Source organism: Uliginosibacterium paludis (genome assembly GCF_039631355.1).
In the GTDB taxonomy this organism is placed as follows: Bacteria; Pseudomonadota; Gammaproteobacteria; order Burkholderiales; family Rhodocyclaceae; genus Uliginosibacterium; species Uliginosibacterium paludis.
Window position 1 is genome coordinate 1 of record NZ_JBDIVF010000003.1, and the last position, 56,045, is coordinate 56,045.

Here is a 56,045-nt window from a genome sequence, read left to right on the forward strand (position 1 = left end):
CACTTTCTTGTAGGGGCACGTTTGAGATTCGCTCATATACGAATCAACAACTTACGCGACGAACTGTCGAACTCGGGAGGGATGGGCGTGCCGGATCGGAGCGAGTGGAGGGGGCGGTGGGGGCGGGCGGCCTGCTTACATGCGCTCGGAGAGCAGTGTGGCGCTGCGTTCGCTGAGCACGATGACGAGTTTCATCATGGCGCGTGAAGCGCCGACAAAGAGTTTCCGGGCTTCGCGTTCGTCGAGCACTTCGAAATCGACTTCTGCCAGCACCACGGCAGGCGCTGACTGACCCTTGAAGCGGTAGACCGATTCAAGCAGAAGTTCTCCGGGGCTGTAGATCGGGCCGCCCAGCATGTCGTAACGCCCTGTGAAGCGGCGCAGGTGATGGGGGCCCAGTTGATCGAAAGGCATGAGCGCGCTGTGCTGCTGGCCGTGCGCACTGAGAATGACGATGTCCTGCTTGCGGAAGCCTTCTCCGAGGCAGCGGCGGATGGCTTCCTTGACACCGTTGCGCAGGCCTTCGGCGTCGCGGTAGGTAATGATGTCGAGTTCTTCGCTGTCAAAAGGGGAGGCGGCCTCGATGCTTTCCTCCCCGGGTAGCAGTCCCTGAAGCAGTCGAACGACCGGGCGCGGGCAGCGGTAGTTGGTGCGCGCGTCGATGCGGATCCAGCCGGGCTCGTTGAAGGGCGGGCGAGCATAGAGGTTCTGCATCGGGTCTTCGAGCCAGATGAGGCGGGTGTTCTCATTCGCATGGCGGAAGATCAGCGTGCGCCAGGCGGGTTCGAAGTCCTGCCCTTCATCGACGATGAGGAGGTCGAAGCCTTCGTCCGCGGGCGCCAGCGTGGCAGCCTGGTCGATGAGCCGGTTGAAGGCGTCGGGGCTGGAAAAATCGGTCTGCACGCCGGCCTGCTTGAGCAGCCGGTCACAGAAGGCGTGGAAGGTGAGGCACAGGCTGCCGGCCGGGGCGATGGCTGCCATGTGATCGGCCAGTGGCCGGTTGAAGCAGAGGTAGAGCGCGCGACGGCCTGCGGCTGCTGCGTCATGCAACTCGGCCAGCGCGAGCTGGGTTTTGCCCGAGCCTGCCGTACCGGTGACGCGCATGCGATAGGGGGAAAAGTCCAGCCGTCGTCCCCAGTGTGCGAGTCCGCCGGCAACGCGGGTGACCAGCGCACGCGCCTGGCCGATGCGGGTGCTGACATCTGTGGCGAGCTGCAGGGTGTCACTCAGGAAGCGATGAACTTTCCTTGCGACTTCGGAGGCGTTGCCTTCGGGCAGGATGCGCTGGATGACAATGGCAAGTTCCGCACGCCGCTTCGCGTCCACGATGCGTTCGGGTTGCAGCCCGGCGGTGACCGGGTTGCGGACCTGGTAGTCGGGGCAGTAGAAAAGATGCTCGATGCGGACGAGTTCGCCGCCGAGGCTCTGGAAGAGTTTCTTCTGCATCGCGTGCAGCGTGCGCGAGACCTGCGCCGCGACACTTTTCTGGCGCTCTCCATAGGCATTGACGAGGCCGTCCGGGCCTTCGCTGAGAAAGCCGCATTTCTGCTCGATCAGGAGCAGGTCGCCCGCGCGGTTGACTACCACGAAGTCGATTTCGCCATGCACGCCGCCACGCTGTTCGAGCAGTGTCCAGTGCACCGAGTGATAGATCGTGTAGCTGTCGGGCAGGGCGGCCACGAGCAGCTTCAGGGTTTCGATCTCGCGCAGGGCAGCACCGGTGACTTCGAGTGCTTCCCAGCCGCTGGGCAGTGCTTTGGCCACGTCATCTCTCCCGATTTCGATGGCGGAAGCATAACCCGCCGGTGCAGACCCCGGTCAGTGCTTGCGCCGCCAGTTCCAGGGCGGTATCGGGTGCGCATCACGCCACAGCCCGGCTCGGTGTGCGCGGGCCTGCTTTTCGGCGTGGGCGTATTGCTGCGCTTCGGTTGCGGGCTGGTCGCGGGCGTATTGCCTGTAATGCCAGGCGAACCCCTTGCGGATGAGCTGCAGGCCGACATCTTCGCCGCCAATCAGCACCCGGCCGAGTGTGCGGCCGTAGCGATCCTTCTTGCGCTGATCGATCTCTACCGTGCGACCGAACACCGTACTGGCGAGCGCCTGTTTCGATTGTTGGCCCCAGGGCTGGTTCCTCTCGGGTGCATCGATGCCGGCGATACGTACCTTTACTGCTGTGCCGCGGCGCATCACGCTGAGTGTGTCGCCATCGCTGACGCCGACGACCTTGCCGCTGAAATCCGCTGCCGCGACCTGGCAGAACGCTGCGAGCAGCACGAGGAAGGCGCTGCGCAGCCACTTGCCGGAATGATTTTTCAAAACGTGCTGCCTTTGCTGCTGAAAATGCTGGGTCCGCGAGAGGGCGCGCCCGGGAGTGCGAGGATCAGGCTTGCGCCGGGTACTCGATGTAGATGTGGTCGGCCGCCTCGGTGGCGGTCGCGGTGTCGGAGAGCTTCGCGCCCAGCGTGAAGGCGAAGCGGAAGGCGAGCCCGAGGCCGCGGCCAGTCAGCAGGTTGCCGTCTTCAACGATGTCAGCGTCTTCATACTGGCCGTCCTGATAGAGCTTGTAGTTCTCGCCGGAGCAGGTATAGCGGCGCCCCTGCAGCAGGCCGTTCTGCGAGAGCACATGCGCGCCGGCCGAGCAGATGGCGGCCACGATCCGGCCGGCCTGGTCATGCTGTCGCACGAAGCGGAGCACCGCAGCGCTGGCGCCGAGATTGCGCGCGCCTTGCGGGCCACCGGGCAGCACGACGGCGTCATACAGCGTGTCTTCGCGCTCCGACAGCAGTGCCTCCGCCTTCATCGGCACATTGAAGTAGCTCAGGACTTCATGCGTGTCATGGACGGCGATCGTCTCGACCGTGATGTGCTGACGGAAGCGGCGCAACACATCCAGGGTGATGATGGTTTCGGCGTCTTCAAAGCCGGGCGCCATCAGAAGGGCTACGGTTTTCTTCATGTCGGTCGGTCCTGTGCGGCGCCTTGTCTGGCAAGACCGGCATGATGGCATGCTGGCAGGCAGACGGCTGTGGGCCGGATCAAGAAAAACACGGCTGCTTGCCGGTTTTCCGCAGCCACATGTGCTGATGGAGTCAGGCCTGCCAGGTGTTCACTGGGGAACGATCCGGGAGCCTGGTCGTGCCGCGCAGCGAGGGCTGGGGTGAGCTGCCGTGCGCAGTTGTCCGTCATGCCGTTGCCATGTTTTCGATCAGCTGCTCTCGCGCAGGATGAGCTCGGGCGCGCAGAGATAGTCAGGCAGGGCAAGCGTCTGCCCCGCGCGGCCGGCTTCGATCAGGCGGGCCAGCATGCGGACGGCCTGCCGGCCCATTTCGACACGATTGCGGCGGATCGTGGAGAGTGGCGGTACATACCAGCCGCTGCCTTTCACGTCATCCACGCCGATGAAGGCAACGTCTCCCGGGATCTGCAGCCCCAGCTTGTGTGCCGCGCTCATCGCACCCAGTGCGGTGTGGTCATTGCCGGCGAACACCGCGTCGAATCCGCCCAGGCGCTCGCGCAGGGTGAGGAAGCCCGCCTCGCCGCCTTCCGGCCCCCAGTTGCCGAACACGAGGTGGCTGTCATCTGCAGGCAGGCCTGCCTCTTCCATCGCATGGCGCCAGCCGCGCAAGCGCTCTTGCGCATCCCAGGCGTGTTCCGGGCCGGCGATGTGCACGATCCGGCGGCGGCCGCGTTCGATGAGGTGGCGCGTGGCCATCACGCCGGCGCCGAAATTGTCGAAGGCGGAGAAGGGCACACCGACCGATTCGGAGCGCACCAGCGCCACGACCGGAACGCCGTGGGTCTCGGTGATGCGGCGGATCAGCGCCTCATGCGCGGTGTGCCGCTCCGCCAGCATCCACAGGATGCCTTCCACCTGCCGATCGAGCAGGCCCTGCACGAAGCGGTCGTCCGGCTCCGGGTCATCCGGCTGGTGCTCGCGGATGAGGAGCGCGTAACCGAAGGCTTCAGCCTCGGCCGTGATGCCGCTGTTGAGCTGGCGGCCGCCGAGGTAATCCTGCCCGGCGCAGACCACGCCCAGCGTGCGCGAGCGGCCCTGAATCAGGTTGCGCGCGAGTTCGTTGCGGCGGTAGCCCAGACTGTCGATCGCGGCCTGGACCCGCTCGCGCGTGGCGCTCGCGACTTCCTCCGAGCCATTGACGACGCGGGAGACGGTCTGCAGCGACACGCCGGCGGTGGCGGCTACATCCTTGATCGAGACCTTGCGTTTGCTGGGTGAGGACAAGCGGTTTCTCCGGAAAGTATCGAGGCGGGCGCTCCGTCCGGCCCGCTGAATGCGACGCTGATCTTAGCAGTTGATAACGTTCTCAATTTCGCAATATTTCTGTGCTAGCGTACTCAGGCACGTCTGGAGCGAGCGCGTACGACCCGATTACCGGCGGGGCTGGAAAGGCTTGAAGCGCAGACGTTGCAGGCTGGTCAGAACGGTTATCCCGGGCGACGTCCGATCTGCAAGTCGGACGTCGCGCCGGTCCGTCTGGCGCGGAGGCCGAAGAGCCGCCGGCACAGCGATCCACCTTGGCAGGCGGTGCGTGGATCAGTACCCTGCCGGCTTCGCCCGCCGAAGCTTTCGGCCAATGCTCCGCTTTCCCCTCGCATGCTGACCATCCGATTCGAATCCCTGATCCTGGCCTTCGGGCTTGCACTGGCGGCCATGCTGCCCTGGCATTTTGCGCCGCAGACCGTGTTCTTTGCCGAATACGCCGTCGCGGTGAGTCTGCTGGCGGTGTGCTGGCGTTTCGATCCGGCCGGGCGGCCGATCAGTCGCGGGCTGCTCGGGGCGCTGGCCTTCGCGGTCCTGGCTGCCGCGATTTGGCCAGGGCGCACGGGCGGGCTGGGCTACGCCGTCTATCTGGCGGTGCTGCTGCTGGCCTACCTCTGCGGTGCACAGGCGAGGGATCGCGCCTTGCCCGAGATGGTGGCCTGCGGACTGCTGCTGGGGGCACTGCTGCAGTCCCTGGCGGGCGTGATCCAGCTGATGGGCTGGAATCCGGGCGGGCTGGTGATGCAGAAACTCTATCTTCAGGCCTTCGGCAACATCGGCCAGGCCAATCACTATGGCGATCTGGTGTTTCTCGGGCTTGCTTCGCTGTGCTTCCTGCATGGCCGGAATCACTTCAGCCTGCCGCTGACCCTTGCCCTCGGGGCCTGGCTCGCGCTGGCGGCCGCGGCCTCGGCCTCGCGCAGTGTCTGGCTCTACACCGTCGTTTTCCTCGCGCTCGGGCTCTGGGCAAGCTGGCGCGGCGATGCTGCCGCGCGCCAGACCGGTCGCGCGCTGCTGGTCGTCGCCATCCTCTCGGTGATGGCGCAGACGCTGGTGGGCTATGGCCACATTCTCGACGTGTTCGGTGTGACCTCCTCGCTGGATCGTGCCGGAGACGCCGGCTCCAACGGACAGCGTCTCTACAACTGGCATGCCGCCTGGCTCGCGATCCAGCAGCATCCCTGGCTGGGGCAGGGGCCGGGCACTTTCTACAAGGCCTCGATCGACGCGATGTTTGCCACCGCGCCGGCCGGTTTTCCGAAGTTTGCGGAGCATGCGCACAATCTGCCGCTGAACCTGGCGGCGGAATTCGGCCTGCCGATGGCCGTTTTCCTGTGCCTCGCCCTGGCGGTCTGGGGGCTGCGTCATCTGCTGAGACCGGCGAGCGCGCACAGCGTGTGGGCGCTTGCCGCGGTGGGCGTCGTGCTCTCCCACAGCATGGTCGAGTATCCGCTCTGGTATCTCTATTTCATCGTGCCGGTGGGCCTGTGCATGGGCGTTGCCGACGCGGATGCGTCCGGCCTGCGCGCGCTGCGGGTGCCGCAATGGTGCGCCGCGGCGTGTTTTGTGCTGGCCGTGGCGGGTTTGGGTTGGGTGATGCAGGACTGGCTCCGCGTGCGCGAGGCGCATTCGATGCTCTCGGCCTATGAGCCCGAGCTGCCGCAGGATGTGCGCATCCGGGCACGTGAGGAGCTGGCCGCCGTCTCGCGTTTTTCGGTGTTTGCCGCGCATGCGGAAAGCCTCCGTCTGCAGGCCTGGAGACCTGAGGACGGTGATGCCGCGGGCATGGCCGCTCGTTGCGATGCGCAGTGGGCCTACAAACCGGGCTGGTACATGATGATGCGTTGCGGCGAAGCCTATGCGCTGAGCGGCAATGCCGCGGCGCTCGATCGCCTTGCCGTCGCCTTCTGCGATGGGTTTCCTTATCACCGGAGCCGCGAGGCGGCCTGGGCGAAGGGTTTTGACGAGGAAGGGCTCACGTCCACACGGATCAGCGGGCGTGCCTGTCTGAAGTGAAGCCTCCACGCGGCAAGCAGCGCGGCACAACGTATACTGCGCGCTTTCCTTTTTTGCCCGGACGGCTTGGCGCCAGCGCATGAAAATCCTGCTCGTGATTCCGACTGTCCATGGAGGCGGCGCCGAGCAGGTGGCGGCGGTGCTGGCCCGCGAATGGTCCTCGGCTCACCTGTTGCGCGTGATGGCCTGGCATGTGGGCGCGGAGCAGCTGGATTTCGGCGTGCCGGTGGAAGATCTCCGCCTGCCGGCGCAGACCTCGGCCAGCGCGAAGCTGCGTGTTTTCCGCCGGCGGGTCGAACTCGTCGGCCAGGCCGTTGAGGGTTTCCGTCCCGATGTGGTGATGGCCTTCATGGATGAGGCGGGCCTCGTCTGTTCTGCCGCCGCGCTCGCCGGCGGCTGGCGTGAGCGGCTCATCGTCAGCATGCATCACAACCCGCGCTGGCTGGGTCGGAGCCGCCGCCTGCTGCTCGCGGCCGCCTACCGTGTGCCGGCTGCGGTCGTGGGGGTGTCTCAGGGCGTGCGGAGCGAGATGGCGCGCAGCCTTCACCTGGACCCGATCCGTCTCCATGACATTCCGAATCCCCTCGTGCTGCGCGACGACGAGGGCGAGCAGGCCAGCCGCGCGGTCGCCGCGCGTTTCGCGCCGGGATTCCTGCTCTTCGTCGGCCGGCTCGATCGGCATACCAAGGGGCTCGATACGCTGATCGACGCGTTCGCCAGCCTGCCGCGCGAGCGCCCCCCCCTGGTGATCGTGGGGGACGGCCCGGATCGCGCCTGGCTCGATGGCGAAGTGGGGCGTCGTGGCCTGGCGGATGTGCATTGCGTCGGCTGGCAGGCCGATCCGCATCCCTTCTATCGGCGGGCTGGCGTGTTCGTGATGAGCTCGCGCTTCGAGGGCTGGTCCAATGTGCTGATGGAGGCCATGGGGCAGGGCTGTCCGGTGGTGGCAACGGATTGTCCGTATGGACCGGCGGAAATCCTCGGCCAGGAATTTCAGGCGCTGCAGGTGCCGGTCGATGAGCCGGCACGGCTTGCCGCTGCCATTGAGCGCCTGGTGGCTTTGGGCGACGCGGGGCGACGCGAGCTGGGCCAGTCGCTGCGGCGCCGGGCGAGTCGCTTTGCCGCGCCCGACGTGGCGGCACGCTGGCTGGCTCTGGCGGCCAGCCTGCCGGGGCGGCACACATGAGCTTGCGGACCTCGGCCGCGTATGTGGCGGTGCGCATGGTGTCCGGCCTGCTTGCGATGGCCACGCTGGCGCTGGTGGTGCGGGGGCTCGGGCCGGAAGCCTATGGCCAGCTGAGTCTCGGACTCGCGCTGGCCGCCGCGGTCACCCTGGTCCTCTTCAACCCGCTTAATGCCACGCTGGCCCGCTTTCATGCCGAGCCCGCGCAGCGCGAGGCCAATCTCTGCCTCTTGCGCCGACTGTTGCTCGGTATCGGTGGCGGCTTGCTGCTGCTGAGCCTGTTGCTCGAAGCGGCCGGTCTGCAGCTTTTTGCGGGCGGTCTGCTGGTGGCGGCAGCCTGCATGGCGCTGAGTCAGGGCATGTTCGATTTTTCCGGTCAGCATCTGGCGGCCTCCCAACAGAGCCGGCGCTATGCCGTGCAGTTTCTGGCCAAGGCGGTGGGCAGCCTGTGCGGCTGCGCGCTGGTGCTGCGCGCCGGTGGCGGGCCGGTGGCAGTGCTGCTGGCGATGGCCGCTGCCTTCCTGGCGGCCGCGCTCATGGCCGGCCCGGTCTGGCGGCGGGCAGGCGAGCGCGTGTCGAAGCCTTCGGATCGGCGCGAACTGCTGGCTTTCGGGGGCCCCTTGCTGCTGACATCCCTGCTGGGCTACCTGCTGCTGTGGGGAGATCGCTACCTGCTCGAGCGGTTGGTGCCGCTTGCCGAACTGGGGCGCTACAGCGCGCTCACCGACCTGGCCCAGCAGACGCTGGGGCTGGTTTTCAGCGGACTCTGCAGTGCGTGGTATCCGCGCCTGGTGCTGGCTTTTGGTGCGGGTGACCGGGCGGAGGCCCAGCGGCTCTACGAGCGCTACGCCGCGCTGGGTCTGGCCGCGTGCCTGCCGGCGGGTGTGGGCTTTGCGCTCTTGCTGCCGGATATTCTGCGGCTGCTCTATGGCGAGGCGTTTGTGCAGGTGCCGGCGGCCTTGCCGGCGCTGGTCAGCGCGTCGGCCATGATTGCCGGCGTCAAGGCCTATTACCTGGATCAGGCGCTGCTGCTGGGGAAGCGGGTGTGGTGGCATGCCGCCAGCATTGCGCTGGCCGCTGGTGGCGGTTTGCTTCTGGCCGCACTGCTGGTGCCGCATGCCGGCATTGCGGGTGCGGCGGCCGGTCTGCTGACCGGCCAACTGGCGGGGGCCGGTCTCAGCCTTCTGGGCGGGCACGGCGTGCTGCTACGGCGTTGTCCCCGGGCGCTGTGCTGGCCACCGGTGGCAGGGTGTGCACTGATGGTGCCGTGCCTGCTGGCCTGGCCTGCGGGCGGCTGGCTGGCGGTAATGCTGCGCGTGCTGACGGGTGCGCTGGTTTATGCCACGGTGATGTGGCTGGCTGATTTCGACGGAGTGCGCGCCCGCCTCATGCGCAGGTTCAGATGAAGATCGTTCTGTTTGCCAATACCGACTGGTTTCTCTTCAACTTCAAGCTCTCGCTGGCGCGGGCGTTGCGCGAACGCGGGGATGAGGTGATCCTGATGAGCCCGCCGGGTGACTATGGCCCGCGCCTGCGCGAGCTGGGTTTCCGCTGGGAAGCGCTGCCGGTGTCGCGCAGCGGGGTCAATCCGCTTGCCGAAGTGGCAGTCATCCGCCGGATCGCCGCGCTCTACCGCGCCTGGCAACCGGATCTGGTCCATCACTTCACGATCAAGTGCGTCATTTACGGATCCTTTGCGGCGCGCCGGGCCGGTGTGCCGGCGATCGTCAACTCGGTAACGGGCCTCGGCTTCGCGTTGCTAGCCAATACGCCCAAGGCGCGATTGATCCGGCCGGTGGTGCTGGCGCTCTATCGGCGCGCCTTGCGGGGAACGGAAGTGATCTTCCAGAACGCCGACAATCGCGACACCCTGGCCGCGCATGGGGTGCTCACACGGAGTCATGTGCAGGTCATCGCGGGAGACGGTATCGATGTCTCCCGTTTCCGGCCGGCGGATCAGGCTGGAGAGGCGCCAGTCGTGCTGATGATGGCCCGCCTGCTGCATTCCAAAGGCATTGCCGACTTTGTGGCGGCTGCCGGCATCGTCCGGCAGCACAGGCCCGAGGTGCGCTTCCTGCTCGCGGGCGCCCAGGATCCGGGCAATCCGGAAAGCATCTCGGATGCTGAGCTGGCAGGCTGGCGCAGCGAGGGCAGCGTCGAATTCCTCGGTCAGCGAAGCGACGTGCTCGAACTCAATCAGGTGGCCGGTATCGCGGTGCTGGCCAGCACGCAGGGTGAGGGGATTCCACGGGCGCTGCTGGAAGCTGCGGCCTGCGGGTTGCCGATGGTGGCGACCGACGTGCCTGGTTGCCGCGATCTGGTGGTGCCGGGCGAAACAGGGCTGCTGGTGCCGCCCGCCGACCCGCAGGCGCTGGCGCAGGCGCTGCTGGGGCTGCTGCAGGACGCGGCGGCGCGCGCGCGCATGGGGCAGGCCGCGCGCGAGCGGGTCGAGCGATGCTTCGCGGACGCGGTGGTCATCGGAGAGACCAGCGCCGTCTATGTCCGCGCGATGGAGGCGGCGCGATGACACTCTGGCCGCTTGCTCTGGCCTTTGTGCTGGCAGCACTCGCGTGCCATGTGCTGGGGCGTCATGCTGCCCGCCTGCATCTGCTGGATGAGCCGGACGCCCGCAAGCAGCATGGCGCACCCGTGCCGGTGGTGGGCGGCATTGCGGTGGTGCTGGCCTTTGTGCTGGCCAGCAGCGGGCTGAGACTGCACGGGCTGCTGGCCGAGGCTTCCGGACCGGTCCTGCTGATGTTTGCGGTGGGCGTGATCGACGACGCGCGCGACCTGCCGGCGCGTTTCAAGCTGCTTCTGCAGGTGCTCGCAGCCTGGTGGCTGGTGCAGGCCAGTGGTGCCTCGCTTCACTCCCTGCCGATGCCTTTCATGAGTGGTCATCTGGTGCTGGGCGCTTTCGCGCTGCCGCTGACGGTGCTGATGGTGGTGGCGGTCATCAATGCCATCAACATGATTGACGGGCTCGACGGCCTGGCCGGCGGATGTCTTTCGATTGCGGCACTCGCGCTGGCGCTGGCAGCACAGCTCGTGGGGCGCAACGATCTGGCGCTGGTGTCGGCCACGCTGTGTGCGGCCGTCCTCGGTTTCCTGCTGTGGAATGCGCGCTGGCCCTGGCAGACGCGCGCCCGGGTGTTTCTCGGTGATGCCGGCGCGCTGGCGGTCGGCATGCTGCTGTGCTGGCTGGTGCTGAAGCTCTCGCTCTTCTGGCAGGGCTTCGATGTGGCACGCGTGCCGCTGACGGTCGCACTGGCGCCTCTGGCCGTTCCGGTGATCGACCTGATCGTGGTCGCGTTCTGGCGCATGGCCGAGGGGCGCAATCCGATGCAGGCCGATCGCGGTCATTCTCATCATCTGCTGCTGCAGATGGGCCTGAGCACCGTGGCGGCGGTGCGCCTGATGTGGCTTGCGGCAGCCCTCATTGCCGCGCTGACCTTCGGGGCCTGGCGTGCCGGGGTGCAGGAGGGCCGCCTGTTCGGCGTGCTGCTGGCGGGCTCGCTGCTGTATCTCGTGTGGTTCCGCCTGAGCTGGCTGCGTGTCCGGAAGGGGCAGGGCTGATGCGCATCCTCTATGTGACGACCGGGCTGGGGGTGGGGGGGGCCGAGCGCGCGCTGGAACGCCTGCTGCCGGCGCTGGCGGCCCGGGGTTTCACGCTGGCTGTGGTGTCGCTGCGCGAGCCGCAGCCGGTCGGTGCCCGGCTGCGCGAGCTGGGCATCGAGGTGCATGAGCTGGGCATGAGGCCGTCGCGACCGAGTCTTGCCGGTTTGATCCGACTGTGGCGGGTTGTCCGGCGCTTCCGGCCCGACGTGCTGCAAGGCTGGATGTATCACGGCAATCTTGCCGCCCAGCTGGCGCGGCTCGCCGCCCCTCGCGCAAAGGTGCTGCTCTCTATTCATCAGACCCTGGCAAGGCTGGAGCTTGAAAGTCTGGCAACGCGGACCGTGATCCGACTGGACGCCTGGCTGTCGCGCTTTGCCGCGAGCGTACTGTATGTCGCGCAGGCCGCTGTCGCCCAGCATGAGGCGGCCGGCTATGCGCGGCGGGCGCTGGTATTGCCGAATCCGCTGGATACCGGCGTGTTCCGGCCGGATGCACAGGCGCGCGCGGCGGTTCGTCAGGCCCTGGGTATCGGCGAGGCGCAGTTCGTCATGACCCTGCTTGGCCGGTTTCATCCTGCGAAAAATCACGAAGGTTTCCTTCGTGCGGCCGCGTGCGTTGCGGCGGAGCGTCCCGAGGTGGTGTTTTTGATGGCCGGGCTCGAGGTGGAGTCGGCGAACCCGACGCTGGCGCCCCTGCTGGCTGCGCCGGCCCTGCAGGGGCGCGTGCGGGCCCTGGGCCCGCGTGATGATGTCCCGCAGCTCCTGGCCGCCAGCGACCTGCTGGTGCTGAGTTCGATCCAGGAGGCCTTGCCGAATGTGGTGATGGAAGCCATGAGCTGTGCCGTGCCCTGTGTCGTGACCGATGTGGGCGACGCGGCGCGGATGATCGGCGACACCGGCTGGCTGGTGGCGCCGGGCGACGAGGCAGCGCTGGCCGAGGCGATGGTCCTGGCGCTGGACGAGCCGGCGACAAGCCTGGCTCAAAGGGCGGCAGCGGCACGCAACCGCGCGGTGACGCATTTCGGTCTCGACGCCGTGACAGCCCGCCATGCCGCGCTCTACCGTTCTCTGGCCTGACTTCAGCCCTTCGAGTGCTGCCCGGCAGGCCGGATCTCCGACAGACTTTCTGCCGTAATTTTTCGTTGCCCCCTGCACGCAGCTGGGTTGTAATCCGGGTCTTGTCACATTGGTGTCATGTTCGCGAAATAGAGTGGCGGCTCCTGATCCACGATCCATGAAAGGTTCGCAATGAACAAGTTCGTACTGTTTCCCGGTCTGGTTGGCCTGGTGCTGGCTGTTTCCCCCGCTGTGCAGGCTGCATCGGTGACGGGTGCTGGCGCATCGTTCCCCGCCCCTGTCTACGCCAAGTGGGCTGACGCTTACCAGAAGGCGACCGGCAATCGTGTGAACTATCAGTCGATCGGTTCAGGCGCCGGCATCAAGCAGATCACCGCCAAGACCGTCGATTTCGGCGCTTCCGACATGCCGCTGAAGCCGGAAGAGCTCGAAAAGGCCGGCATGGTCCAGTTCCCCACCGTGGTCGGTGGCGTGGTGGCCGTGGTCAACCTGCAGGGCGTGAAGCCGGGCGAGCTGAAGCTGACCGGCGCTGTGCTGGCTGACATCTATCTGGGCAAGATCACCAAGTGGAGCGACAAGGCGATTGCCGACCTGAACCCGGGCGTGAAGCTGCCGGAGCAGGATATCGCCGTGGTTCGCCGCGCTGACGGTTCGGGCACTTCCTTCGTGTTCACCAACTATCTGTCGAAGGTCTCCGAAGACTGGAAGACCAAGGTGGGCGAAGGTACGGCTCCGCAATGGCCGGTCGGTCTGGGCGGCAAGGGTAACGAAGGTGTTTCCGCTTTCGTGCAGCGCATTCCCGCTTCCATCGGCTATGTCGAATACGCCTACGCCAAGCAGAACAAGCTGATCTGGACCCAGCTCCAGAACAAGGACAAGGCTTTCGTTCAGCCGGATGACGAAACCTTCAAGGCTGCAGCAGCGGGCGCTGACTGGAGCAAGAGCTTCTACGAGATCCTGACCGAGCAACCGGGTGCGAAGGCATGGCCGATCACCAGCGCCACCTTCATCCTGATGCACAAGAGTCAGGACAAGCCGGAGCAGGGCGCTGAAGTCCTGAAGTTCTTCGACTGGGCCTACAAGAACGGCGATGCGATGGCGACCGAGCTGGATTACGTTCCGTTGCCTGACGCGACTGTCAAGCTGATCGCCAGCAAGGCCTGGAATGTCGTGAAGGACGGCTCCGGCAAGATGGTTTTCACCGCTAAGTAAGAACTGCTAATGGACGCTTCACTTGCTGCAAGCAAAGATGACGCGCAAACCGGGGGCCTGCGGTCCCCGGTTTCTGCCGCATCTGCGGGGCCTTCGCCCCTGACCCGCAAACCGGTCTCCGACTGGAAGGAAACGCTGTTCTCCGGGCTTGTCCGCCTGGTGGCGCTGTCGGTTCTGGTTGCGCTGACGGGCATCATCGTCGCCCTGGTGTATGACGCCTGGCCGACGATCACCCATTTCGGGTTCAATTTTCTGGTGAGTTCCGAATGGAACCCGCCGATGGATCGCTACGGTGCGCTGGTGCCGATCTACGGCACGCTGGTGACGTCTGCCATCGCGCTGGTCATTGCGGTGCCGGTCAGCTTCGGTATCGCGGTCTTCCTGACCGAGCTTTCGCCCGCCTGGCTGCGTCGGCCGCTCGGCACCGCGATCGAGCTGCTCGCGGCGATTCCCAGCATCGTGTATGGCATGTGGGGCCTGCTGGTGTTCGCACCGGTATTTGCCAGTCATGTCCAGCCTTTGCTTGCTTCCACCTTCGGCAAGATTCCATTTGTCGGCGTGCTGTTTTCCGGCCCGTCGATGGGGATCGGCCTGCTGACCGCCGGCATCGTGCTGGCGATCATGATCATTCCCTTCATCGCGTCGGTGATGCGCGACGTTTTCGAGATCACGCCGCCGATGATCCGTGAATCGGCCTACGGCCTGGGTTGCACGACCTGGGAAGTGGTCTGGAACATCGTGCTGCCTTACTCCAAGACCGGCGCGGTCGGCGGGGTGATGCTGGGCCTGGGGCGTGCGCTGGGCGAGACGATGGCGGTGACCTTCGTCATCGGCAACACCAGCTTCCTGTCGTCGCCTTCGCTCTTCATGCCGGGCAACAGCGCAACCTCTGCGATCGCGAACGAATTTGCCGAAGCGGCGCCTGGTCTGCACACCTCGGCGCTGATCGAACTGGCCCTGGTGCTGTTCCTGATCACGCTGATCGTGCTGATGGCTTCCCGCTTCATGCTCTCACGCATGCAGAAACACTGAGTCGAGCCATGACCCTGTATCAGAAACGCAAGATCATCAACAATCTGGCGCTCGGCCTGTCGCTCGCCGCGATGGCTTTCGGGCTGTTCTGGCTGGGCTGGATCCTCTTTACCGTGGTTCAGCAGGGCTTTTCGGGCCTGTCAGTCAATCTCTTTACCCAGATGACCCCGCCACCCGGCGCGACCGATGGCGGCCTGCTCAATGCGCTGGTCGGCAGCGGGCTGATGGTGAGCCTCGCGACCCTGCTCGGTACGCCGATCGGGATTCTCGCGGGCGTGTATCTGGCTGAATATGGCCGCAAGACGCTGCTGGGCAGTGCCACGCGCTATGTCAATGACCTGCTGCTGTCGGCGCCTTCTATCGTGATCGGCCTGTTCGTATGGACGGTGGTGGTCTCCCGCATGCAAAGCTATTCGGCCTGGGCCGGTATCGCCGCGCTGGCGCTGATCGTGGTGCCGGTGGTGGTCCGCACGACCGAGAACATGCTCCTGCTGGTTCCTGACGCACTGCGTGAAGCGGCGTTCGCGCTCGGCGCACCGAAGCGGATCGTGACGCTGAGCATCGTGTTGCGTGCAGCGCGCTCCGGCGTGATGACCGGCATCCTGCTGGCCGTTGCACGGATCGGCGGCGAAACGGCACCCCTGCTCTTTACCTCGCTTTCGAGCCAGTTCTGGAGCCTGGATCTGAACAAGCCGATCGCCAGTCTGCCCGTCATGATTTCGCAGTTCGCGATGAGTCCGTTCCCCGACTGGCAGCGCATTGCCTGGGCCGGCGTTCTGATCACCACCATGGCCGTGCTGGCGTTGAACGTGGTCGCGCGCACCTATTTCCGGCAGAAACACTGAACGACTGCTCAAGGTATTACAGATGACCGAATCTCAAGATATCCATATCGAATTCCGCGACTTCAATTTCTATTACGGCCGGACTCGCGCGCTTCACAATATCAACCTGCCGATCGCACGCCAGAAGGTCACGGCCTTCATCGGTCCGTCGGGCTGTGGCAAGTCGACGCTGCTGCGCTCGATCAACCGGATGTTCGATCTCTATCCGGAGCAACGTGCTGACGGGAAGCTGCTGGTCGACGGCGTCAATGTGCTCGATCCGGGCACTGATCCGACCACGCTGCGCGCACGCGTCGGCATGGTGTTCCAGAAGCCCACGCCCTTTCCGATGTCGATTTACGAGAACATCGCGTTCGGAGTGCGTCTGCATGAGAAGCTGAGCCGTTCGGAGATGGATGAGCGTGTGGAGTGGGCACTCAACAAGGCCGCGCTCTGGAACGAAGTGAAGGACAAGCTGCAGGCGTCAGGCAGCAGTCTGTCGGGCGGTCAGCAGCAGCGTTTGTGCATCGCTCGTGGCGTGGCGGTGAAGCCCGAAGTGCTCCTGCTGGACGAGCCCACCTCGGCGCTGGATCCGATCTCGACGATGCGTATCGAAGAGCTGATCGATGAGCTGAAGAACGAGTTCACGATCGTGATCGTGACCCACAACATGCAGCAGGCCGCGCGGATTTCGGATCACACCGCCTACATGTATCTGGGCGAGCTGATCGAGTACGGCATTACCGACCAGATCTTCATCAAGCCGGTGCACAAGGCTACTGAAGACTACATCACCGGCCGCTTCGGCTGAGCCGGAAGCCCTCCGCAGGATGGAAGGCCGTCAGGAGCGATCCTGACGGCCTTCGTGTTTTCGAGCGCCCGGATTCGGGCGTGAAAAAAGCCGCCGGGCTGACGCCGGGCGGCTTCTGATGTGCTGGCTGCGCCGGATCAGGCGGGCAGGGCGATGCGGCCTTCCGTGCTGAACTGGTAATCCTTGAACACATGCTCGGCACTCAGCGAACGATAGCTGCCGTCCTCGTTTTTCGTCGTGGTGTCCTTCAGGCGATAAACATAGTGACCGCAGGTCCAGCAATCGAAGTTGCGCATGTGGGTGCACAGACAGGTCTTTTCCTTGACCGAGACCTTTTTTGCGCCGGGGTTGGCTTCAAGCGCCTTGTTATAGGCCTCGATGTAGGAGCATTGACCCTTGGCATCGAGCAGATAGCCATAGGCTTCGCAGTTGGGGCGAATGCCTGCGCCGATCGAGGGGCTCGATTTGAGCATGCGCATCGGGTAGCCGGTCGGCGAGGTTTCATTGACCTCGACCAGATCCTCGGTTGCGCGGAAGTATTCCTGCTTCACTTTCTCGGGCAGACCGCATTCATTGGTCACGGTAAAGCGTGTGGCGACCTGTACGCCGGCAGCGCCCATCTCCATGTAGCGGACTGCATCGGTGCCGGTGAAGATGCCGCCTGCAGGAATCACGGGAATGTCCAGCTTCTCGGCTTTCAGCCAGGCCATCACGTCCGCGACGATGGACGAGAGCTCGTATTTGGCCCAGTCCATGCCGAAACCGAGGTGGCCGCCCGCGAGCGGGCCTTCCACCACGACGTAGTCGGGCAGGCGATTGGTGCGGATGTTCTTGCGGATGAAGAGCTGCAGGGCGCGAGCCGACGAAACGATGATGCCCAGCTTGGCATCGCGAAAACGCGGGTGATCCTCGATCAGCGAGAAGCTGCCCAGATGCAGTCCGGCGGCCAGCGTGATGCCGTCGATGCCGGCATCCAGCGCCGAGCGCAGGCGAACGGCCAGCGTTTCCTTAGGCGCGTTCATGGTCAGCTTTTCCATGCAGTTGATGAAGACCATGCCGGCGCCGCGGACGGCTTCCATGGTCTTGCCCACATGCATCTTCGTGGCTTCCGCGAGCTCAGCCAGGCGGAAGTGCACGACTGACTTGTCGGTGTTTGCTACGTTGAACTTGTAGCGCTGCAGCTTTTCCTTGACGTAATTCGTGTTGAACTTGTTGTCCGACACGACCTTGATCATGGCGTCCGAAATATGGCCGATACCGCCAAGTCGGGCAGCTTCCAGCGCAAGGGCGGAGGTCGAAATATCGACACCCATGCCGCCGATCATGATCGGTACCAGCTCACGCTTGCCGAACATCAGGCGGAAATCATCAAGTTTGGTCATTGGGGCTACCTAAAATGCTGCGAGCTTGCCGGTCCTGGGTGGCCGGCTTGTGGTTCCCGTGTGGCCGGAACAGCCCGGCTGCACGCACGAACGCGGGATTGTACCGGGATTGACCGGCGCGTGCCGATGCCGCTCATGCTCTTCCTGACTCTAGCTGCAGACAGTGATGCTTGCACGGCTATAATCCCGCGCTGACGTCCCGCAACTTCCCGATACCGGATTCCAATGTCTTCCCAGCTCAATACCCTGCTTGCCCTGTCCCCGCTCGATGGCCGCTACGCCGGCAAACTCGATCCGCTGCGCCCGCATTTCTCGGAGTACGGCCTGATCCGTAACCGCGTGCTGGTCGAAATCGAATGGCTCAAGGCGCTGGCTGCGAACCCGGCGGTGCCCGAGGTGCCGCAATTCTCGGCCGCCACGCTGGCCGAGCTGGACGCCGTGGCCGCCGGGTTCTCGGAAGCCGATGGCGACGCGATCAAGACCATCGAAGCCCGCACCAACCACGACGTGAAGGCCATGGAGTACTGGCTGCGTGATCGCTTCGCTGCCAACGCCGAAGTCAGCAAGGCCGCCGAATTCATCCACTTCGCCTGTACCTCGGAAGACATCAACAACACCTCGCACGCGCTGATGCTCAAGGATTCGCGCGACGCAGCCTACCTGCCGGTGTTCGACAAGGTCGTCGCGCGTTTCGTCGAGCTGGCCCACCTGCTGGCTGATCTGCCGATGCTCTCGCGCACCCACGGCCAGCCCGCCAGCCCGACCACGCTGGGCAAGGAGATGGCCAACATTGCCTATCGCCTCAAGCGTGCTCGCAAGGCCATCGCTGGTGTTGAAATGACCGCCAAGTTCAATGGTGCTGTCGGCAACTACAACGCCCACCTCTCGGCCTACCCGGATATCGACTGGGCCGCGCACAACCAGGCTTTCATCGAGTCGCTGGGCCTGGTGTTCAACCCCTACACCATCCAGATCGAACCGCATGACTCGATGGCCGAGCTGTTCGATGCCATCGCGCGCGCCAACACCATGCTGATCGACGCCTGCCGCGACATCTGGATGTACATCTCGCTGGGCTTCTTCAAGCAGAAGCTGAAGGAAGGCGAAGTCGGCTCCTCGACCATGCCGCACAAGGTCAATCCGATCGATTTCGAAAACGCCGAGGGCAACTTCGGTGTGTCCAACGCCGTGCTGCGTCACTTCTCCGAGAAGCTGCCGATCTCGCGCATGCAGCGCGACCTGACCGACTCCACCGTGCTGCGCAACATGGGCGTGGCGGTCGGCCACAGCCTGCTGGGTCTGGAATCCTGCCTGCGCGGCCTGAACAAGCTGGAAGCCAACCCGGCCGCACTCGCCGCAGACATCGACAATGCCTGGGAAGTGCTGGCCGAGCCGATCCAGACCGTGATGCGTCGTTATGGCTTCGACAATCCGTATGACCAGCTCAAGAAGATGACCCGCGGCGCCGGCATCAGCAAGGAAGCCCTGCAGGAATTCGTTGCCACGCTGGACATCCCGGCGGCCGACAAGGAGCGGCTCCTGGCGATGACGCCGGCGAGCTACATCGGCGCAGCAGCAGAGCTTGCCAAGAAGATCTGAGAAGCCGCGATAAATGGTTCTGGCTGCGTTGCAAGCCCTTGCCGTACTCATTTGTACTGTCTGCGGCCTTGCGCCTTGCCAGAACCGCTGCGCTCCATTTCTTGCGACTTCTTCCCGGAGGGGCGAGTGAGCGATCCGCGTCCCATCGGTGTCTTCGATTCCGGGCTGGGTGGCCTGTCCGTCCTGCGCGAGATCCGGGCGCTGCTGCCGAGCGAGGGGCTGCTCTACTGCGCGGATTCCGGTCATGCGCCCTACGGCGAGAAGCCGCAGGCGCTGATTGCCGAGCGTTCCCTTGAAATATCAGCGTTCCTGCTTGAGCAGGGTGCCAAGGCGCTGGTGATTGCCTGCAACACGGCCACGGCCGCGGCCGCCGGAGCCATTCGCCAGCGCTGGCCGGATGTGCCGGTCATTGGCATGGAGCCCGCGGTCAAACCGGCTACGCATGCAACCCGCAAAGGCGTGGTGGGGGTGCTGGCAACGACCGGTACGCTGGAGAGCGCACGCTTTGCCGGCTTGCTGGATCAGTTCGGGCACGGCGTGACGGTGCTGACGCGGCCGGGGGTCGGCCTGGTCGAGGCGGTGGAGCGGGGCGAGCTCGCGAGCCCGGCAACGCTCGCCCTGTTGCGCACCCATCTTGAGCCCATGCTGGCGGGCGGTGCCGACGTGATTGTGCTGGGCTGTACCCACTATGTCTTTCTGCGCGAGCAGATCGAAGCCATCGTCGGGCCTGGCGTGCGGGTCATCGATACCGGTGCGGCCGTTGCTCGGCAAGTCCAGCGAAAACTCGCGGAATCGGAGATGCTGGCTGCTGAAAGGCTTGGCGATCTCCAGTGCTGGTGCAGCGGAAATCCTCGCAGCGTGGCCCCCGCGCTTGAGAAACTCTGGGGTTTCTCTCCGCTGGCGCTTTTGCCGCCGTCAACCTGCCTGGCCTGCTGATTGATACCGGGCCCGGGTTCGAAACCCGGGTGTTGCCGTCCGGATACAGAACAGACAGACGGCAACTGAATTGTCATGTCAATGCCGGGGAAACGTAATATCTCGTCACAGTTTCATTAGAATCTGCCGCTTCTGATAATTCGAGTCCATTCTGCTGCTTATGCCTCTTGCCATAGATACCTGCGCAGCGATGCACATCGGTGATCGATCCGATCAGCAGGATCGGGTCGCCATTTTCCCGCATCCGGAGCGCAAGGATTGCCTCATCGCGGTGCTGGCCGACGGCATGGGCGGGCATACCGGCGGCGCGATTGCGGCGCAGCAGGTCTTGCTCAAGGCCAAGCAGAATTTCGCCGCCTTCCAGCCTGCCAGCGAACCGACGCGCGAGTTCCTGCGCAGCGTGATTGACGAAGCGCATGTGGTCATCAAGCTCACCCGCTTCACTTCCGAAGCGGACCCGCACAGCACCGCAGTCGTGCTGGTTATCCGGCCTGGCGTGGCGGAGTGGGCGCATTGCGGTGATTCGCGTCTCTATCATTTCCGTCGCGGCAAACTGGTCTCGCATACGCCGGATCACTCCCTGGTGGGCGAACTGATCCGGACCAACCGCATCACCGAGGAGATGGCGCAGCACCATCCCCAGCGCAACCTCCTGCTGTCCTGTCTCGGCGCCGAGAAGGAGCCGCGGATCGATTACGACAGCGCGCCGGTGCTGGAGCCGGGGGACTGCTTCCTGCTCTGCTCGGACGGGCTCTGGGGGCTGGTGTCGGACGAGGAACTCGGCCGCACGCTGCACGAGCTCGATGCGCGCTCTGCCGCGCGCGTGCTGATCAACGCGGCCCGCGAGCGCGGCGAAGGGGTCGGTGACAACATCTCGATGGCCATCATCAAGATCAATCCGGTCTGAGCCTGCCGGCAAGGCTTCGGCGGCGCGAATCCGCGCCGCCATCGGGCTCAGCTGTTCATCCTGACCCACCAGCGTCGCCAGAACAGCGCAAGGATCAGCGCAAGGCCCGCAACGCCGATTGCGATGGAGGCATACAGCCAGCCGCCGGGATCTTCAAGCAGCGGCATGCGGTGGAAGTTCATGCCGAAAAAACCTGTGATGACGGTGGCCGGCGCGAAGATCGTGGTGACCACGGTCAGCATCCTGACTTCCGCATTGAGCCGGTTGCTGATCGATGACAGATGCAGATCCATCAGCCCGCTGATGAGCTCGCGCAGCGAATCGAGCTGCTCGATCACATGGACCGTGTGGTCGTACACATCGCGGAAGTACAGCTCGCTTTCCTTTCTCTCCAGTGCGCCGGGCGTGCGCAGCAGGCTGTTGATCACTTCGCGCAGGGGCCAGACGGCCCGCCGGATTTCGAGGGTTTCGCGCTTGAAGTGATTGATCTCCTCGATCGAGTGCTGGCGCGTACCGGTTACGAGACTGTCTTCGAGGTCTTCCACTTCGGTGGCCAGTGACTCCACGACCACGAAGTACTTGTCGACCACCGCGTCGATGAGCGCATGCATCAGCACTTCCGGGCCGCCACTGCGCAGGATGCTGTTGTTCTTGCGCAGCCGGTTGCGGATGGGGTCGAACAGTCCCGAGGATCGCTCCTGAAAGCTCAGGATGAAGTCCTTGCCGACGACCAGGCTGATCTGCTCCGAGTCGGCGTCATGCCGTTCGCTCTCGTAGCGGAAATTGCGCAGCACGATGAAGCTGTAATCCTCGTAGTCATCGAGCTTGGCGCGCTGCCGGGTGTTCGCGATGTCTTCGAGCACCAGCGGGTGCACCTTGAAGCGGCGCCCGATCTCTTCCATGACGACGGGGTCGTGCACGCCATGGACGTTGAGCCAGATCCACTGATGGCGGCGGTGATACTGACGGGAGGCTTCCAGCGTGTCGAAGCTCAGCTCTTCAAGATTGCCGGCGTCGTAATCGAAAAGCGAGAAATGCGTGCGATCGACCTTGACGTCACCCACGTGCACGATGCTGCCCGGCGCCTGACCGACCTTCGGCGCATAGCTGCGTTTGCGGGGGTTCTTCCGGGGTTTCCGGTCTGTGGTTTTGTGCATGGCATCATCCGGTTTTGTCCGGACACAGTATGATGCAATCCATCAAGCCCTGATGTAACAAGGGATATTTTGCAGTTTTTGTCCACTGGAGAGAGGCACTGTCACGGCTCGGACAGGAATCCCGTCGAGCACGCCGGCATATCCCGGCTGTGTGTGGATTCCTCGGAACACCGGTCTGTACCGGGTTCCGGAGAGCACGGCGGTTGCCGGTGCGGTTCTGCAGCGAAGAGCCGCGTGCCGGACGCCGGTTTCGAGGAGGCGGAGGCATGACTCTTGCGGTAGAGCCGACCGCAGGAGAAAGGATTGTCGTGCGCGGGGCATCCGACCCGGCGCATGCGTTTCATTTTTCTATCTGGACGTAAACGGAGAACAGCGGATGTCACTGCTCATAGGGGTGCCTCGGGAAGTCTTTGCAGGGGAGAAACGTGTCGCGACCGTTCCCGAGGTCGTGGAAAAGCTCATCAAGCTCGGTTTCCGGGTGGTGGTGGAGTCCGGTGCCGGCGAAACTGCCAGCCTGAGCGACGAGAGCTATCGCGCGGCGGGAGCCTCGATTGCCGCCAGTGCGGCCGAGCTCTGGTCGGGTGCGGATATCGTCTTCAAGGTGCGTGCACCGGCAGAGGATGAAGTGGCGCAGATGCGCGAGGGCATGACACTCGTGTCCTTCATCTGGCCGGCGCAAAATCCCGAACTGATGCAGAAGCTCGCCGCGAAGAAGGTCACCGTGCTGGCCATCGACGCGCTGCCGCGCCAGCTTTCCCGCGCGCAGAAGATGGATGCACTGACCTCGCAGGCTGGCGTGGCCGGCTATCGGGCTGTGGTCGAGGCGGCCAATGCGTTCGGTCGCTTCTTCAACGGTCAGATTACCGCTGCCGGCAAGGTGCCGCCTGCCCGGGTTTTCATCGCAGGAGCCGGCGTGGCAGGCCTTGCCGCGATCGGCACCGCTGCCGGTCTGGGCGCCGTGGTGCGCGCAAACGATACTCGTGCGGAAGTGGCTGATCAGGTCAAGTCGCTCGGTGGCGAATTCGTCAAGGTGGATTACGAGGAAGACGGCTCAGGCGGTGGCGGCTATGCCAAAGTCATGAGCGAGGGATTCCAGCAAGCTCAGCGCGAGATGTATGCGCGCGAGGCGAAGGATGCCGACATCATCATCACGACGGCGCTGATTCCCGGCAAGCCGGCGCCGAAGCTGATTACCGCCGAGATGGTTCAGTCGATGAAGCCGGGTTCGGTGATCGTCGATATGGCGGCCGAGCAGGGGGGCAACTGCGAACTCACGGTGCCGGGCGAGGCCGTGGTGCGCCACGGTGTGACCATCGTGGGCTACACCGACCTCGTCAGCCGGCTGTCACGCCAGTCTTCCACGCTCTATGCCACCAATTTGTTCCGCCTGACCGAAGAACTCTGCAAGACCAAGGATGGCCAGATCAACGTCAATTTCGACGACGACGCCATTCGCGGCCTGACGGTCATCAAGGACGGCGAAGTCACCTGGCCGGCCCCTGCTCCGAAGCTGCCGGCTGCTGCCCCCAAGCCCGCTGCGGCACCGGTGGCGGCCAAGAAGCCCGCACACGGACATGGCGAACCGAGCGGGCCGATGGCGGCAAAGAACATGGCGATCATCTTCGCCGTGGCGGCCGTGCTCTTCTGGCTGATCGGTGCCAATGCGCCGGCCGCCTTCCTCGGCCACTTCACGGTGTTCGTGCTGGCCTGTTTCGTGGGCTACATGGTGGTCTGGAATGTGAAGCCCGCCCTGCATACGCCGCTGATGAGCGTGACCAATGCCGTGTCGTCCATCATCGCCATCGGGGCGCTGGTGCAGATCGCGCCGCCGCTCTCGGAAAGCATTTCACGGCCGGATGAAGTCATCCGCTGGCTCGCGGTGGGTTCCATCGTGCTGGCCACCATCAACATGTTCGGTGGTTTCGCCGTGACCCAGCGCATGCTGGAAATGTTCCGCAAGTAAGGAGATAAGAAAAACATGTCTGCAAGTCTGGCTACGGTCTCCTACCTCGGAGCAACCATCCTCTTCATCCTGTGTCTGGGCGGACTGTCCAATCAGGAAACCGCACGTCGCGGCAACTTCTACGGCATGCTGGGCATGACGATCGCCGTGCTGGCGACCGTGTTCGGCCCGCGCGTGGCGACCATGGGGCTGCCCTGGATCATCGCCGCGATGGTCGCAGGTGGCGCGATCGGCTTCTATCTCGCGCGCGTCGTGAAAATGACGCAGATGCCCGAACTGGTCGCCTTCATGCACAGCCTGGTCGGCCTGGCAGCCTGCCTGGTCGGATTCGCGAGCTATATCGACACCTCCATCGCGTTCACCGGTGCCGAGAAGGCGATCCATGAAATCGAGATCTATGTCGGCATCCTGATCGGCGCAGTGACCTTTTCCGGTTCCGTCATCGCATTCGGCAAGCTCTCCGGCCGGATCGGCGGCAAGCCGATGCTGCTGCCGGGCCGGCACTTCATCAACCTGATCGGCCTGCTTGTCGTGATCTGGTTCGGCTACGCGTTCCTGCAGGCCGAGACGGTATCGGCCGGCATGACGCCGCTGATCGTGATGACGGTGATCGCACTGCTCTTCGGTATCCACATGGTGATGGCCATCGGCGGTGCCGACATGCCGGTCGTGGTGTCGATGCTCAACAGCTATTCCGGCTGGGCGGCTGCAGCCACCGGTTTCATGCTCAGCAATGACCTGCTGATCGTGACCGGCGCGCTGGTGGGTTCTTCGGGCGCGATCCTGTCCTACATCATGTGCAACGCGATGAATCGCAACTTCATCAGCGTGATTGCCGGGGGGTTCGGTTCGGATGGTGGCGCGCCGAAGGCTGCCAGTGGTCAGATCGAACCAGCGGGCGAAGTCACGCCGGTCTCCGCCACCGAGACGGCCGAACTGCTGCGTGACGCCAAGAGCGTGATCATCGTTCCGGGCTACGGCATGGCCGTGGCGCAGGCCCAGCATACGGTGTTCGAGATCACGTCCTTCCTGCGCGGGAAAGGCGTGAATGTGCGCTTCGCCATCCACCCGGTGGCGGGCCGCATGCCGGGGCACATGAACGTGCTCCTGGCCGAAGCCAAGGTGCCGTATGACATCGTGATGGAAATGGACGAGATCAACGAAGACTTCCCCGAGACCGATGTGGTCATGGTGATCGGTGCGAATGACATCGTGAATCCGGCGGCACAGGAAGATCCCGGCAGCCCGATCGCCGGCATGCCGGTGCTGGAAGTCTGGAAGGCCCGGACCTCCATCGTCATGAAGCGCTCGATGGCTTCCGGCTACGCCGGCGTCGACAACCCGCTCTTCTACAAGGACAACAACCGGATGCTCTTCGGTGACGCCAAGAAGATGCTGGACGAGGTGCTGGGCTCGCTTAAGGGCTGAGTGGCTGCAGGCAAGCTCGCGCAAAGCCGGCCTTGAGCCGGCTTTGTGTTTTCAGCCCGGCCCTGTCGCCGGGCCGCCAGAGGCTGTCGCCATTTGCCGGGCCGCGTTTGCGCGCTGGCTGCGCTGAGGCTTTGGCGCCGACCGCAGGAGCGGTATAGTTCCGGGCTGTTGAAACCCGCTTGTCCTGCCTGAACATGACTCTCAGAATCGCTGTCGCCCAGATCAACTGCACCGTGGGTGACCTTGCCGGCAATGCGGCACTGATCCGCGAGGCCGCTGCCGCTGCGCGCGGGCAGGGGGCTTCGCTGCTCCTCACCCCCGAGCTTTCGCTGTGTGGCTACCCGCCCGAAGACCTGTTGCTGCGGCCGGATTTCCACGCGGCTTGCGAACAGGAACTGGATGCGCTGGCGGAGGCCAGTTGCGGCATCGATATCTTGGTCGGCCATCCGCTGCTCGAAAGCGGTGAAGCCTTCAACGCGGCCACCTTGCTGCGCGATGGCAAGCGACTGGCGACCTATCGCAAGATGAGTCTGCCCAACTACGAAGTCTTTGACGAAGTGCGCTACTTCACGCCGGGTGAGGGTGCCTGCGTGGTGGACGTCTCCGGCGTGAAGGTCGGCATCAACATCTGCGAGGACGTCTGGGAGGCCGGCGCGGCCGAGGCTGCCCGTGCTGCCGGGGCGGAAGTGCTGCTGGTGCTCAATGCTTCGCCTTTCCACATGGACAAGCAGAGCCGGCGCATCGAAGTGATGCGTGCGCGGGTACAGAGTGCCGGCATCGCCGCGCTGTATTGCAACATGGTCGGCGGGCAGGACGAACTGGTGTTCGACGGCGCTTCCTTTGCGCTGGATGCGGATGGTGGCCTGAGTTATCAGGCGCCGGCCTTCGAGTCGCGCCTTGATCTGGTCGGCTATGAAAATGGCCGTTTCACCAGCACGGTGAACGTGCCGCGCGCGAGCATCGAGGCCGAGGTCTATGAAGCGCTCAAGACCGGTGTGCGCGACTATGTGGGCAAGAACCGTTTTCCGGGCGTGATCATCGGTCTGTCCGGCGGCGTGGATTCGGCGCTGACGCTGGCGATTGCCGCCGATGCGCTGGGGGCGGACAAGGTGCGCGCGGTGATGATGCCCTCTCCCTACACCGCCCAGATGAGTCTGGACGATTCCCGCGAGATGATCCGCCTGCTGGGCGTGCGCTATGACGAGCTTGCGATCGAACCGGCGATGAAGACCTTCGAGGCCATGCTGACACCGCTCTTCGAGGGCAAGGGTGCGGATACCACCGAAGAAAACCTGCAGGCGCGCATCCGCGGCATGAGCCTGATGGCGCTCTCCAACAAGTTCGGCAGCATCGTGCTGACCACCGGCAACAAGAGCGAGATGGCGGTGGGCTACGCCACGCTGTATGGCGACATGGCCGGCGGTTTTGCGGTGATCAAGGACATCCTGAAAACCTTCGTCTATCGCCTCTGCGCGTATCGCAACAGCCTCGGCCGGGTGATACCGGAGAACATCCTGACCCGCGCGCCTTCGGCCGAACTGAAGCCCGATCAGAAAGACCAGGATTCGCTGCCTCCCTATGAGGTGCTGGACGCGATCATCGAGGCCTACATGGAGCGCAACGAGTCGCCCGCTGCCATCGTTGCTGCAGGTTATCCCGAGCAGGATGTGCGTCGCGTGATCGGCATGCTGCGCCGTAACGAATACAAGCGGCGTCAGTCGCCGGTCGGCATCCGGGTCACGCAGCGGGGTTTCGGTCGCGACTGGCGCAACCCGATCACCAACCGCTACACCGACCGTTTCTGAGATTCAGTGCCCGGGTGGGAAACCCGCGCAATTGTCATGTCGGTCAGTTGGACAAAAGTCGCCGTTCGCCCTGAGCTTGTCGAAGGGTAAAACGGCGATTTTCGCTTGGGCCTCTGTTGTTCATGCTTCGACAAGCTCACCACGAACGGCTTGGCTGACGGGCATGACGCGCCAGCAGGCTTTCTCGCGTCGGGCGTAGCAGGCGTTCAGCGCCTCTTGCCGCCCAGCGCGAGGCTGACCAGCCAGGTCAGCAGGCTGTAGAGCAGCGCGCCCCAGAGCGCGGACCAGAAGTCCGTGACATGAAAGCCGCCGACGAACCGGGACGCCGCCCAGAACAGCAGGGCATTGATCACCAGGATGAAGAGGCCGAGCGTCAGCGCGGTGATCGGCAGCGTGAGCAGGATCAGCACCGGGCGGAGCAGGGCGTTGAAGAGTGCGATCAGCAGCGCGGCAAACAGCGCGCTGGTGAAACTGGTGACGCTGATGCCGCCGACAAGGCCGGGCAGGATCATCAGCGCTGCCGCATTCAGCGCCCATCTGAGTAATGTCATCATCATGCCGGGGCTCCCGATCGCGCAGCGCGTCGCTGGCAGACGGCCAGTTCAGCTGCCGTGGCGGGCGGTTCGGCGAGCCAGTCCGTCATGTGGCTGGACGCGATTTTCCGCAGCGCGTGGATGAAATCCGGGCGTTCGTTCAGGCAGTCGATATAGCCGAACTCACGTCCGCCGGCCTGGAGGAAGGCGGCCTTGCATTCCATGCCGATCTCCTCGATCGTCTCCAGACAGTCGGATACGAAACCGGGGCAGATGACATCGACCTTCTGCACGCCTTCCCTGGCCATCTTCTGCAGGCTGGGCTCGGTGTAGGGCTGAAGCCATTCGGCTCGCCCGAAGCGCGACTGGAAGGTCACCAGGTATTGCTCCTGGGTGAGCGAGAGGTACTCGGCCAGCAGGCGTGCGGTTTTCTGGCATTCGCAGAAGTACGGGTCCCCGCGATCGAGCGAAAAGCGGGGGGTGCCATGAAAGCTCATGACCAGCCTGTCGGGGATGCCGTGCTGGTGCCAGTGCTCCACCACACGCTCGCCCAGCGCGCGGATGTAGTCCGGATGATCGTGGAAGCTCCTCACGAAGCGCAGTTCGGGCAGGTTGCGGATCTTCAGCACCGCGCGCGCCACCGCATCGAAGCTGCTGGCACTGGTGCTGGCGGCATATTGCGGATAGAGCGGCAGCACCAGGATGCGGTCACAGCGTTTTTCCTTCAGGCGCATCAGCGCGCCTTCCACATCCGGCTGACCATAACGCATGGCGTATTCAACCTGCAGCGCGGGATGTCCGGCTTCGGTGAAATAGCCTGCCAGCAGCTTGGCCTGGCGCTCGGTGTGCAGGCGCAGCGGCGAGCCTTCCTTGCTCCAGACCTTGGCGTATTTTTCGGCGGACTTCTTCGGACGCGTTGTCAGCACGAAAAGGTTCAGGATCAGCCACCAGAGCGCCCGGGGAATCTCGACCACACGCGGGTCGGACAGGAACTGGCGCAGGTAGGGGCGTACGGCCTGGGCGGTGGGAGCGGCCGGGGTGCCCAGATTGATCAGCAGCACACCGATGCGGGCGGGCTGGCCGTGTTCGTGACGGGGTTCGGGAAGGTATCGGGGCATGGCGTGCGAAGTCTCGGTTCCTGTGGTCGACCCTGGCCGGCGGAGAGGGTTCGGTGCGTCAGTGATTCAGCAGTGTTTTACCAGCAAGCCGGCCAGCGCGTGCGGCGCTGGCCGCTATGGAGGGAATAGCTCAGGCCTGACCCGAGAGCGCGTTCGAGAGCAGGCGGGCGGTGATGTCGACGATCGGAATCACGCGTTCATAGGCCATGCGTTGCGGGCCGATGACCGCGATCGTGCCGACGACCTGACCGTCGACTTCGTAGGGCGCGGTGACGACGCTGCATTCGTCGAGCGGGCTGATGCCGGATTCGCCACCGATGAAAAGCTGCACGCCTTCTGCGCGATTCGAGATATCGAGCAACTGAACAAGGCCCGACTTCTGTTCGAACATGCGGAAGAGTTCGCGCAGCCGGCTCATGTTCGAGGAAATGTCGTCCACCTCCAGCAGCTTGCGCTCACCCGAAATCAGGTAGCTGCTGCCCTGATCCTCCATGGCGTCCTGGCCGGCGGAAATCGCGGCGGACATCAGCTCGGTCATGTTCTGCTGGAGCTGGACCAGCTCGCTGCGAAGGTGATCGACCATCTCGCCGAACGCAAGTCCGGCACAGTGGTGGTTGAGGTAATTGGCCGCAGTGACCAGCTCGGAGGAGGAGTAGGGGCGCTGCGTGAAGAGGATGCGGTTCTGCACATCGCCGCCCATGGTCACGATGATCAGCAGCACGCGGGTGTCCGACAGGCTCACGAACTCGATCTGGCGCACCTTGGCGGCTTCGCGCCGTGGCGCCGCCACGATGCCGGCGAAGCTGGTGAGCTCGGAGAGCAGGCTGGAGGCCGCGGACAGCACCCGGCGCGGCTCGTCCGGATGGATATGGGATTCCAGCTCGCGCACCTCGGTCTGCGCCAGCGGCTTCACGGTGAGCAGCGTGTCGACGAAGAGCCGGTAGCCGCGTGCAGTGGGGATGCGCCCGGCCGAGGTATGCGGGCTGGTGATGAGCCCCATCTCTTCCAGGTCGGACATCACGTTGCGGATGGTCGCTGGCGAGAGCTCCAGCCCTGATTGCTTCGACAGCACGCGCGAGCCCACGGGCTGACCCTCGGCGATATAGCGTTCGACGAGCGTCTTGAGCAGCAGCTGGGAGCGTTGATCGAGTTGCGACATGGGCAGATTGTAAGGGCTCCGTCGCGCGCGCGGGAGAGGGTTTCCGGCGAGGGGTGTCGCACTGTTGCATGGGCGGCTCACAGGCCGGTGATGCCTGTGGTTTAATCCCGCCCATGAGCGAGGAATTCCGAATTGTTGCCGTGATCGGCAAGTATCGCAGTACTGACGTCTCCGGTTCGGTGGCTGCGATGGCGGCTTTCCTGCGCGATCGGGGTATCGAGGTCTGGATCGAAGCCGGCACGGCCCAGCTGGGTGGCAACGAGGCCGGGCATCGCGTCGCCAGCATCGAGGAGATCGGCGAGTATGCCGATCTGGTGATCGTGCTGGGGGGCGATGGCAGCATGCTGACGGCCGCGCGGGCGCTGGGCATGCACCAGCTGCCGCTGGTGGGCGTGAATCAGGGCCGGCTGGGTTTTCTGACCGACGTGTCGCATGCCGAAATGTTCGATCGGGTGGGCGAGATCCTGGACGGCCGCTACCTGCGCGAGCGTCGTTCGCTGCTCGAAGTGGAGCTCTGGCGAGAAGGCCTGCATCTGCGCACTGCCATGGCCCTCAATGACATCGTGCTTTCCCGCGGCGAGATCGGCCGCATGATCGAATTCGAGCTCTCGGTGGATGGCGAATACATCTACACGCAGCGCTCCGACGGCATGATCATTGCCACGCCGACTGGCTCCACCGCCTACGCGCTCTCCGCCAATGGCCCCATCCTGCACCCGCGCCTGGCTGGCATCGTGCTCGTGCCGCTGTGTCCGCATGCGCTGACCTACCGGCCACTTGCCCTTGCGCAGGACAGCGTGGTCGAACTCAAGGTGCTCGGTGACCGGGCGCGCGACGCGGTGGTGCACTGTGATGGCCAGACCATCGTCGAAGTCGGGCGCGGCGATGTGCTGCGCATCCTGCGTTCGGACCACGGCGTGACCCTGCTGCACCCGGAGGGCTACAGCTATTTCAACGTTCTGCGCGAAAAACTGCACTGGAGCGCAGTGCCCGATCTTTCCTGATGAACTGTATGTCTATACAGTTCAGGCCGCATCCTTTCCATTCCCTGACTTGAGTTGAAGCCATGTTGCGTCGTCTGCTGATCCAGGATTTCGTGCTGGTCGATCGCCTTGAACTCGATTTCCGTACCGGATTCGGCGCGCTGACCGGCGAGACCGGTGCCGGCAAATCCATCCTGCTCGATGCGCTCTCTCTGCTGCTGGGCGAACGGGCCGATGGCGGCATGGTGCGCGCAGGACGCGAGCGGGCCGATCTGGCGGCCGAATTCGAGCCGGAGGCCGGCGCGCCGGTTTTTGCGTGGCTGCGTGAACAGGATTTCAACATCGAGGACGGCCTCGTCCTCCTCCGGCGTGTGGTCGATGCGGGCGGCCGCTCGCGGGCCTATATCTGCGGCATGCCGGCGACGGCGACCCAGCTGCGCGAGCTGGGCGACTTCCTCGCCGACATTCACGGCCAGCATGCGCATCAGGCCCTGTTGCGGGCGGATGCACAGCGCCTGCTGCTCGACGGCCATGCCGGCCTGCTGCCGGCAGCGCGTGAGGTGGCTGCGGCCTGGCGTGACTGGCAGGCCGCCCGTCGTGCGCGTGAGGAAGCCGAGAAGGGCATGGAAGCGCTTCAGCAGGAGCGCGAGATGCTGGCGCATCAGGTCGGCGAACTCGAGAAGCTCGCCTTCGAGCCAGCCGCCTGGGAAGAAACCAATGCCGAGCAGGGGCGACTCGCCAATGCCAGCAATCTGATCGAGGGCGCCGGTGCTGCGCTGGATGCCATCAGCGACGGCGAAGTGCCGCTCGCTGGCGAGGTCGAGCGCATTGCCGCGCGCCTGGGCGAGTTGAGCGGGTTCGATGCCGCGCTGGGCGAGATTGCCGAGCTGGTGTCGGAAGCCGCGATTCGTTTGGATGAAGCCGGTCACGCCCTGCGCCGCTATGCTGATCGCGTGGATCTTGATCCGGCCCGACTGGCCGAGGTTGATGCGCGCATCGACGCGGTGGTGAGCACGGCGCGCAGGTATCGGGTGCCGCCCGAAGGCCTGCCCGCGCTGCTGGAAACGAGCGCTGCGCGTCTGGCGAGCCTTGCCGAGCTGGCGGATCCGGCGGCCCTGCTGGCCCGTGAGTCGGCTGCCCGCGAGGCTTTCATGAACCGGGCCGGCCAGCTCTCGGCCGCGCGCCGCGAATCGGCCGTCCGGCTGGCTGCCGGGGTCACCGAAGCGATGCAGGAGCTCGCGATGGCCGGTGGCCGTTTCGAGATCGCGCTGCAGCCCGAGCCGGAAGGTTCGGCCAACGGGCTGGAGCGCATCGAGTTCCTGGTGGCCGCCAACCCGGCCCAGCCGCTGCGACCGCTCGGCAAGGTGGCCTCGGGCGGCGAGCTCTCGCGCATCGGGCTGGCGATCCAGGTCATCACCTCCGAATCGCAGTCGGTGCCGACCCTGATTTTCGATGAGGTCGACAGCGGCATCGGCGGCCGTGTGGCAGAGATCGTCGGCCGCCGTCTGCGCGAACTGGGCCAGGGGCGCCAGGTGCTGTGCGTGACCCACTTGCCGCAGGTCGCTGCGCAGGCTGACTGGCAGTGGCGGGTGGCGAAGGACAGCAGCTCCGGCGAAACCCGCTCCGAGCTCATCGAGCTGGACGAAGCCGGTCGCATCGAGGAAATCGCCCGCATGCTGGGCGGCGTCAACATCACCGAGACGACGCGCAGCCACGCCGCCGAACTGCTCGGTCTGGCCTGAGCCGGAAAAAACGCCAGCGCGGCAATCCGGATCAAGTGCGAGCGGGGCGCATGGCGCCATACTCGGAGGCTGTTTCAATCCCCTGTAGCTTCCCGACATGAACACCTCCCTCGCACATCAGCAACTGATCGAACTCTGGCCCGACCAGCCTCCCGGCTCGGCTGGTCTTTCCCTCGTGCAGACCGTCGAAGAGCGCAGCCCGGACGTTTCGCAATTTCGCGACCGTGCGGTCACCGGCATCGGCCAGCCGACGCTGACTGTCTGGAAGCCAGCGCAGCCCAATGGCACCAGCATCGTGCTGGCGCCCGGCGGCGGTTATGTGCGGGTGGTGCTCGACAAGGAAGGCATTGAAATCGCCGAATGGCTCAACACCCTGGGCGTCACCGTTTTCCTGCTGCTCTACCGCCTGCCGGGCGAAGGTCATGCGGAGCAGAGCAAGGTGCCGTTGCAGGATGCGCAGCGCGCGCTGCGCCTGGTGCGCGCCAATGCTGCAGCCTGGGGGCTCGCCGCGGACCGCGTGGGTGCGATGGGATGTTCGGCCGGCGGTCATGTGATCGGCTCGCTCGCGACCCTCTTCGAGCGTGAGGTGTATGCACCGGTGGATCTGGCGGATCGCGTGTCGGCGCGGCCGGACTTTGTTTCGCTCCTCTATCCGGTGATCACCATGGACCGCCGCTGGGCGCATCCGGGTTCGCGTCAGCGCCTGATGGGCTATGCCAGCGAGGTCGGGCACGACGCTGCACTCGAAGCCGCGTGGTCCTGCGAAAAGCAGGTGACAACCGAAGTGCCGCCCTGCTTTATCACCCACGCGGCAGACGATGCCTCGGTGCCGGTGGAGAACGCGCTCGACTTTCATCGTGCGCTGCTCGCCTGCAAGGTCAGCGCGGCACTGCATGTCTTTGAAAGTGGTGGTCACGGCCACGGTATCCGGCTGGCAAGAGGCAAGCCGGTGGAAGCCTGGACGGGCCTGTTCGAACGCTGGCTGCGCCAGCATGGCTGGATTGCCTGAGAGGAATCACATGAGTCTGGACGCTGATCTTGAGCGCATCACCCTGCAGGAAGAGCGCCTGCAGTTCGCCACATTCGACGCGGATACCGCCTGGCAGCTCGGCTGCCACCTGCGCGAGCAGGCGCTCGCGGCCGGCCATGCGATCGCGATCGAAGTCCGGCTGCATGGTTTTCCGCTGTTCTACAGCGCGCTGGGCGGCACCTCGCCAGACAACGCCGAATGGCTGCGCCGCAAGCGCAATGTGGTCGAGCGTTTCCACAAGAGCTCGTATGCCATCGGCTTGCTGATGGAAAAACGCGGCATGACGCTGAGCGAGCGCTACGGCATCCCGCTGGCAGACTTCGTGGCCGCTGGCGGCGGTTTCCCGCTGCGCGTGCGGGGCGTTGGCGTGGTCGGCTTCATCGGCGTCTCGGGCCTCGCTCAGCGCGATGATCACGCTTTCATTGTTGCCGCGCTGGCCGATTTTCTCGGTCTGTCGCGGGCCGAGCTTGCATTGCCTGAAGCCGACTGAGTCCGGCACGTGTATTGAAAAAGGGGGAGTTCAAATGTATCCAGCACGTCGAGCGTTGGCAGGCCTGAGTTGCGGGCTTGCAATTGTCATTCTTTCGGCTTGTTCCTCGAAGGGCGGCAGCGAGGGCCAGATTCTGACCGGTCTGGTGTCGGCTGAAATGCCGTTTGCCGGCGCCCGCGTGACGGTGCTGGATGCCACCGGGCAGACGCGCACTGCGCAGGCCGACGAGCGCGGTGTCTATCGCGTGGATACCAGCGGGCTGGTCGCTCCACTGCTGGTCTCCGCGATCGAAGCGGGCAGCAACACCAACTGCCGCTACAACGCCACGCTGCGCGCACGCTGCATGGCTTCGGTGCTGACGGAGCTCGAGCGGCACGACAACGTGGCGAACGTGAATCCGCTGACCGATCGCATCGTCTCCGACGTGGCGGTGAGCCTGGGTTTCCAGGGGCCGCAACAACTGGTGGAATCCGGCAAGGCGGCCGGGATCAGGGAAGAGGCTGTCGAGCTCGCGCGGCGTGAATCCCTGGCGGGGTTTTCCGCGGCACTGAAGGCCGCCGGCGTGAAGAACGTCAAGCGCTTTGATGCTGTCAGCATTTCCACGGCGGATGGCCTGCAGGGCCTGGGCGCGGTGCTGGAAGTCGTCAATCACAATCGCAACTACGACAACCCGAGCAGCGAGTCGGGCCATACCGTGCTCACCGACATCAGCTTCAGGCCCATCGTCGGCCTGGTCGGCAAGGGGCCTTACGAGCCGCTCGATTACCCGCGTGCGAAGGCTGAACTCGCGGCCATCCAGGGTGCGAAAGCGCGAGTGCTGGTGGTGGGGGATTCCACCGCCGCGACCTATGAACGCGAACGTCTGCCGCGCATGGGCTGGGGTCAGGTGTTCGAAGCGCGTTTTCGTGATGACGCCGGCGTGAAGGTGCTCAATGGCGCGCGCTCCGGCCGCAGTTCGAAGGATTTCTTCATGGGCGGCTGGTATCAGCAGATGGCCCGCTTCATGAAGCCGGGTGATCTGGTGCTGATCAATCACGGCCACAATGACCAGAACTGCGATGGCAGCAAGAAGGAGCGCGGGCCCGCCGATGTGGCCGGGCTCTGCACCTACCCGGATGACATTGCGGGCAAGCCGCAGTTTCCGGAGGGCAAACCCGAGATGAGTTTCCACAACTCGCTGCAGCGCTATGTGGACATGGCCCGCGCAGCCGGTGCCACGCCGGTGCTGCTGACGCCCACCACGCGGGTCTGGAATGCTTCACGCAAGGAAGGCTTCCCGGTGGTGCACCAGCATCTGACCCAGCAGAACGAAGCAGGCGGCTTTGCTTATACCGGTGACTATTCGCGCACCATCGGAAACACCGCGAAGGCGGCTGGCGTGCCGCTGATCGATCTCGAAGCGAAGACCATCGCCTTTGCCAACGCACATGTGGCGGATTGGAAGGACTACTGGCTCGCGATCGGCGACTTCAAGGCCTATCCGTATTACGCCACGCAGTCTTCCGGCACGCAGGCCAAGCCCGACACCACCCACTTCCAGCAGAAGGGCGCGGAAGCCGTCGCTGCCATGGTGGCGGACGGCATTCGCGAAACGCCGGCGCTGCGCGAGTGGGCCGAGCGCCTCAAGCCTTGAGGCCCGAGCAGGCTGAGGAAAACTACATCGGCAGGCCGACGTAGTTTTCCGCCATCGTGGCCTGGGCGGGCTCCGAGTGCAGCAGGTAGTCGAGCTCGGCTTCCTGCATCTTCTGGCCGAAGCCGGCGTTCTCTGGGAAGTTGTGCATCAGCGAGGTAAACCACCAGGAGAAACGCTCGGCTTTCCAGATCCGCGCCAGCGCGCGTTCGGAATAGCGCGCCAGACCTTCTTCGCTGTGCGTGTTGTACCAGGCGTCCAGCGCCTCCGCGAGATAGCTCACATCCGAGGCGGCGAGGTTGAGCCCCTTGGCGCCGGTCGGCGGCACGATGTGCGCTGCGTCACCGGCGAGGAACAGCCGGCCGAAACGCATCGGCTCGGTCACGAAGCTGCGCAGCGGCGCGATGCTCTTCTCGATCGAGGCGCCCGTCACGAGGGACTCGGCCGCTGCCGGATCGAGCCGGCGGCGCAGCTCGGCCCAGAACTCTTCGTCACTCCATTGCTCGACCTTGTTGTCGAGCGAGCACTGCAGGTAGTAGCGGCTGCGGGTGTGTGAGCGCATGCTGCAGAGCGCGAAACCGCGCGGGCTCTTCACATAGATGAGCTCGTCCGATACCGGCGGCACGTCGGCCAGCACGCCCAGCCAGCCGAAGGGATAGATCTTCTCGAAAGTGCGGTGGGCGCCGGCCGGCACACTGGCCCGGCACACGCCATGAAAGCCGTCGCAGCCGGCAATGAAATCGCAGGCCAGCGTGTGCTGAACGCCATCTTTGGTGAAGCGCACTTCCGGATGCGCGCTGCCGAAATCATGGATGCTGACGCCTTGCGCTTCATAGACCGTTGGCAGACCCTCGGTGGCGCGCGCTTCCATCAGGTCGCGGGTGATTTCAGTCTGGCCATACACGGTGACATGCTTGCCACCGGTCAGGCGGGCGAGGTCGATGCGGTGGCGCTGGCCGTCGATGCAGAGCTCGTAGCCGTCATGGAGCAGGCCTTCGCGATGCATGCGGGTCGCGACGCCTGCGCGTTCGAGTGCGTCAGCCGTGGTCTGCTCGATCACGCCGGCGCGGATGCGGCCCAGCACATACTCGCCGGTCTGCCGCTCGATGATGACGTTGTCAATGCCGGCGCGATGGAGCAACTGCCCCAGCAGCAGGCCCGAGGGGCCGGCGCCGATGATGGCCACGCGGGTGCTCTGCGGGATGTTCATGTCTTGTCTCCTCCGGCGTCTGACGCGCCTGTACGGAATGCACTGCGGATCAGTGCGGATCCTGGTCGATTTCGGTCAGGGTGGCGGCGTTGTAGCGCTCGCCGTGGATGTGGGCCGGCTGGAACAGGCGGTCCAGCTCGCGAAGCTGGGCCTCGCTCAGCACGACGCTGGCGGCCCCCATGTTTTCCTCCAGATGGCTGATCCGGGTGGTGCCCGGAATCACGCTGATGATCGGGTCGCGCAAGAGCCAGGCGAGTGCCAGCTGCGGCAGGCTGCAAGCGGCCTCCTGCGCGATGCGGCGGGCGGCTTGCGCGAGCGGCAGGTTGGCTTCCAGGTTGGCGGCGTCGAAGCGCGGCATCGACAGGCGCAGGTCACCGGGCGTGAGGCTGGCGGTGTCACTCAGGCCACCCAGGAAACCGCGCGCGAGAGGGCTGAAGGCGACGAAGGCCACACCCAGTTCGCGGCAGGTCTCGAGTACGCCGCGCTCGGGGTCGCGGCTCCAGAGCGAATATTCCGACTGCATGGCCGCAACCGGGTGCACGGCGTGCGCCCGGCGCAGCGTGGCGGAGGACACTTCCGACAGCCCGATGGCGCCGATCTTGCCGGCCTGCACCAGGTCCGCCAGCGCGCCCACGCTTTCTTCGATGGGCACGGATTTGTCCCAGCGATGCAGGTAGTACAGATCGATGTGATCCGTTTTCAGGCGGCGCAGCGATTCATCACAGGTCGCGCGGATCGTGGCCGCCCGGCCATCGATGACACGTCGGCCATCAATGCCGGTCATGCCGCACTTGCTGGCGAGGAAGAAGCGCCTGCGGTGTGGCGCCAGCACGCGGCCAAGCAGTTCCTCATTGGCACCGAAGCCATACAGGGCGGCGGTGTCGAAGAAATCCACGCCCAGATCGAGCGCACGCAGCAGCAGGGCAGAGGCCTCTTCCGGCGCAGTGGCCGGGCCATAGCCGTGGGAGAGGTTCATGCATCCCAGGCCGAGGCCGTTGAGGCGTTTTCCGTTGATGCTGCGTGCGAGGCTCATGGGAACATCCTTATGAAGAAGAGCGAGATCGAGGGAAAGATCACCAGGATCGCGGTGCGGATGAGGTCACTCGTGATGAAGGGCCACACGCCGGCATAGGTGCTGCGCATCGGCACATCCGGCGCCATGGCCTGGATCACGAAGAGATTCATCCCGACTGGCGGAGTGATCAGCCCGACTTCTACCACGATCAGCACCAGGATTCCGAACCAGATCGCGGCTTCTTCCGGCGGCAGACCGAAGTCCAGCCCGGCGAACATCGGAAAGAAGATCGGGATCGTCAGCAGGATCATCGACAGCGAATCCATCACGCAGCCCAGGATCAGGTAGAACACCAGGATCGCGATCAGCACGGTGTAGGGACCGAAGCCCTGGCCGCTGACCCAGCCTGCCAGCTCCTGCGGCAACTGCGAGAGCGCGAGGAAGCTGTTGTAGGCCGCCGCACCCAGCACGATCATGAACACCATCGCGGTGCCGCCGGCAGTGGCCTCGATTGCGCGCAGCAGGCCCTTGAAGTCCAGCCCGCAGCGCAGCCAGCCCAGCAGGCCGGTCGCTACCGCGCCCACGGCCGCACCCTCGGTGGGCGTGAAGATGCCGGTATAGATGCCGCCGATCACGATCACGAAGATCGTGGCGACCGGCCACACCGCGAGGAGTGCCTGCATGCGCTCGGGCCAGGGCATCGGCTCGCGGCTGCCCGCGAGCTCGGGCTTCCATCGCACCATGATCGCGATCACCACCATGTAGCCGGCGGCGGCGAGCAGGCCCGGTACGAAGGCGGCGGCGAAGAGCTTGGCGATGTTCTGTTCGGCGAGGATGGCGTAGATCACCAGCACCACCGAGGGCGGAATCAGGATGCCCAGCGTGCCGCCTGCGGCGAGCAGACCCGCGGAAAACCCGCCGTCATAACCCGCGCGCCGCAGTTCGGGCAGTGCGACCTGACCCATCGTTGCCGCGGTCGCCATCGAGGAGCCGCAGATCGAGCCGAAGCCCGCGCAGGCACCGATGGCCGCCATGCCGAGCCCGCCCTTGCGGTGACCCAGAAAGGCTTCGGCGGCGCGGAAGAGCGCCTGCGACATGCCACCCAGACCGGCGAACTGCCCCATGATCAGGAAGAGCGGCACGATGGACAGTGAGTTCGACGAGAACTGCCCGTAGGCGAGCGTCTTCATCTGATTGAGCAGCGGGTCGATGCTGCCGAAGGTGATCGCACTGCCCGCGAGCCCGACAGCCAGCATCGCGAGGCCGATGGGAATGCGCAGGAAGATCAGACCGAGCAGGAAGGGGAAGGACCAGGCAGCGAGCTGGAGCGGATCCATGTCAGTGTTCTCCGGTGGCGTTTTCGAAGCCGGCCGGCGTGCGTGCGAGGCCCAGGGTTTCCAGGAGGCGCAGCGCGTAGGCGATGCAGCCGAGGATGGCCGGCGGCATGCACACGGCATAGCCCCACCAGACCGGCATGCCGAGGATGAAGGTCGCCTCGCCGTTGGTCTTGTAGTCGAGCATGGCCACTCCCATGCGCCAGGTGAGAAGCACCCAGATCACCAGGGTGATCAGTTCGGTGAGGACGTTGATGAAGCGCTTCATCAGGGGCGGAAAGCTGCCCCAGAACATGTCCACCATCGCGTGGCCGCGCTTGAGATGGCACCAGGGCAGGAAGGCGAACACCGCCAGTGCGGTGCCGGCTTCCACCAGTTCGAAGTCGCCCGGCACCGGGGCCAGGCCAATGGATGTGCCGGCGCGGCCGGCGATGCTGATCACGCTCATGCCGGCCAGCGCGCACAGCACCAGGCCGCCGAGCCAGGCCGCGAGCCGGCTGGTGCCATACACGAGTCTCGTCGGCAGGGAGTCCCTGTCATTCATGCCTTCCTCCTTCGGTGGCGGGTTGCGGCCAGGTCTGGCCGTCATCCCGAATCCGTTTTTTCTTGTGTGATGAAGGAGCGGACGCCCCGGGGCGTCCGCTCCGGGCCTGCCTTACTTCGTCTTCGTGTACTGCTCGACCAGGCGCTCGGCTTCGGCGGCGAGCTTCTGGCCGTCGATACCCTTGTCGCCGACTTCCTTGTACCAGAGCGCGCGCACGCCGGCGGCCGAGCGCTTCCAGCGCTGGGTCTCGGCTTCATCAAGCGTCACGATGCGGTTGCCGGCCTTCTTTGCCAGATCCATGCCCTCGGCATCGGCGGCGATCATTGCCCGGCCGAAGGCGGCTGCCACGTCTGGCCCGCTGTTGCTGTCGACCACCTTCTTCAGGTCTGCCGGCAGCTTGTCGTAGCTGGCCTTGTTCATGATCAGCGCGAAGGTCTGGGTGTAGAGACCACGGTTGCCGGAGAAGCCGGTGTGGTTCTTCACGATCTGGTGCAGCTTCACGCTCGGCGCGACTTCCCAGGGTACGGTGGCGGCCGAGATCACGCCCTTGGAGAGCGATTCACCCACTGCGGGCACCGGCATGCCGACCGGTGTGGCGCCCAGCTGCTCCAGCATCATGTTGATGATGCGCGAGCCGCCTCGCACCTTCATGCCTTTGAGGTCTTCCAGCTTCGCGATCGGGTCACGGCTGTGGAAGAGGCCGGGGCCGTGGGTGTGCACGGTGATGAGATGCACATCCTTGAATTCGTCGATCGAGTTTTTCGTCACGTATTCGTAGAAGGCGCGCGAGGATTGCTCCGGCTCACCGCTCATGAAGGGCAGCTCGAAAACTTCGCTCTTCGGGAAGCGGCCCGGTGTGTAACCCAGCACGATCCAGGCGAAGTCGATGACACCGTCCTTGACCTGGTCGAGCAGCTCCGGCGGCTTGCCACCGAGGGTCATGTTGGCAAACAGCTGGATCCTGATCCGGCCGCCGGAGTCCTTCTCGATCTTCTGCGCCCAGGGCGCGATGGCCTTGGCCGGGATCGCCGCCTGCTGCGGCAGGAACTGCTGCAGGCGGAAGGTGAAGTCCGCGGCATGGGCCTGGGGCAGCAGCGCGGCGAGAAAGCCTGCCGCGAGGGTGCTCAGTACGGTTCTGCGAAGGGTGTTCATCTCTGTTGTCTCCTTGGTTCTTGTTTGCGGCAATCGGATCAGCTCGCCGCGAGCTGTTGTTCAAGCCTGTGCAGCACTTCGTAGCAGCCGAGCACCTGGCCGACACTCGCGTTGGGCTCACGCCCTTCGCGGATGGCTGCCACGAACTCGCGGTCCTGCAGTTCGATGCCGTTCATCGAGACATCGACCTGCGACACGTCGATCTTTTCCTCCTTGCCGTTGATGAGATCGTCATAGCGGGCGATGTATGTCGCGCTGTCACCGATGTAGCGGAAGAAAGTTCCGAGCGGGCCGTCGTTGTTGAAAGAGAGCGAGAGCGTGCAGATTGCTCCGCTGGCAGCCTTGAGCTGGATGGACATGTCCATCGCTATGCCCAGCACCGGATGTATCGGCCCCTGGATCGCGTGGGCCTGGATGATCGGGCTGCGCGTCTGGTACATGAAGAGATCCACCGTGTGTGCGGCGTGATGCCAGAGCAGGTGATCCGTCCAGCTGCGCGGCTCGCCCAGCGCATTCATGTTGCTGCGGCGGAAGAAGTAGGTCTGCACATCCATCTGCTGGATGTTGAATCCGCCCGCCAGAATCCGCTGCCGCACCCACTGGTGGCTCGGGTTGAAGCGGCGGGTGTGGCCGCACATCGCGACGAGCCCGGTCTCGCGCTGCAGCGCCACCACCGCTTTCGCGTCGGCCAGCGAGTCGGCCATCGGAATCTCCACCTGCACATGCTTGCCGGCGCGCAGGCAGGCCATGGCCTGGCTCGCATGCATCGGCGTCGGCGTGCAGAGGATCACCGCGTCGACCTGCGGCAGCGCGAGCGCATCGTTGAGTTCGGTGCTGAAGTGCGGGATGCCGTACTTGTCGGCGATGGCATGTCCCTTGTCCGCCTCCTGGCTCACCAGCGATACGACCTTCACTCCGTCGATCACGCTCAGGGCGTCCAGATGCTTGATGCCGAAAGCGCCGGCGCCCACGAGTGCAATCCTGACTGCTGCCGTCATGTCAGTCCTCCAGGATCAGGTGGCCGACGGCGGTGTTCGACGCCGGCACATGGTAGAAGCGATGCTTCACGCGCGGGGCGGGGCCGCCGGCGATATCCGCCATCGCGCCGCGGGCGATCAGCCACATCACCAGCTCGATGCCTTCGGAGCCGGCTTCGCGCACATAGTCGATGTGCGGCATGGCGGCGAGGCCTGCCGGGTCGGCGATGAGGCGGTCGAGGAAGGCGTTGTCCCATTCGCGGTTGATGAGGCCGGCACGCGGGCCCTGCAACTGGTGGCTCATGCCGCCGGTGCCCCAGATCTGCACATTCAGGTCTTCGTCGAAGGATTCGATCGCGCGCCGGATTGCCTTGCCCAGTTCGAAGCAGCGGCGGCCCGAAGGCACCGGGTACTGCACCACGTTCACCGCAAAGGGAATCACCGCGAAGGGCCAGCGGAAATCGTCTGCCGGGCGTTCGCCACACATCAGCGAGAGCGGCACGGTGAGACCATGATCGACCGGCATGCGATTGACGATGGTGAGATCGAAATCCTCCTGGATCACGCTTTGCGCGATGTGCGCGGCAAGCTCCGGATGCCCCTTCACCGGCGGCACCGGGCGCGGGCCCCAGCCTTCATCGGCAATCGGATAATCCGCTGCGGTGCCGATTGCGAAGGTCGGGATCAGGTCCAGGCTGAAGGCATTGGCGTGATCGTTGTAGACGAGGAAGACCACGTCCGGCTTCTGTTCGCGCAGCCATTGGCGGCTGGCTTCATAACCGGCGAACACCGGTTGCCAGTAGGCTTCCTGCGTCTTGCCAAGATCCATCGCGGCGCCGATGGCCGGCACATGCGAGGTGAATGCGGCGGCGGTGATGCGGGCCATCAGAGCGTCTCCTTCTTTCTGTTTTCCCAGTCGGCCAGGCTGCGGTTGCCTTCGGCAGGGCGGCCGCCGGCGAGCATCATCTGGCGGTATTGTTCTTCGCTGAGTCCGGTCATGCTGCCGGCCATCTGCTGGAAGCTCTTGCCATCGGTGGCGCCGATCTTGGCAAGGAAGTAGATGTTGCCGCCCAGCGCGAGGCAGCGGTTCAGGTCGCGTGCGATCACCGCCTGTTTCTGGTCTTCGGTCATCGCCCATTCATCGAGATAGGCGCGTTCGTCCGCCTTGAAGCGGGCGCGGTTCTCGGCACTCATCAGCGACATGCAGAACTGGTTGAGCCAGTAGCCGAGTCGCGATTGTTCGGCGTCAAAGATGGTGGTGCCGGGGATGTCCTTGTAGGGCTTGTGCAATGGCATGTCTTGTCTCCTGTTGGCGCGCTGTGCCGGCCTCCCTGGAGGAGGCCGCAGGTCTTTGCCTGCCTGGGCCATGCGCGTGTTCAGATCGGGTGCTGCACGTTCGGGTCGACCGGCGATGTCTCTGCGCAGTTCCGGTCTTTCACCGGTTTGCGGGATAACAACTAGTCGGACTGGGTCGGGGTCAGCGCGTCTCCTCAGGCCAGTAAAGGCGCATCGGGTTGTCGACCAGCAGCTTGCGCTGCAGCTCGGCCGTGGGCGCGATGTGGGGAATGAAATCGACCAGCAGGCCGTCGTCCGGCATGTGATCCTTGAGGTTGGGGTGCGGCCAGTCGGTGCCCCAGAGCACGCGATCGGGAAACTGCTCGACGATGCGCCGTGCGAAGGGTATGACATCGCGATACGCGTGGCGCTCGCCGTCGAGTGCGCGCGGGCCGCTGAGCGAGAGCCGCTCCGGGCAGCTGACCTTGCTCCACACATTCGGATGCTCGCGCATGAAGCGCTCGAAGAGCGCGAACTGCGGGCCATCGACCGGCAGGCTCACATCCGGCCGGCCCATGTGATCCACGACTACGGTGGTCGGCAGTGCGGTGAAGAAGTCCCACAGCTCGGGCAGATCCTGGGCTTCGAAGTAGATGACCACATGCCAGCCGAGTTTTGCGATGCGACCGGCGATTTCCATCAGCTCGTCGCGCGGGGTGAAGTCCACCAGACGTTTGACGAAGTTGAAGCGCACGCCGCGCACGCCCGCTTCATGCAGGGCGCGCAACTCCACGTCTGCGATGTCACGCCGCACGGTCGCCACGCCACGCGCGAGGCCGCCGGAGTGGAGCAAGGCGTCGACCATCGCGCGATTGTCTGCACCGTGGCAGGTGGCCTGCACCACCACATTGCGCGCGAAGCCCAGCTGATCACGCAGGGCATAGAGCTGGCGTTTGCCGGCGTCGCAGGGCGTGTATTTGCGCTCCGGGGCGTAGGGAAACTCGGCGCCGGGGCCGAACACATGACAATGTGCATCGACCGCGCCAGGCGGCAGCACGAAGGCGGGTTGGCTCGGTTTGGCGTACCAGTCCAGCCAGCCGGGTGTCTTTTCGAACGAGTTCATGTGCTGTGTCTCCCCGGGTCAGTCGATGTATTTGAGGCCGGCTTTTTCGAGGCCTTCGCGCATTCTGTAGAGATCCAGCCCCAGCACGCCGGCCGCGAACTTCTCCCGCTTCTCGGCTTCCAGGTTTTCGCGCGCTTCGGCGGCATCAGCCACTTTCGCCGCAATGCTGGCGGGCACCACAACGACGCCGTCGCTATCGGCGATCACTACATCGCCCGGATTGACCAGCGCCCCCGCGCAGATCACCGGGATGTTGACCGAGCCCAGCGTGGCCTTGATCGTGCCCTTGGCGTGGATGGCCTTGCTGAAGACCGGGAAACCCATTTCCTGCAGCGTATCCACGTCGCGCACCGCGCCATCGATGATGAGACCGCGTGCGCCGCGTGCCTTGAAGGAGGTGGCGAGCAGATCGCCGAAGAATCCGTCGGCGTTGTCGGTGGTGCAGGCCGCGACCGCGACATCGCCTTCCTGCAGCTGCTCGGCGGCCACATGCATCATCCAGTTGTCGCCCGGCTGCAGCAGGATGGTGACGGCCGTGCCGCAGAGTTTCGCGCCCGGATAGATCGGCCGCATGAAGGGCTTCATCAGGCCGACGCGGCCCATGGCTTCATGGATGGTCGATACGCCGAATCGCGAGAGTTTTTCGACGGCTGCGCGGTCGGCACGCAGCACGTTGCGATAGACGACGCCGAGCTGGTTGAGGGCTTGTGTCATGAGCATGCTCTCCTTAGCGGCCACGGGCTTTCAGTGCGGCGTCCAGCCGCGGATAGACGCGGCGGGCGTTGCCTTCATAGATCTTGTAGCGCGCCTTCGGCTCGATGCCGGCGGCATCGATGTAGCGCTTCGTGTCGTCGTAGTAATGGCCGGTTTCCGGATCGATGCCGCGCACCGCGCCGATCATTTCGCTGGCAAACAGGATGTTGTCGACCGGAATCACTTTCGTGAGTAGATCGATGCCGGGCTGGTGATAGACGCAGGTGTCGAAGAAGATGTTGTTGAGCAGATGCTCCTGCAGCAGCGGCTTTTTGAGCTCCTGCGCGAGCCCGCGGTAGCGGCCCCAGTGATAGGGCACCGCGCCGCCGCCATGCGGAATCACGAATTTCAGCGTGGGAAAGTCGGCAAAAAGATCGCCGGTGAGGCACTGCATGAAGGCGGTGGTGTCCGCATTGATGTAGTGCGCGCCGGTGGCGTGGAAGCAGGCATTGCAGCTGGTGCTGACATGGATCATCGCCGGGATGTCGTACTCGACCATCTTCTCGTAGATCGGATACCAGTGCCGGTCGGTCAGCGGCGGCTCCTTCCAGTGGCCGCCGGAGGGGTCGGGATTGAGGTTGATCGCGACGAAGCCGTATTCCTTCACGCAACGCTCGATCTCCGCCACGCAACTGGCGGGATCCACGCCGGGCGACTGCGGCAGCATCGCGGCGCCGATGAAGTTGTCGGGGAAAAGCTGGCTGACGCGATGGCAGAGCTCGTTGCAGATGGCGGCCCAGGTGGATGACACCTGGAAGTCGCCAATGTGGTGTGCCATGAAGGAGGCGCGTGGCGAGAAAATCGTGAGATCCAGCCCGCGTTCGTGCATCAGCCGCAGCTGGTTGGTTTCGATGGATTCGCGCAGCTCGTCGTCGCTGATGCGCAGTTCGCTCACCGAGGGTTTCTGCGCCGGGTCGGTGATGCCGGCAATCTGGCGCTTGCGCCAGGCTTCGAGCGCTGCGGGGGCGGTGGTGTAGTGGCCGTGGCAGTCGATGATCATGGTGGTGTCCGGTGATGTGACGGTGACGGAATCAGGCGGCAGGGCCGGCGGCGTCGGTGCAGCGTCCGGAGCGAGTTTTCCGGTGGGGTTGGCGGGCATGTCGGACTGTCGTCATGAGCTGTCTCCTGTGTGCGTCACCGTTCTGTGCGGTGACTGTCCGCTGTGGCGCCTGGGGGCGCTGGAATGCATGCATTGTGGTCAGCCCCGCGGTGGCGCGACAGGCGAGGGGCCGACTAGCTGCTAGAACAATCCGGCATAGCTTGATGGCGGGTATAAGGGAAATGCCTGATCCGGAGCAGGCCCCTGCGGCCGGTAGAGTCCCTGCCAAGGGAGCGAAACATGGATCTCAGGCAGCTTGAATACTTCGTGCGGGTGGCCGAGCTGGGCAGCTTTACCCGGGCGGCCCAGGTGCTCGACATTGCCCAGCCCGCGCTGAGCCGCCAGGTGCGCATGCTCGAGGTCGAACTCCGCCAGAACCTGCTCGTGCGCAACGGCCGCGGGGCAACGCCGACCGAGGCCGGCCGCGTCCTGCTGGAGCACGGTCGCGGCATCCTGCATCAGGTCGAGCGGGTGCGGGAGGAACTCTCGCGGGTGCGCGGCGGCTTGTCCGGTCAGGTGGCAGTGGGGCTCACGCCCAGCGTGGCGCGCTTGCTGGCCGTGCCGCTGACCCGCGAATTCCGGCGCGAAGTGCCGGAGGCGCGGCTCTCGATCAGCGAGGGGCTCACCGTCAGCCTGCTGGCGGCGCTGCAGACGGGCCATGCCGATGTGGTGGTGGTGTATGCGCCGCCTTCCACACCGGGCATCGAAGCGAGCTTTCTGCTCGAAGAGGATCTGGTGCTGGTCGAGGCGCGCCCGCCGGGGCTGGCCGAGGATCCGCCCCCGCCGCCGGTCACGCTGGCCGAAGTCGTGTCGCAGCCGCTGGTGATTCCACGCCGGCCGCATGCCATCCGCATGCTGGTGGAAACCGAGTGCGTGGCGAGCGGGCTCACGCCGGACGTGGCCATCGAGATCGACGGTGTCGGCGCGATCCTGGATCTGGTCGAGGAGGGCGTGGGGCGCGCGATTCTGTCACGTCATGCGGTGAGCCGTTCGATCCGGCCTTCGGCCTTCCGCGTGCGTGACATCATTGCCTCGGGCGGCAGCCGGCTGCACATTCCGCTCTATCTGGCGGTGAGTGCCCAGCGGCCCGCCACCCGCGTGCAGATCCTGGCGCAGGACCTGATCCGCAAGCTGATGCCGGGGCTTTACGCCGGCTGAGCCAGGGCGGCGGTCGGGTAGGGTGCAGACGCTGCCGTGACGCCAAGCAGGGCACGCCCGTAATGCGCAAACACCTTCCGGGCGATCGTCCAATGCCGATGATCGTGACCGGCAGCGTCAGCGCTTCACGAGGCTGGGGCCAGAGTCAGCTGGCGAGAAAGCCGAGGTCGCTGCGGGGGAAATGGCCGATATTGGGCAGCACCTGGGGCAGGTCGCGTTCGGCGACGCCCATCCAGCGCGCAAGCGTGGCTGCGTATTGATCGACGGCGGTGGTGGGCAGCAGGCGGCCGTTGCCGACGTCGGTGCGGGTTTTCAGCGCCACATCCGGAAATTCGCCATAGATCCGGCCGCCCCGCACCGCGCCACCCACGATGAAGTGGTGGCCGCCCCAGCCGTGGTCGGAGCCGTCGCCGTTCGAGAGCAGCGCGCGACCGAAGTCCGACGCGGTAAAGAGCGTGACCTGGTCTGCCATGCCCAACTGCACCATGACCTGCTGGAACCAGGCCACCGAGCGCGCCACCGAGTCGAGCAGTTCGGCCTGCCGGTTGAGCTGGTTGTCATGGGTATCGAAACCGCCGAGGGAGACGAAGAACACCTGGCGTTTCTCGTTGAGGCCGGGGTCGTCATGCACGCCGATGAGGCGGGCGATGATCCGCAACTGGCGCACCAGCGAATTCCGGGCGAGGTCCTCGGGCAGGCTCAGGCGCGGATCGCTCTCCGGCAGTCGGGCCAGCGCGCGCGAGAGCAGGGCCTCGGCCTCCACCGAGCGTTCGACCACGGCGCGGTACTCGCGGTCGAGCAGATCGGGCTGAGCGGCGGCGATCTGCGCACGCAGGGCTGCCGCGCCCAGTGGCGAGCCGAAGACCGAGCCCGCGCTGGCGCGGTTGAATGCTATCGCCCCGGACGGGCTGATCTGGTATTGCGGCGCACGGTCGCTGGCGAGGAACACGGCGTTCTCCGAAGCGGACACGGCGGTGAAGAGTGCGTTGCCATTGCCCGCGGCGAGCATGTCGGCAATCCTGCCTCCCCAGCCGCGCTTCGCGCCTTCGGGCGAAAAAGCCTGCCAGACGGCCTGCTGGTCGTTGTGCGAAAAGAGCTTCGGCGGGCGGGGAATGTTGCTGCCATTGAAGGCTTGCGCATCGGGTATCGGCTGGATCAGCGGGCCGACGTTGGCCAGGATTGCAGCCTTGCCATCGGCATAAAGCTTCTGGACGGGCAGCAGCGCTGGATGCAGTCCGAGCCCGCTGGTGCCGAGCGGCAGGAGCTCTTCCCGCGCGATGGCGAGGCTGCTGCGTGCCTCGGCGTATCGACCGTAGTTTTCCGGCGTGAGCGGGATGACGGTGTTATGCGCATCGTTGGCGCCATACATGAAGAGGCAGACGATGGCGCGGTAGTCTTGCGGCGCGCTGGCTGCCGCGGCCGCACCGATGCCTGCGAGCTGCAGCCCGAGCGGGCCGGCGGCGCGGAGCAGGCCGAATGCACCTGCGCGGCGGAGGAATTCACGACGACTGGCCTGACTCATGCGGGCTCCTTCTGGCCGGGTCCGGTGGTGGATGCGGCGTTCATTTCTGGACCAGATACTCGGGTGACACCATGACCAGCAGGATGCCGAGCTTCACGCGGTTGATGCGGGCGCGTTCTGCGGCATCGCCCTGACCCGGCGGCAGTGGCACGGCGGCCATGGCTTCGGTGATCCGCTGGCGGGAGGCCGCCGAGAGGCGCTGCCCGGTCAGCAGCAGATCGAGCTGATCGAGCAGGCGGGCGGGCTGTCCGGCGAGCGCCGCCATTGCGCTGTAGTCGGCGCGCACGTCGCGTTTGCCGTTTTCGGCACGGCCCACGCCGGCATCGATCGTGGTCTGCATGAAGTTGGCATAGCCGGCGACCGAGCTTTCCGACACGATCTGCATCTCGGGCGCGACCAGGTTTCGCTGTGCGATCTCGCTGCCGGGGGGCATGTATCCGGGGCGGTAGAAGTTGAACACGGTGGGCGAGCGCAGCGGGCTCTGGCCAAGCGAGTTCGCCGGATTGTCAGTGTTGGGGATCAGGAAATTGCCTGAATCCGAGCGGGCGTCGAAGGCGCGCATCCACTGGGTCAGACGCAGCACCGGCTCGCGCAGCTTGCCGGTGGCTTGCGGCGCGGGGCTGCGCGCCTCGGGGTCGAGCAGCACTGCACGGATCACCGCCTGCATGTCACCCCGCACACCTGCGCCGTTGTCATTGAAAGCCTGCGTGACCCGCCCGACATAGGCCGGGCTAGGATTGCTGGTCACCAGACGCTGGATGAGCTGGCGGCCAAAGAAGGGGCCGACGTTGGGATGATTGAAGAGCCGGTCGAGTGCGATCTTCAGGTCTCCCTCGGGATCGGCGGTTTTCTGAGGCGGGATCACCACGCCGAGAAAGCGCTTTTCGCTGGTCGAGTGGAATTTCGGATAGCCCTTCATCGGCAGGATGTCCCAGCGTGGCTCCTCGTTCTGCCGGTTGAAGTGGCGGTCAGTCGTGCCCGGCCCGCCATATGAAAAGCCGGTGAAAACCCTGGCCAGACCGGTGATGTCGTCCATGCCGTAGGTCTCGACCGGCTGCCCGTCACGCAGTCGCAGGCTGCCATCCGGATTGAGTTCGTAGAGCCCGATGCTGAAGAGCTGCATGATTTCGCGCGCGAAGTTCTCGTCGGGCACGCGCCCCCTGGCAGGGTCTTCCTTCTGGTTGCGCAGGTGGGACAGGTAGATGCCCATCATCGGATGGCGGGCCACTTCCTCGAGCAGCGTGCGGAAGTCGCCGAAGGCGTTGCGGCCCAGCATGTCCCAGTAGGATGCGGCGCCGCGGATCTTCACATCGAGCTGGCCTTCGAAGGAAATCACGAAAATCTCGGAGAGCGCGAAGGCTACCCGCTGACGGAGCTGATCGGGCGCGGTTGCGGCGTTCTTCCAGAAGGTGCGGAAGAAAAGCTCCTGGCGGAGGTTCTTGCCTTTCTCGAGGCGCACATGCTCAGGCTCGATTTCCGGGAGGAATAGTGTCTGCGGCAGGCTGAACTGCTCATCCAGCCAGCGCTGATAGCTGCTCCGGGTGAGCGTGGCGATCTCATCCGGATGGGGGCCGAAGCTTGCCTGCTGCAGGAAGCGCGAGGCCTCGGCAGGGGAGGGTACGGGGTAATGCGGTGAGGTGTCGAAGAAGGGGCGCCTGACCGGCGCGGGGCCATCGGGCCAGGACCACGGATCGGCCTTGTGCGGCGCCGTGCCGCAGGCTGCGAGCAGGGCCAGCAACAGCGACAGGGTTGAGGCATGCAACAGGGTTCGGGGCATTCCACGCACTCCAGGCAACATCACTTCGGCGGATGCCGCCGAGTGTATGCCGCTGCCCGGCCGGATCAAGCATGACTCGGGTTTACCCATGAGCCTTCGGGCATAAAAAACGGCTCCGGCGTCAGGGACGCGGGAGCCGCAAGTTACGACTGAGGAGAACTGCGTGAAATCGATGCCCTAGGAGCGCGCACCGAACTTGTAGCGTTCGGGGGCTGCGCTGCGTTCTGGTGCAGCCATGGCAGGGGCGCGCGCGGCGGGCTTGAGCGCGCTGGTGTGGCCGGCGACCTGGATCATGCCCAGCTTGTCGCGCAACTCCAGCGCACTGGAGACCAGCTCGAAGTCTTCGCATTCCTCGGCGGCGTCGAGTATCTGCATCGCATACTGCGGCTCGGCGAAGAAGCGCTGGGTGTTAACGGCGAGGCCTTTCTCCTGACGGATACGGATCTTGATACGGGCAAGCAGTTGAAGAACGAGAGGATCCATGTTGTTCGCCTGTAAGGTGTGGGTACACCGGATTAGCAATTGGCATGCCTGATTGTGCCGGCGCTGCTTGCGGGGCGAGCCGGTCGTCTGGCCGGAATGCACATGGAGCGGAAAGCATTTCCGGCAAGGTGGAATTTGTGGATGGCAGGGAGACTCGATCGTGGTTTGACACGCAGTGCGGTTTTTTCCGCACGCGCGGGGCGATCAGGCGCTCTCGGCGAGCCGCTGCGGCGGGCGATGCACCGCTTCGGCCACGCCGAGCCTGGCGGTGAACCAGAATGTGGCGCCGTGTTGCAGGGAGCTGTCCACCCCGACTTCGCCGCCCATGGCTTCCGCAAGCTGCTTCACGATCGAGAGCCCCAGCCCGGTGCCGGAGCGACGCTGGCTGTCCGCATTGGCCACCTGCGTGAAGGGTTCGAAGAGCAGGTGAAGCTTGCCCGGATCGATGCCGACGCCGGTGTCGGTTACCGAGAAGGAGACCCGCTGGTGCAGCGGCATGACATCCAGATGCACGCTGCCTTCATTGGTGTAGCGGATGGCGTTGCTGATGAGGTTGGTCAGCATCTGCATGAGCCGGGGTGCGTCGCCGATCAGGAAGTCCGGCAGTTCGGGCGAGATGCTGCAGCTCAGACTGAGTTTCTTGCCGTGCGCGAAGTCTTCCTGCAGCGCGAGAGTGTCTTCCACCAGCTGGCGGAGGCTGAACACTTCCTGGATCAGCTCGAGCTTGCCGGCCTCGATGCGGGAGAAGGTCAGGATGTCGTTGATGATACCCAGCAGCCAGTGGCCGGCCTTGTGAACGTTGTGCGAGTAGCGGCGCTGTTTCTCGCTGAGCTCGGTGCCGCGGAGCAGCTCGTTCATGCTGAGGATGGCATGCATCGGCGTTCGCAGGTCGTGACTCATCGCGGCGAGGAAATCGGACTTCGTGCGGTTGGCCTTGTCTGAGGCGTCGCGTGCCTTGACGAGCTCATGCTCGCGCTCCTCGATCCGGTCGAGCAGACGGTTGAATCCGCCGACCAGCAGACCGATCTCGTCATCCCGCTGGGCCGGTACGCGCGCGGAATAGTCACCGGGATGGGCCTGGAGGTCCGACACGACTTTCATCAGGGCGGAAATCGGTTGGGTGACGAAATGCCGCAGCATGGCGTAGAGCACCAGCAAGCCCAGCAGGCCGACGCATCCGCCGGCGATGACGCCAGCCTGCAGCATGTGGCGGATCTTGTTCTCGATGTCGGAGCGCGGAAAGGCGACGATGACATTGGCAATGGGCCGGCCGCTGGCGCTGAGCACCGGTTCGATGACCGCGTAGCTTGCTTCGTCCGGAATGCGGGTGTCGCTGCGTCCTTGTCGAAGGGCTTCGAGCAGCGGTTGCGAGCCGATTTTCGTGCCGGAGAGTCCGGGCCGGTCCGCGAAGAGGATCTCGCCTTCCGGGGAGGCAACCAGCGCGTACTCCACGCCCGGATAGGAGCGCACCGCTTCGCGGCACTGAGCGTCGAAGCCGGTGATGTCGGCAATCGCGATGCCGAGGCTGTTGATGCGCTGGAGCTGGATGCTGAGGCCCCGGGCCACCGCATGCGAGCGCGACTGCAGCAGCTCGACATGGTGGGTCAGATAGACGAGCGTGCCGGTGACGGCGAAGCTCGCAGTCACGAACACGATGACCAGAGCGGCAATGGCGAGGATCTTGCTGCGAAGCCCGAGGCGCATCAGCGGTTCCAGATGTAGGTCGTGATCACGGTGGAGGAAAGCAGTTGCGTGGAGGGCGGGCGAATGCCCAGCGCTCTGGCGCGTGCGAGGCTGATCACCGGCTCGCCCTTGGTCGTGGCCCGGATCGGCAGGGAAGCCGGCGAGCGCTTGTCGACGAGGATCGCGCGGGCAAGCTTGCCGGCTTCGAGTCCCTGTTCATAGGCCGACACGGTGACGCCGGCGAGGGTGCCGTGCAGCATGCGGTCATCCCAGAAAGAGATGTCGGGTACCTGGCTGTTCTCGGCGAGCCAGCGCTGCAGCTGCGGATAAGGCACATCCTTGCCCTTGTCATCCTTGAAGTTGAAGTTGCCCAGGATCAGGTAGGCGTCCGCCCGGTTGGGGTTCTTCAGTACCTGCTGCTGGAAGTCGGCATAGGCCACGGGTTGATCGACGCCGACGATCTCGAACTCGCGATGCTCTCTTGCGAGGCTGCGGATACGGCCGATGACCTGGGGCCAGTAACGGGCGTTGTCCGACAGCACCTGGATTCTTTTTGCGCCCGGCTTGAGCGTCTGAAGGAGATGGATGGATTCGACGATGTGCTCGCGCTCGAGCACGCCGGTGATGTTCTTCGCGCCCTCGATGCCATGATCTTCGGCGCTGCGGTTGACGCCGCTGAATACGAAGGGGATGTTGCTGTTGGCATAGTGTCGGACGACCAGCTCGATCGCATCGTCGTCAGAGGTGTAGACCAGATCCGGCTTCCAGTTGTCGATCAGCTGCCGTGCGCGCTCCGCATTGAGCGTTTTTTCCTCATCGCTGCTCTGGCGTTTGGTGTCGAGCTGGAAGATCCTGATCTCGGGCTTGAGCGAGGCTCCCAGGCCGGCCCTGAATCCGTCGAGCTGGCCATCGGTCCAGCGGTAGGGCGAATTGAAACTCATGATGTGCAGGATCCGGAAACCGCCGGTTTGTGCTGCGAGTCCCGGTTCGAGCAGCGCGAGAACCAGCAGTGCTGCCAGGGCAAGACGTTTGAGCATGGTGGGCGTGCTTTCCGGTTTCGGTGTACGGCGGATCGACTGGCGAATCATGAGGCCGGCCCGGGCCCGGTGAAAGCCTCTCTCCGGGCAAATCCGCCGAATGGCTTCAATCCGGTGCGGTGTCGCAACACTCGGGCGAATGGGGCAGAATGGCGCCCTTTCCTGCTTCAGCCCGGATGACCCTCATGAGTACCGATACCGAATTCACCCTGCCTGCCGACCCCCTCGAGGAGCTTGCTCCGCGTGAGGTGCAGATCCAGGCGGCCCGGCTCGTGCAGGAGGCCTTCGGCGCGGCCTTGCGGCTCAGCGCACAGGGCGGCGAGAGCAAACAGCTCGATGAAGCACTCGGACGCCTGGCGGACCATCTGCGCGAGTGGTCGCGCATGACCACGCTCGAGTCGGCCCATCTGCGCATGGCGCTGCTGCTGGCGGGCCTCGATCAGTGGGGCCTGGCCTACAGCAAGGTCTTCGGTCCGGCTGCGCTGGCCGGTGTGTCAGCCATCCTCGCCGATCTGCGTGACGGGCTGGGTGTGGAGGAAGAAGCCGCCTGCCAGCGTTACATGGACATGCTGCACGATCTGGAAGCCACCGCCATCGAATACAAGATCGCGCTGCGCCGCGAGCTGCACCTGGCGCTGTGGCACACGATGATCGCCAGTGAAGACCGTGCCCAGGCAGAAACGCTGATGAGCCTCCTGGGCGGCATGCTGCTGGCGCTGAACAAGCTGATGCCCATCATGGGCTGGCGGATCATTGCCGATGCGCTCTCGATGATCCAGATCCGCTGCCTGCAGCACGGCCTCGCGAGCGAAGGGCTGGGCATGGAGATGACTCAGGGCCTGTTTGCCGGCCTGCTGGCCGAGCTGCCCGAGGCGAGCGTGAAGCTGGTGAGCTCGCATTCGGCAGAAGCCGTGCATGCGTGGCAGGAAGCCCGCCGCAACACGCAGCACTGAGCGCCTGACCACGCCCCTGCCGGTTCAGACCGGCAGGCCGAGTTCGCGCAGATGCTGGCGCAGCAGATGCGGCGCGGTGAAGTGGATCGCACGCATGCCCAGACGCCGTGAGGCTTCCACGTTTGCGGCGCTGTCGTCGATGAAGACGGCTTGCTCCGGCTTCACGCCGTAGCGTTGGAAGAGCAGTTCGTAGATGGCCGGGTCCGGCTTGATCACGCCTTCGTCGCCTGACACGACGATGCCTTCGAATTCGCCCAGGAAATCGTAGAGCCGGCGCGCGCGGGGAAAGGTTTCCGACGAGAAGTTGGTCAGCGCCAGCACGCGCAGCCCGGCCGCCTTGAGCTCATGCAGCAGCGCGACCGATTCCTCGAAGGCGGGCGCGACGGACTCCTCCCAGCGATCGTAATAGGCCTGCAGCAGGTGGCGGTAGTGCGGGAATTTCGCGCCGTGGGTTTCGATGCCGACAGCGAAGGGCTGGCCGGCATCATGGGCCGCATTCCAGTGATTGAAGTCCACGTCCTGCAGGAAGCGATCGATCGCTGCTTCGTCTGCCAGCAGCTTCCTGAACAGCCAGCGCGGCTCCCATGGGATCAGCACGTTGCCGAGGTCAAAGACAATGGTATTTATCATTCCTGGGACGGGGACTCAGTGTTTGCCGCGTTTCCTGACGTTTTCGACATAGGCCAGCGCGTCCAGCGGCTTGCCGCTGCGCTGGGCTTCGAACAGGGTTTCGCCGAGGGCTTCGAGCAATTCGTGCAGGGCAGCGTGACGATCGTCGCCATGACGGCGCAGACAGCCGTCATATGCTGAACGAATGCCGGGCGGTTGGTCGATGCTGAGCTGTTCGTGAATCGCCAGATGCAGCGAGAGGTGCAGGAAGGGATTGATCTGGCCGTCTTCCGGCGCGAAGTCCCGCTCGACGGCGTCCGGGTGTTCCAGCAGCGCGTGGTATTCCGGATGCTGGAAAACCAGCTCGGCCGCGATGTCTTCCATCTGGCTCAGGGTTTCCTTCTCGCGATGCTTGCGCCAGCTTTCGATGA

General features: G+C 64.8%; 50 protein-coding genes (1 of these 50 running past the window's edge). 23 read left to right on the forward strand and 27 right to left on the reverse strand.

The genetic code is table 11. The annotated features are described in order from the left end of the window. Window positions 1-135: 135 nt before the first annotated feature. The 4 genes from ABDB87_RS08825 to ABDB87_RS08840 all read right to left on the reverse strand — a co-directional run bounded on the left by ABDB87_RS08825 (window position 136) and on the right by ABDB87_RS08840 (window position 4,240). Entirely contained in the window at window positions 136-1,764 is a 1,629-nt protein-coding gene (locus tag ABDB87_RS08825) for an ATP-binding domain-containing protein (RefSeq protein WP_345926077.1), read from the reverse strand. A gap of 54 nt (window positions 1,765-1,818) precedes the next feature. After that, window positions 1,819-2,316 (reverse strand): thermonuclease family protein, encoded by a 498-nt coding sequence (locus tag ABDB87_RS08830; protein ID WP_345926079.1) that lies wholly within the window; start codon window positions 2,314-2,316, stop codon window positions 1,819-1,821. 64 nt (window positions 2,317-2,380) lie between these two features. Beyond that, window positions 2,381-2,956, reverse strand: coding sequence for a DJ-1 family glyoxalase III (locus ABDB87_RS08835; RefSeq protein ID WP_345926081.1), 576 nt, complete (start codon window positions 2,954-2,956; stop codon window positions 2,381-2,383). 249 nt (window positions 2,957-3,205) lie between these two features. Further along, complete coding sequence (locus ABDB87_RS08840) at window positions 3,206-4,240, reverse strand: LacI family DNA-binding transcriptional regulator (RefSeq protein WP_345926083.1); 1,035 nt, start codon at window positions 4,238-4,240, stop codon at window positions 3,206-3,208. Between the two features lie 372 nt (window positions 4,241-4,612). On the opposite strand from ABDB87_RS08840, the gene ABDB87_RS08845 reads away from it, so the two are divergent. The 10 genes from ABDB87_RS08845 (at window position 4,613) to pstB (ending at window position 16,048) form a co-directional block, all read left to right on the forward strand. Then, entirely contained in the window at window positions 4,613-6,295 is a 1,683-nt protein-coding gene (locus ABDB87_RS08845; protein ID WP_345926085.1) for a PglL family O-oligosaccharyltransferase, read from the forward strand. 79 nt (window positions 6,296-6,374) lie between these two features. Next, complete coding sequence (locus tag ABDB87_RS08850; protein ID WP_345926087.1) at window positions 6,375-7,481, forward strand: glycosyltransferase; 1,107 nt, start codon at window positions 6,375-6,377, stop codon at window positions 7,479-7,481. Continuing rightward, a complete protein-coding gene (locus ABDB87_RS08855; RefSeq protein WP_345926089.1) occupies window positions 7,478-8,884 on the forward strand; it encodes a lipopolysaccharide biosynthesis protein in 1,407 nt (468 codons plus the stop codon). The genes ABDB87_RS08850 and ABDB87_RS08855 overlap by 4 nt, the downstream gene beginning before the upstream one ends. Next, entirely contained in the window at window positions 8,881-10,005 is a 1,125-nt protein-coding gene (locus ABDB87_RS08860) for a glycosyltransferase family 4 protein (RefSeq protein ID WP_345926091.1), read from the forward strand. The genes ABDB87_RS08855 and ABDB87_RS08860 overlap by 4 nt, the downstream gene beginning before the upstream one ends. Continuing rightward, entirely contained in the window at window positions 10,002-11,051 is a 1,050-nt protein-coding gene (locus ABDB87_RS08865; RefSeq protein ID WP_345926093.1) for an MraY family glycosyltransferase, read from the forward strand. Before ABDB87_RS08860 ends, ABDB87_RS08865 begins: the two co-directional genes overlap by 4 nt. After that, window positions 11,051-12,169 carry a glycosyltransferase gene (locus tag ABDB87_RS08870; RefSeq protein ID WP_345926095.1) on the forward strand — a complete coding sequence of 373 codons (1,119 nt, stop codon included), beginning with the start codon at window positions 11,051-11,053 and terminating at the stop codon, window positions 12,167-12,169. Before ABDB87_RS08865 ends, ABDB87_RS08870 begins: the two co-directional genes overlap by 1 nt. Window positions 12,170-12,340: 171 nt before the next feature. Beyond that, a complete protein-coding gene (gene pstS / locus ABDB87_RS08875) occupies window positions 12,341-13,381 on the forward strand; it encodes a phosphate ABC transporter substrate-binding protein PstS (protein ID WP_345926097.1) in 1,041 nt (346 codons plus the stop codon). Between the two features lie 9 nt (window positions 13,382-13,390). Then, complete coding sequence (gene pstC, locus ABDB87_RS08880) at window positions 13,391-14,413, forward strand: phosphate ABC transporter permease PstC (RefSeq protein ID WP_345926098.1); 1,023 nt, start codon at window positions 13,391-13,393, stop codon at window positions 14,411-14,413. Window positions 14,414-14,421: 8 nt separating this feature from the next. Then, window positions 14,422-15,258 carry a phosphate ABC transporter permease PstA gene (gene pstA, locus ABDB87_RS08885; RefSeq protein WP_345926099.1) on the forward strand — a complete coding sequence of 279 codons (837 nt, stop codon included), beginning with the start codon at window positions 14,422-14,424 and terminating at the stop codon, window positions 15,256-15,258. Between the two features lie 22 nt (window positions 15,259-15,280). Next, window positions 15,281-16,048: a phosphate ABC transporter ATP-binding protein PstB gene (gene pstB / locus ABDB87_RS08890; RefSeq protein ID WP_345926101.1), complete on the forward strand. Its 768-nt coding sequence runs from the start codon at window positions 15,281-15,283 to the stop codon at window positions 16,046-16,048. A gap of 137 nt (window positions 16,049-16,185) precedes the next feature. Here the strand turns inward: pstB and ABDB87_RS08895 are convergent, their stop codons facing one another. Beyond that, window positions 16,186-17,430 (reverse strand): nitronate monooxygenase, encoded by a 1,245-nt coding sequence (locus ABDB87_RS08895; protein ID WP_345926103.1) that lies wholly within the window; start codon window positions 17,428-17,430, stop codon window positions 16,186-16,188. 225 nt (window positions 17,431-17,655) lie between these two features. Between ABDB87_RS08895 and purB the strand changes: the two genes are divergently transcribed. The 3 genes from purB to ABDB87_RS08910 all read left to right on the forward strand — a co-directional run bounded on the left by purB (window position 17,656) and on the right by ABDB87_RS08910 (window position 20,872). After that, a complete protein-coding gene (gene purB / locus ABDB87_RS08900) occupies window positions 17,656-19,029 on the forward strand; it encodes an adenylosuccinate lyase (protein ID WP_345926105.1) in 1,374 nt (457 codons plus the stop codon). 126 nt (window positions 19,030-19,155) lie between these two features. Next, window positions 19,156-19,965 carry a glutamate racemase gene (murI, locus tag ABDB87_RS08905; protein ID WP_345926107.1) on the forward strand — a complete coding sequence of 270 codons (810 nt, stop codon included), beginning with the start codon at window positions 19,156-19,158 and terminating at the stop codon, window positions 19,963-19,965. A 160-nt stretch (window positions 19,966-20,125) separates the two neighbouring features. Continuing rightward, on the forward strand, window positions 20,126-20,872 hold the full coding sequence (locus tag ABDB87_RS08910; protein ID WP_385918022.1) for a PP2C family protein-serine/threonine phosphatase: 747 nt from the start codon (window positions 20,126-20,128) through the stop codon (window positions 20,870-20,872). Window positions 20,873-20,919: 47 nt separating this feature from the next. Here the strand turns inward: ABDB87_RS08910 and corA are convergent, their stop codons facing one another. After that, window positions 20,920-22,029, reverse strand: a complete 1,110-nt coding sequence (gene corA, locus ABDB87_RS08915) for a magnesium/cobalt transporter CorA (protein WP_345926111.1) — start codon at window positions 22,027-22,029, stop codon at window positions 20,920-20,922. A gap of 376 nt (window positions 22,030-22,405) precedes the next feature. On the opposite strand from corA, the gene ABDB87_RS08920 reads away from it, so the two are divergent. From ABDB87_RS08920 to ABDB87_RS08930, 3 genes are all read left to right on the forward strand, one after another. Continuing rightward, a complete protein-coding gene (locus tag ABDB87_RS08920; protein WP_345926113.1) occupies window positions 22,406-23,992 on the forward strand; it encodes a Re/Si-specific NAD(P)(+) transhydrogenase subunit alpha in 1,587 nt (528 codons plus the stop codon). Window positions 23,993-24,007: 15 nt separating this feature from the next. Then, window positions 24,008-25,420 carry a Re/Si-specific NAD(P)(+) transhydrogenase subunit beta gene (gene pntB / locus ABDB87_RS08925; protein WP_345926115.1) on the forward strand — a complete coding sequence of 471 codons (1,413 nt, stop codon included), beginning with the start codon at window positions 24,008-24,010 and terminating at the stop codon, window positions 25,418-25,420. A gap of 194 nt (window positions 25,421-25,614) precedes the next feature. Next, entirely contained in the window at window positions 25,615-27,225 is a 1,611-nt protein-coding gene (locus tag ABDB87_RS08930; RefSeq protein WP_345926117.1) for an NAD+ synthase, read from the forward strand. 206 nt (window positions 27,226-27,431) lie between these two features. Here the strand turns inward: ABDB87_RS08930 and ABDB87_RS08935 are convergent, their stop codons facing one another. The 3 genes from ABDB87_RS08935 to hrcA form a co-directional block, all read right to left on the reverse strand. After that, the gene (locus tag ABDB87_RS08935; protein WP_345926119.1) at window positions 27,432-27,782 is read right to left on the reverse strand and encodes a phage holin family protein; all 351 of its coding nucleotides are present in this window, start codon (window positions 27,780-27,782) and stop codon (window positions 27,432-27,434) included. Beyond that, a complete protein-coding gene (hemH, locus tag ABDB87_RS08940) occupies window positions 27,779-28,876 on the reverse strand; it encodes a ferrochelatase (RefSeq protein ID WP_345926121.1) in 1,098 nt (365 codons plus the stop codon). Before hemH ends, ABDB87_RS08935 begins: the two co-directional genes overlap by 4 nt. Window positions 28,877-29,006: 130 nt before the next feature. Next, a complete protein-coding gene (gene hrcA / locus ABDB87_RS08945; protein ID WP_345926123.1) occupies window positions 29,007-30,035 on the reverse strand; it encodes a heat-inducible transcriptional repressor HrcA in 1,029 nt (342 codons plus the stop codon). A gap of 113 nt (window positions 30,036-30,148) precedes the next feature. On the opposite strand from hrcA, the gene ABDB87_RS08950 reads away from it, so the two are divergent. The 5 genes from ABDB87_RS08950 to ABDB87_RS08970 all read left to right on the forward strand — a co-directional run bounded on the left by ABDB87_RS08950 (window position 30,149) and on the right by ABDB87_RS08970 (window position 35,913). Further along, window positions 30,149-31,039 carry an NAD(+) kinase gene (locus ABDB87_RS08950; RefSeq protein WP_345926125.1) on the forward strand — a complete coding sequence of 297 codons (891 nt, stop codon included), beginning with the start codon at window positions 30,149-30,151 and terminating at the stop codon, window positions 31,037-31,039. 62 nt (window positions 31,040-31,101) lie between these two features. Beyond that, entirely contained in the window at window positions 31,102-32,760 is a 1,659-nt protein-coding gene (recN, locus tag ABDB87_RS08955) for a DNA repair protein RecN (RefSeq protein ID WP_345926127.1), read from the forward strand. A 97-nt stretch (window positions 32,761-32,857) separates the two neighbouring features. Further along, window positions 32,858-33,769, forward strand: coding sequence for an alpha/beta hydrolase (locus ABDB87_RS08960; protein ID WP_345926129.1), 912 nt, complete (start codon window positions 32,858-32,860; stop codon window positions 33,767-33,769). 10 nt (window positions 33,770-33,779) lie between these two features. After that, complete coding sequence (locus ABDB87_RS08965; RefSeq protein ID WP_345926131.1) at window positions 33,780-34,280, forward strand: heme-degrading domain-containing protein; 501 nt, start codon at window positions 33,780-33,782, stop codon at window positions 34,278-34,280. A gap of 34 nt (window positions 34,281-34,314) precedes the next feature. Continuing rightward, window positions 34,315-35,913 carry a GDSL-type esterase/lipase family protein gene (locus tag ABDB87_RS08970; RefSeq protein WP_345926133.1) on the forward strand — a complete coding sequence of 533 codons (1,599 nt, stop codon included), beginning with the start codon at window positions 34,315-34,317 and terminating at the stop codon, window positions 35,911-35,913. Window positions 35,914-35,935: 22 nt separating this feature from the next. Here ABDB87_RS08970 and pobA read toward each other — a convergent pair whose 3' ends face one another. The 11 genes from pobA to ABDB87_RS09025 all read right to left on the reverse strand — a co-directional run bounded on the left by pobA (window position 35,936) and on the right by ABDB87_RS09025 (window position 46,392). Beyond that, window positions 35,936-37,120, reverse strand: a complete 1,185-nt coding sequence (gene pobA, locus ABDB87_RS08975) for a 4-hydroxybenzoate 3-monooxygenase (RefSeq protein ID WP_345926134.1) — start codon at window positions 37,118-37,120, stop codon at window positions 35,936-35,938. Between the two features lie 49 nt (window positions 37,121-37,169). After that, window positions 37,170-38,153 carry an aldo/keto reductase gene (locus ABDB87_RS08980; RefSeq protein WP_345926135.1) on the reverse strand — a complete coding sequence of 328 codons (984 nt, stop codon included), beginning with the start codon at window positions 38,151-38,153 and terminating at the stop codon, window positions 37,170-37,172. Continuing rightward, window positions 38,150-39,472 (reverse strand): TRAP transporter large permease, encoded by a 1,323-nt coding sequence (locus tag ABDB87_RS08985; protein ID WP_345926136.1) that lies wholly within the window; start codon window positions 39,470-39,472, stop codon window positions 38,150-38,152. The genes ABDB87_RS08980 and ABDB87_RS08985 overlap by 4 nt, the downstream gene beginning before the upstream one ends. Before the next feature lies 1 nt (window position 39,473). Then, on the reverse strand, window positions 39,474-40,013 hold the full coding sequence (locus tag ABDB87_RS08990) for a TRAP transporter small permease (RefSeq protein ID WP_345926138.1): 540 nt from the start codon (window positions 40,011-40,013) through the stop codon (window positions 39,474-39,476). Between the two features lie 111 nt (window positions 40,014-40,124). Continuing rightward, window positions 40,125-41,165 carry a TRAP transporter substrate-binding protein gene (locus ABDB87_RS08995; RefSeq protein WP_345926140.1) on the reverse strand — a complete coding sequence of 347 codons (1,041 nt, stop codon included), beginning with the start codon at window positions 41,163-41,165 and terminating at the stop codon, window positions 40,125-40,127. Between the two features lie 38 nt (window positions 41,166-41,203). Further along, complete coding sequence (locus ABDB87_RS09000) at window positions 41,204-42,163, reverse strand: Gfo/Idh/MocA family oxidoreductase (RefSeq protein ID WP_345926142.1); 960 nt, start codon at window positions 42,161-42,163, stop codon at window positions 41,204-41,206. Window position 42,164: 1 nt separating this feature from the next. Next, window positions 42,165-43,028, reverse strand: coding sequence for a class III extradiol dioxygenase subunit beta (locus ABDB87_RS09005; RefSeq protein WP_345926145.1), 864 nt, complete (start codon window positions 43,026-43,028; stop codon window positions 42,165-42,167). Further along, window positions 43,028-43,438 carry a protocatechuate 4,5-dioxygenase subunit alpha gene (gene ligA, locus ABDB87_RS09010; protein ID WP_345926147.1) on the reverse strand — a complete coding sequence of 137 codons (411 nt, stop codon included), beginning with the start codon at window positions 43,436-43,438 and terminating at the stop codon, window positions 43,028-43,030. Before ligA ends, ABDB87_RS09005 begins: the two co-directional genes overlap by 1 nt. A gap of 181 nt (window positions 43,439-43,619) precedes the next feature. Further along, entirely contained in the window at window positions 43,620-44,540 is a 921-nt protein-coding gene (locus ABDB87_RS09015; RefSeq protein WP_345926149.1) for an amidohydrolase family protein, read from the reverse strand. Window positions 44,541-44,558: 18 nt separating this feature from the next. Next, window positions 44,559-45,254 carry a 4-carboxy-4-hydroxy-2-oxoadipate aldolase/oxaloacetate decarboxylase gene (gene ligK / locus ABDB87_RS09020; RefSeq protein ID WP_345926151.1) on the reverse strand — a complete coding sequence of 232 codons (696 nt, stop codon included), beginning with the start codon at window positions 45,252-45,254 and terminating at the stop codon, window positions 44,559-44,561. A 13-nt stretch (window positions 45,255-45,267) separates the two neighbouring features. After that, entirely contained in the window at window positions 45,268-46,392 is a 1,125-nt protein-coding gene (locus ABDB87_RS09025) for an amidohydrolase family protein (protein WP_345926153.1), read from the reverse strand. A 240-nt stretch (window positions 46,393-46,632) separates the two neighbouring features. Here ABDB87_RS09025 and ABDB87_RS09030 point away from each other — a divergent pair, with 240 nt between their 5' ends. Continuing rightward, entirely contained in the window at window positions 46,633-47,550 is a 918-nt protein-coding gene (locus tag ABDB87_RS09030; RefSeq protein WP_345926155.1) for a LysR substrate-binding domain-containing protein, read from the forward strand. Window positions 47,551-47,695: 145 nt separating this feature from the next. Here ABDB87_RS09030 and ABDB87_RS09035 read toward each other — a convergent pair whose 3' ends face one another. The 5 genes from ABDB87_RS09035 to ABDB87_RS09055 form a co-directional block, all read right to left on the reverse strand. After that, a complete protein-coding gene (locus tag ABDB87_RS09035) occupies window positions 47,696-49,072 on the reverse strand; it encodes a DUF1501 domain-containing protein (protein WP_345926157.1) in 1,377 nt (458 codons plus the stop codon). Window positions 49,073-49,112: 40 nt separating this feature from the next. After that, entirely contained in the window at window positions 49,113-50,849 is a 1,737-nt protein-coding gene (locus ABDB87_RS09040) for a DUF1800 domain-containing protein (RefSeq protein ID WP_345926158.1), read from the reverse strand. A gap of 177 nt (window positions 50,850-51,026) precedes the next feature. Next, on the reverse strand, window positions 51,027-51,332 hold the full coding sequence (locus ABDB87_RS09045) for a hypothetical protein (protein ID WP_345926160.1): 306 nt from the start codon (window positions 51,330-51,332) through the stop codon (window positions 51,027-51,029). A 204-nt stretch (window positions 51,333-51,536) separates the two neighbouring features. Beyond that, window positions 51,537-53,036, reverse strand: coding sequence for an ATP-binding protein (locus ABDB87_RS09050; protein ID WP_345926162.1), 1,500 nt, complete (start codon window positions 53,034-53,036; stop codon window positions 51,537-51,539). Continuing rightward, a complete protein-coding gene (locus ABDB87_RS09055) occupies window positions 53,036-54,052 on the reverse strand; it encodes an ABC transporter substrate-binding protein (RefSeq protein ID WP_345926164.1) in 1,017 nt (338 codons plus the stop codon). Before ABDB87_RS09055 ends, ABDB87_RS09050 begins: the two co-directional genes overlap by 1 nt. Window positions 54,053-54,237: 185 nt before the next feature. Between ABDB87_RS09055 and ABDB87_RS09060 the strand changes: the two genes are divergently transcribed. Beyond that, entirely contained in the window at window positions 54,238-55,005 is a 768-nt protein-coding gene (locus ABDB87_RS09060; RefSeq protein ID WP_345926166.1) for a hypothetical protein, read from the forward strand. A gap of 24 nt (window positions 55,006-55,029) precedes the next feature. Here ABDB87_RS09060 and ABDB87_RS09065 read toward each other — a convergent pair whose 3' ends face one another. Both ABDB87_RS09065 and ABDB87_RS09070 read right to left on the reverse strand, forming a co-directional pair. Further along, a complete protein-coding gene (locus ABDB87_RS09065; RefSeq protein ID WP_345926168.1) occupies window positions 55,030-55,635 on the reverse strand; it encodes an HAD family hydrolase in 606 nt (201 codons plus the stop codon). 15 nt (window positions 55,636-55,650) lie between these two features. Further along, a protein-coding gene (locus tag ABDB87_RS09070; protein ID WP_345926170.1) for a DUF1841 family protein crosses the window boundary here: on the reverse strand, window positions 55,651-56,045 show its 3' portion. Its footprint extends 37 nt past the window's final position; only the last 395 of its 432 coding nucleotides appear in the window; its start codon lies off the right edge, out of view — the gene reads right to left on this strand; it ends in the stop codon at window positions 55,651-55,653.

Coding starts and splice junctions, on each gene's coding strand:
- purB (WP_345926105.1), top strand. CDS start 17,656: ATGTCTTCCCAGCTCAATACCCTGCTTGCCCTGTCCCCGCTCGATGGC.
- ABDB87_RS08895 (WP_345926103.1), bottom strand. CDS start 17,430: ATGACCAAACTTGATGATTTCCGCCTGATGTTCGGCAAGCGTGAGCTG.
- ABDB87_RS08870 (WP_345926095.1), top strand. CDS start 11,051: ATGCGCATCCTCTATGTGACGACCGGGCTGGGGGTGGGGGGGGCCGAG.
- ABDB87_RS08920 (WP_345926113.1), top strand. CDS start 22,406: ATGTCACTGCTCATAGGGGTGCCTCGGGAAGTCTTTGCAGGGGAGAAA.
- ABDB87_RS09025 (WP_345926153.1), bottom strand. CDS start 46,392: ATGCCCGCCAACCCCACCGGAAAACTCGCTCCGGACGCTGCACCGACG.
- ABDB87_RS08985 (WP_345926136.1), bottom strand. CDS start 39,472: ATGGATCCGCTCCAGCTCGCTGCCTGGTCCTTCCCCTTCCTGCTCGGT.
- recN (WP_345926127.1), top strand. CDS start 31,102: ATGTTGCGTCGTCTGCTGATCCAGGATTTCGTGCTGGTCGATCGCCTT.
- ABDB87_RS08855 (WP_345926089.1), top strand. CDS start 7,478: ATGAGCTTGCGGACCTCGGCCGCGTATGTGGCGGTGCGCATGGTGTCC.
- ligA (WP_345926147.1), bottom strand. CDS start 43,438: ATGCCATTGCACAAGCCCTACAAGGACATCCCCGGCACCACCATCTTT.
- corA (WP_345926111.1), bottom strand. CDS start 22,029: ATGCACAAAACCACAGACCGGAAACCCCGGAAGAACCCCCGCAAACGC.
- ABDB87_RS09050 (WP_345926162.1), bottom strand. CDS start 53,036: ATGCGCCTCGGGCTTCGCAGCAAGATCCTCGCCATTGCCGCTCTGGTC.
- pobA (WP_345926134.1), bottom strand. CDS start 37,120: ATGAACATCCCGCAGAGCACCCGCGTGGCCATCATCGGCGCCGGCCCC.
- ABDB87_RS09045 (WP_345926160.1), bottom strand. CDS start 51,332: ATGGATCCTCTCGTTCTTCAACTGCTTGCCCGTATCAAGATCCGTATC.
- pstA (WP_345926099.1), top strand. CDS start 14,422: ATGACCCTGTATCAGAAACGCAAGATCATCAACAATCTGGCGCTCGGC.
- ABDB87_RS08835 (WP_345926081.1), bottom strand. CDS start 2,956: ATGAAGAAAACCGTAGCCCTTCTGATGGCGCCCGGCTTTGAAGACGCC.
- pstS (WP_345926097.1), top strand. CDS start 12,341: ATGAACAAGTTCGTACTGTTTCCCGGTCTGGTTGGCCTGGTGCTGGCT.
- ABDB87_RS08850 (WP_345926087.1), top strand. CDS start 6,375: ATGAAAATCCTGCTCGTGATTCCGACTGTCCATGGAGGCGGCGCCGAG.
- hrcA (WP_345926123.1), bottom strand. CDS start 30,035: ATGTCGCAACTCGATCAACGCTCCCAGCTGCTGCTCAAGACGCTCGTC.
- ABDB87_RS08845 (WP_345926085.1), top strand. CDS start 4,613: ATGCTGACCATCCGATTCGAATCCCTGATCCTGGCCTTCGGGCTTGCA.
- ABDB87_RS09005 (WP_345926145.1), bottom strand. CDS start 43,028: ATGGCCCGCATCACCGCCGCCGCATTCACCTCGCATGTGCCGGCCATC.
- ABDB87_RS08930 (WP_345926117.1), top strand. CDS start 25,615: ATGACTCTCAGAATCGCTGTCGCCCAGATCAACTGCACCGTGGGTGAC.
- ABDB87_RS08980 (WP_345926135.1), bottom strand. CDS start 38,153: ATGAGCCTCGCACGCAGCATCAACGGAAAACGCCTCAACGGCCTCGGC.
- ABDB87_RS09030 (WP_345926155.1), top strand. CDS start 46,633: ATGGATCTCAGGCAGCTTGAATACTTCGTGCGGGTGGCCGAGCTGGGC.
- ABDB87_RS08910 (WP_385918022.1), top strand. CDS start 20,126: ATGCCTCTTGCCATAGATACCTGCGCAGCGATGCACATCGGTGATCGA.
- pstC (WP_345926098.1), top strand. CDS start 13,391: ATGGACGCTTCACTTGCTGCAAGCAAAGATGACGCGCAAACCGGGGGC.
- ABDB87_RS08865 (WP_345926093.1), top strand. CDS start 10,002: ATGACACTCTGGCCGCTTGCTCTGGCCTTTGTGCTGGCAGCACTCGCG.
- ABDB87_RS08960 (WP_345926129.1), top strand. CDS start 32,858: ATGAACACCTCCCTCGCACATCAGCAACTGATCGAACTCTGGCCCGAC.
- ABDB87_RS09040 (WP_345926158.1), bottom strand. CDS start 50,849: ATGCCCCGAACCCTGTTGCATGCCTCAACCCTGTCGCTGTTGCTGGCC.
- ABDB87_RS09015 (WP_345926149.1), bottom strand. CDS start 44,540: ATGAACTCGTTCGAAAAGACACCCGGCTGGCTGGACTGGTACGCCAAA.
- pntB (WP_345926115.1), top strand. CDS start 24,008: ATGTCTGCAAGTCTGGCTACGGTCTCCTACCTCGGAGCAACCATCCTC.
- ABDB87_RS09060 (WP_345926166.1), top strand. CDS start 54,238: ATGAGTACCGATACCGAATTCACCCTGCCTGCCGACCCCCTCGAGGAG.
- ABDB87_RS08965 (WP_345926131.1), top strand. CDS start 33,780: ATGAGTCTGGACGCTGATCTTGAGCGCATCACCCTGCAGGAAGAGCGC.
- ABDB87_RS09055 (WP_345926164.1), bottom strand. CDS start 54,052: ATGCTCAAACGTCTTGCCCTGGCAGCACTGCTGGTTCTCGCGCTGCTC.
- ABDB87_RS08935 (WP_345926119.1), bottom strand. CDS start 27,782: ATGATGATGACATTACTCAGATGGGCGCTGAATGCGGCAGCGCTGATG.
- hemH (WP_345926121.1), bottom strand. CDS start 28,876: ATGCCCCGATACCTTCCCGAACCCCGTCACGAACACGGCCAGCCCGCC.
- ABDB87_RS08860 (WP_345926091.1), top strand. CDS start 8,881: ATGAAGATCGTTCTGTTTGCCAATACCGACTGGTTTCTCTTCAACTTC.
- ABDB87_RS09065 (WP_345926168.1), bottom strand. CDS start 55,635: ATGATAAATACCATTGTCTTTGACCTCGGCAACGTGCTGATCCCATGG.
- ligK (WP_345926151.1), bottom strand. CDS start 45,254: ATGACACAAGCCCTCAACCAGCTCGGCGTCGTCTATCGCAACGTGCTG.
- ABDB87_RS09000 (WP_345926142.1), bottom strand. CDS start 42,163: ATGACGGCAGCAGTCAGGATTGCACTCGTGGGCGCCGGCGCTTTCGGC.
- ABDB87_RS09035 (WP_345926157.1), bottom strand. CDS start 49,072: ATGAGTCAGGCCAGTCGTCGTGAATTCCTCCGCCGCGCAGGTGCATTC.
- ABDB87_RS08950 (WP_345926125.1), top strand. CDS start 30,149: ATGAGCGAGGAATTCCGAATTGTTGCCGTGATCGGCAAGTATCGCAGT.
- ABDB87_RS08995 (WP_345926140.1), bottom strand. CDS start 41,165: ATGAACACCCTTCGCAGAACCGTACTGAGCACCCTCGCGGCAGGCTTT.
- pstB (WP_345926101.1), top strand. CDS start 15,281: ATGACCGAATCTCAAGATATCCATATCGAATTCCGCGACTTCAATTTC.
- ABDB87_RS08990 (WP_345926138.1), bottom strand. CDS start 40,013: ATGAATGACAGGGACTCCCTGCCGACGAGACTCGTGTATGGCACCAGC.
- ABDB87_RS08970 (WP_345926133.1), top strand. CDS start 34,315: ATGTATCCAGCACGTCGAGCGTTGGCAGGCCTGAGTTGCGGGCTTGCA.